This window comes from Streptomyces sp. CT34, assembly GCF_000805335.1.
GTDB lineage: Bacteria > Actinomycetota > Actinomycetes > Streptomycetales > Streptomycetaceae > Streptomyces.
In genome coordinates, this window is the sequence record NZ_KN708638.1 from 2,779,312 (window position 1) to 2,825,387 (window position 46,076).

The 46,076-nt window shown below is 73.4% G+C and carries 35 protein-coding genes; 21 read left to right on the top strand and 14 right to left on the bottom strand.

The window, feature by feature from the left end; genetic code table 11:
• Window positions 1-129: 129 nt before the first annotated feature.
• A complete protein-coding gene (locus RZ84_RS12265; protein ID WP_043264351.1) occupies window positions 130-771 on the top strand; it encodes a superoxide dismutase in 642 nt (213 codons plus the stop codon).
• Between the two features lie 128 nt (window positions 772-899).
• Here the strand turns inward: RZ84_RS12265 and RZ84_RS12270 are convergent, their stop codons facing one another.
• Window positions 900-1,595: a mycothiol-dependent nitroreductase Rv2466c family protein gene (locus tag RZ84_RS12270; RefSeq protein ID WP_043264352.1), complete on the bottom strand. Its 696-nt coding sequence runs from the start codon at window positions 1,593-1,595 to the stop codon at window positions 900-902.
• A 113-nt stretch (window positions 1,596-1,708) separates the two neighbouring features.
• Between RZ84_RS12270 and pepN (RZ84_RS12275) the strand changes: the two genes are divergently transcribed.
• The 3 genes from pepN (RZ84_RS12275) to RZ84_RS12285 all read left to right on the top strand — a co-directional run bounded on the left by pepN (RZ84_RS12275) (window position 1,709) and on the right by RZ84_RS12285 (window position 6,726).
• On the top strand, window positions 1,709-4,297 hold the full coding sequence (gene pepN / locus RZ84_RS12275) for an aminopeptidase N (protein ID WP_043264353.1): 2,589 nt from the start codon (window positions 1,709-1,711) through the stop codon (window positions 4,295-4,297).
• 124 nt (window positions 4,298-4,421) lie between these two features.
• Entirely contained in the window at window positions 4,422-5,447 is a 1,026-nt protein-coding gene (locus RZ84_RS12280) for a hypothetical protein (protein WP_043264354.1), read from the top strand.
• 247 nt (window positions 5,448-5,694) lie between these two features.
• Window positions 5,695-6,726 carry an aspartate-semialdehyde dehydrogenase gene (locus RZ84_RS12285; protein ID WP_043264355.1) on the top strand — a complete coding sequence of 344 codons (1,032 nt, stop codon included), beginning with the start codon at window positions 5,695-5,697 and terminating at the stop codon, window positions 6,724-6,726.
• Between the two features lie 69 nt (window positions 6,727-6,795).
• Here RZ84_RS12285 and RZ84_RS12290 read toward each other — a convergent pair whose 3' ends face one another.
• Entirely contained in the window at window positions 6,796-7,143 is a 348-nt protein-coding gene (locus tag RZ84_RS12290) for a type II toxin-antitoxin system PemK/MazF family toxin (protein ID WP_043264356.1), read from the bottom strand.
• Complete coding sequence (locus tag RZ84_RS12295; RefSeq protein WP_043264357.1) at window positions 7,130-7,360, bottom strand: ribbon-helix-helix protein, CopG family; 231 nt, start codon at window positions 7,358-7,360, stop codon at window positions 7,130-7,132. The genes RZ84_RS12290 and RZ84_RS12295 overlap by 14 nt, the downstream gene beginning before the upstream one ends.
• 123 nt (window positions 7,361-7,483) lie before the next feature.
• On the opposite strand from RZ84_RS12295, the gene pepN (RZ84_RS12300) reads away from it, so the two are divergent.
• Window positions 7,484-10,090, top strand: a complete 2,607-nt coding sequence (pepN, locus tag RZ84_RS12300) for an aminopeptidase N (protein WP_043264358.1) — start codon at window positions 7,484-7,486, stop codon at window positions 10,088-10,090.
• Between the two features lie 191 nt (window positions 10,091-10,281).
• Here pepN (RZ84_RS12300) and alc read toward each other — a convergent pair whose 3' ends face one another.
• The 6 genes from alc to RZ84_RS12330 form a co-directional block, all read right to left on the bottom strand.
• A complete protein-coding gene (gene alc, locus RZ84_RS12305; RefSeq protein WP_043264359.1) occupies window positions 10,282-11,427 on the bottom strand; it encodes an allantoicase in 1,146 nt (381 codons plus the stop codon).
• A 96-nt stretch (window positions 11,428-11,523) separates the two neighbouring features.
• Window positions 11,524-12,498 carry a LysR family transcriptional regulator gene (locus tag RZ84_RS12310; RefSeq protein WP_052229902.1) on the bottom strand — a complete coding sequence of 325 codons (975 nt, stop codon included), beginning with the start codon at window positions 12,496-12,498 and terminating at the stop codon, window positions 11,524-11,526.
• A gap of 76 nt (window positions 12,499-12,574) precedes the next feature.
• Window positions 12,575-13,549 carry an acyl-ACP desaturase gene (locus RZ84_RS12315; RefSeq protein WP_043264360.1) on the bottom strand — a complete coding sequence of 325 codons (975 nt, stop codon included), beginning with the start codon at window positions 13,547-13,549 and terminating at the stop codon, window positions 12,575-12,577.
• Window positions 13,550-13,880: 331 nt separating this feature from the next.
• Window positions 13,881-14,138 carry a hypothetical protein gene (locus tag RZ84_RS12320; protein ID WP_043264361.1) on the bottom strand — a complete coding sequence of 86 codons (258 nt, stop codon included), beginning with the start codon at window positions 14,136-14,138 and terminating at the stop codon, window positions 13,881-13,883.
• A gap of 324 nt (window positions 14,139-14,462) precedes the next feature.
• On the bottom strand, window positions 14,463-16,610 hold the full coding sequence (malQ, locus tag RZ84_RS12325) for a 4-alpha-glucanotransferase (protein WP_043264362.1): 2,148 nt from the start codon (window positions 16,608-16,610) through the stop codon (window positions 14,463-14,465).
• A 6-nt stretch (window positions 16,611-16,616) separates the two neighbouring features.
• Window positions 16,617-16,886, bottom strand: coding sequence for a hypothetical protein (locus tag RZ84_RS12330; protein WP_043264363.1), 270 nt, complete (start codon window positions 16,884-16,886; stop codon window positions 16,617-16,619).
• Window positions 16,887-17,485: 599 nt separating this feature from the next.
• Between RZ84_RS12330 and RZ84_RS12335 the strand changes: the two genes are divergently transcribed.
• Window positions 17,486-20,446, top strand: coding sequence for a beta-N-acetylglucosaminidase domain-containing protein (locus tag RZ84_RS12335; protein WP_043264364.1), 2,961 nt, complete (start codon window positions 17,486-17,488; stop codon window positions 20,444-20,446).
• Between the two features lie 72 nt (window positions 20,447-20,518).
• Here the strand turns inward: RZ84_RS12335 and RZ84_RS12340 are convergent, their stop codons facing one another.
• Window positions 20,519-21,055 carry an HNH endonuclease gene (locus RZ84_RS12340; RefSeq protein ID WP_018088296.1) on the bottom strand — a complete coding sequence of 179 codons (537 nt, stop codon included), beginning with the start codon at window positions 21,053-21,055 and terminating at the stop codon, window positions 20,519-20,521.
• A 287-nt stretch (window positions 21,056-21,342) separates the two neighbouring features.
• Between RZ84_RS12340 and RZ84_RS12345 the strand changes: the two genes are divergently transcribed.
• The 7 genes from RZ84_RS12345 to RZ84_RS12375 all read left to right on the top strand — a co-directional run bounded on the left by RZ84_RS12345 (window position 21,343) and on the right by RZ84_RS12375 (window position 30,105).
• Window positions 21,343-22,443, top strand: coding sequence for a mechanosensitive ion channel family protein (locus RZ84_RS12345; RefSeq protein WP_043264365.1), 1,101 nt, complete (start codon window positions 21,343-21,345; stop codon window positions 22,441-22,443).
• 427 nt (window positions 22,444-22,870) lie between these two features.
• Window positions 22,871-24,007: an ROK family protein gene (locus tag RZ84_RS12350; protein WP_043264366.1), complete on the top strand. Its 1,137-nt coding sequence runs from the start codon at window positions 22,871-22,873 to the stop codon at window positions 24,005-24,007.
• A 129-nt stretch (window positions 24,008-24,136) separates the two neighbouring features.
• Window positions 24,137-25,477: an extracellular solute-binding protein gene (locus tag RZ84_RS12355; protein ID WP_043264367.1), complete on the top strand. Its 1,341-nt coding sequence runs from the start codon at window positions 24,137-24,139 to the stop codon at window positions 25,475-25,477.
• An 11-nt stretch (window positions 25,478-25,488) separates the two neighbouring features.
• A complete protein-coding gene (locus tag RZ84_RS12360; protein WP_043264368.1) occupies window positions 25,489-26,445 on the top strand; it encodes a carbohydrate ABC transporter permease in 957 nt (318 codons plus the stop codon).
• 111 nt (window positions 26,446-26,556) lie between these two features.
• Window positions 26,557-27,462, top strand: a complete 906-nt coding sequence (locus RZ84_RS12365; protein WP_043269720.1) for a carbohydrate ABC transporter permease — start codon at window positions 26,557-26,559, stop codon at window positions 27,460-27,462.
• 58 nt (window positions 27,463-27,520) lie between these two features.
• A complete protein-coding gene (locus RZ84_RS40995; RefSeq protein ID WP_241777675.1) occupies window positions 27,521-29,122 on the top strand; it encodes a family 4 glycosyl hydrolase in 1,602 nt (533 codons plus the stop codon).
• Entirely contained in the window at window positions 29,113-30,105 is a 993-nt protein-coding gene (locus RZ84_RS12375; protein ID WP_043264369.1) for an N-acetylglucosamine kinase, read from the top strand. The genes RZ84_RS40995 and RZ84_RS12375 overlap by 10 nt, the downstream gene beginning before the upstream one ends.
• Window positions 30,106-30,187: 82 nt before the next feature.
• On the opposite strand, the gene RZ84_RS12380 is transcribed toward RZ84_RS12375, so the two are convergent.
• Entirely contained in the window at window positions 30,188-30,493 is a 306-nt protein-coding gene (locus RZ84_RS12380) for a hypothetical protein (RefSeq protein WP_043264370.1), read from the bottom strand.
• A gap of 596 nt (window positions 30,494-31,089) precedes the next feature.
• Here RZ84_RS12380 and RZ84_RS12385 point away from each other — a divergent pair.
• From RZ84_RS12385 to RZ84_RS12420, 8 genes are all read left to right on the top strand, one after another.
• Window positions 31,090-32,481, top strand: a complete 1,392-nt coding sequence (locus tag RZ84_RS12385) for a hypothetical protein (RefSeq protein ID WP_043264371.1) — start codon at window positions 31,090-31,092, stop codon at window positions 32,479-32,481.
• Between the two features lie 29 nt (window positions 32,482-32,510).
• Complete coding sequence (locus RZ84_RS12390; RefSeq protein ID WP_043264372.1) at window positions 32,511-33,530, top strand: glutamate ABC transporter substrate-binding protein; 1,020 nt, start codon at window positions 32,511-32,513, stop codon at window positions 33,528-33,530.
• Window positions 33,531-33,745: 215 nt separating this feature from the next.
• Complete coding sequence (locus tag RZ84_RS12395; RefSeq protein ID WP_078893714.1) at window positions 33,746-35,065, top strand: hypothetical protein; 1,320 nt, start codon at window positions 33,746-33,748, stop codon at window positions 35,063-35,065.
• The gene (locus RZ84_RS12400; RefSeq protein ID WP_043264373.1) at window positions 35,062-37,770 is read left to right on the top strand and encodes a serine/threonine-protein kinase; all 2,709 of its coding nucleotides are present in this window, start codon (window positions 35,062-35,064) and stop codon (window positions 37,768-37,770) included. The genes RZ84_RS12395 and RZ84_RS12400 overlap by 4 nt, the downstream gene beginning before the upstream one ends.
• 1 nt (window position 37,771) lies before the next feature.
• Window positions 37,772-39,484 (top strand): protein phosphatase 2C domain-containing protein, encoded by a 1,713-nt coding sequence (locus tag RZ84_RS12405; RefSeq protein ID WP_043264374.1) that lies wholly within the window; start codon window positions 37,772-37,774, stop codon window positions 39,482-39,484.
• A 98-nt stretch (window positions 39,485-39,582) separates the two neighbouring features.
• Entirely contained in the window at window positions 39,583-40,410 is an 828-nt protein-coding gene (locus RZ84_RS12410) for a hypothetical protein (RefSeq protein WP_043264375.1), read from the top strand.
• A 100-nt stretch (window positions 40,411-40,510) separates the two neighbouring features.
• Window positions 40,511-42,238, top strand: a complete 1,728-nt coding sequence (locus RZ84_RS42290; RefSeq protein WP_043264376.1) for an FHA domain-containing protein — start codon at window positions 40,511-40,513, stop codon at window positions 42,236-42,238.
• A 124-nt stretch (window positions 42,239-42,362) separates the two neighbouring features.
• Window positions 42,363-42,767 (top strand): globin, encoded by a 405-nt coding sequence (locus tag RZ84_RS12420; protein WP_043264377.1) that lies wholly within the window; start codon window positions 42,363-42,365, stop codon window positions 42,765-42,767.
• 294 nt (window positions 42,768-43,061) lie between these two features.
• Here RZ84_RS12420 and RZ84_RS12425 read toward each other — a convergent pair whose 3' ends face one another.
• The 3 genes from RZ84_RS12425 to ettA are packed head-to-tail and all read right to left on the bottom strand — an operon-like array spanning window position 43,062 to window position 45,915.
• On the bottom strand, window positions 43,062-43,814 hold the full coding sequence (locus tag RZ84_RS12425) for a DUF8010 domain-containing protein (RefSeq protein ID WP_043264378.1): 753 nt from the start codon (window positions 43,812-43,814) through the stop codon (window positions 43,062-43,064).
• Window positions 43,811-44,245, bottom strand: a complete 435-nt coding sequence (locus RZ84_RS12430) for an acyl-CoA thioesterase (protein WP_043264379.1) — start codon at window positions 44,243-44,245, stop codon at window positions 43,811-43,813. Before RZ84_RS12430 ends, RZ84_RS12425 begins: the two co-directional genes overlap by 4 nt.
• A 5-nt stretch (window positions 44,246-44,250) precedes the next feature.
• Window positions 44,251-45,915, bottom strand: a complete 1,665-nt coding sequence (ettA, locus tag RZ84_RS12435) for an energy-dependent translational throttle protein EttA (RefSeq protein ID WP_043264380.1) — start codon at window positions 45,913-45,915, stop codon at window positions 44,251-44,253.
• Between the last annotated feature and the right edge of the window lie 161 nt (window positions 45,916-46,076).

The following is a 46,076-nucleotide window of genomic DNA, read 5'->3' on the forward strand; positions in this document are numbered from 1 at the left end:
CCCCCCCCCGCCTCCGTCTTTGGGACCAGGCCGGGCGGCACCCCCGTCCGGTGATCAATCCTGCTGGTAGCGTGCTCTTGCACATTGATTGCAACTACTGCATATACGCAGCTTGGAGGCGGGATCGGCATGGCGACCTACACACTTCCGGAACTCCCCTACGACTACTCGGCGTTGGCTCCGGTCATCAGCCCGGAGATCATCGAGCTGCACCACGACAAGCACCACGCCGCGTATGTGAAGGGCGCCAACGACACCCTGGAGCAGCTCGCCGAGGCCCGTGACAAGGACGCCTGGGGCAGCATCAACGGCCTGGAGAAGAACCTCGCCTTCCACCTCTCCGGCCACATCCTGCACAGCATCTACTGGCACAACATGACCGGCGACGGCGGCGGCGAACCGCTGGACAAGGACGGCGTGGGCGAACTGGCCGACGCCATCGCCGAGAGCTTCGGCTCCTTCGCCAAGTTCAAGGCCCAGCTGTCCAAGGCCTCCGCCACCACCCAGGGCTCCGGCTGGGGCGTCCTGGCCTACGAGCCGGTCACCGGCCGCCTCATCGTCGAGCAGATCTACGACCACCAGGGCAACGTCGGCCAGGGCTCGGTGCCCATCCTCGTCTTCGACGCCTGGGAGCACGCCTTCTACCTCCAGTACAAGAACCAGAAGGTCGACTTCATCGAAGCCATGTGGAACGTCGTCAACTGGCAGGACGTCGCCAAGCGCTACACCGCCGCCAAGGAACGCGCCAACAACCTGCTGCTCGCCCCGTAACACCGTTACAGATGTCCTGCCTCGTGATCGTCTTCTCACCCTTCACGCGGGCAGGCGCACAGGGCGGGGCCCCCGCGAGTGACTCGCGGGGGCCCTGTCGCGTATCCGGCCGCACACCGGTGGCTGCGTCAGTCGAAGACCGGCCCCTGCGTCCGCGTCCGCTTGATCTCGTAGAAGCCCGGGATCGACGCCACCATCAGCGTGCCGTCCCAGAGCCTGGCGGCCTGTTCGCCCTTGGGGGCGGGGGTGACGACCGGGCCGAAGAACGCGATCCTCCCGCCCGTCGCCCGACCTCCGCCCCCAGAAGAGCTCGCTTCGCTCGCGCTGTCGTATTCCGGGCCGGGGACGGCGATGACCGGGGTGCCGACCTCCTGGCCGACCAGGTCGATGCCCGCCTTGTGGGAGGCGCGCAGCTCGGCGTCGTAGGTGTCCTGGTCGGCGTGGTCGATCAGGTCGGCGGGCAGCCCGGCATCGGCGAGGGCGCCCGCGATGGACTCGCGGTTCACGCCCTCGCCCGCGTTGTGGAAGCGGTTGCCCATCGCGGTGTAGAGCCTGCCGACGACCTCGTCGCCGTACAGCTGCTGCGCGGCGATCACCACACGGACCGGGCCCCAGGACTTGCCGCCCGGACGCATGTTGGCCGCGTACTCCTCCGGGAGCGTGTCGAGTTTGTTCTCGTTGAGGACGGCCAGGCTCATCACATGCCAGCGCACCCGGACCGGACGCACCTTCTCCACCTCCAGCATCCAGCGGGAGGTCAGCCAGGCCCAGGGGCACAGCGGGTCGAACCAGAAGTCTGCCGGGGTCTTGGCGGTCTCGGACACGGGGGCCTCCTTCGAGAGCGGTACAGCGTTCTTCCGTGGACGGTTCAACCACCGGTCGCCGTGCCATGATTCCCAGTGTTCGATATTCGTGACGAGGGTGAGGGAGGCACGTCGTGCCGGGTGAGAATCTGTCGCGGGACGAGGCACGTGAGCGGGGCCGGCTGCTGAACGTCGACGGGTACGACGTGGCGCTGGACGTCCGCTCAGCGGTCGACCGGGGCGCGCAGGCCGCCACCTTCCGCTCCCGTACGACCATCCGCTTCCGGTGCGCCGAGCCCGGCGCCTCGTCCTTCGCGGACCTCCTGGCCCCCTCGGTCCGCTCCGTCACCCTCAACGGCCGGGAGCTGGACCCGGCCGCGGTCTTCGACGGCACCCGGATCGCGCTGGACGGCCTCGCCGCCCAGAACACCCTGGTGGTCGACGCCGACTGCGCCTACAGCCGGACCGGTGAGGGCCTGCACCGCTTCGTCGACCCCGAGGACGGCGAGGTCTACCTCTACACCCAGTACGAGCCCGCCGACGCACGCCGGGTCTTCGCCAACTTCGAACAACCCGACCTGAAGGCCCCGTTCACCTTCGAGGTCACCGCGCCCGAGGGCTGGCTGGTGCTCAGCAACGGCGCCCAGGACGGCGCCGCCGAGGCAGGCCGGCACCGCTTCGCGACCACCCGGCCGATCTCGACGTACATCACCGCCGTGGTCGCCGGGCCGTACCACTACGTCACCGACACCTACCGCCGCGCGTTCAAGGACGGCGTGGCGCTGGAGATCCCGCTGGGCGCGCTCTGCCGCAAGGGGCTGGCCCGGCACTTCGACGCGGACGACATCTTCACCGTCACCAAGCAGGGCCTGGACTTCTTCCACGACCACTTCGACTTCCCCTACCCCTTCGGGAAGTACGACCAGGCGTTCGTCCCCGAGTACAACCTCGGCGCGATGGAGAACCCCGGCTGCGTCACCTTCCGCGAGGAGTTCGTCTTCCGCGGGAAGGTGACCGAGGCGTCCTACGAGCGCCGGGCCAACGTCATCCTGCACGAGATGGCGCACATGTGGTTCGGCGACCTGGTCACCATGCACTGGTGGGACGACCTGTGGCTCAAGGAGTCCTACGCGGACTTCATGGGCAGCTTCGCGCAGGTGGGCGCGACCCGCTTCACCGACGGCTGGATCACCTTCGCCAACCGCCGCAAGTCCTGGGCGTACCGGGCCGACCAGCTGCCCTCCACCCACCCGGTCACCGCCGACATCCGGGACCTGGAGGACGCCAAGCTGAACTTCGACGGCATCACCTACGCCAAGGGCGCGAGCGTGCTCAAGCAGCTGGTGGCGTACGCGGGGCAGGAGGCGTTCCTGGAGGGCGCGCGGCGCTACTTCAAGCGGCACGCCTACGGCAACACCCGGCTGACGGACCTGCTGTCGGTGCTGGAGGAGACCTCCGGGCGGGACATGGCCGCCTGGTCGCGCGCCTGGCTGCAGACCGCGGGCGTCAACTCCCTGACCCCGCAGGTCACTTATGACTCCCAGGACCGGATCACCGAGCTGGCGGTCGTCCAGGAGGCGAGCCCGGAGCACCCCGAACTCCGGCCGCACCGGGTCGCGGTGGGCCTCTACCGCCGGCTCGACGCGGACTCCGCGCTGGTGCGGTACGCCCGCGCCGAGGTGGACGTCTCCGGGCAGCGCACGCCGGTGCCGGAGCTGGCCGGCGCCGAGCGGCCCGAGCTGATCCTGGTCAACGACGAGGACCTGACGTACTGCAAGACCCGGTTCGACGAGGGGTCGCTGGCAACCCTGCGGGCCCGACTCGGCGATCTGCGCGACCCCCTCGCACGGGCGCTGTGCTGGGCCGCGCTGTGGGGGCTGACCCGGGACGGGCTGATGCCGGCCCGGGACTTCCTGGACCTGGTGCGGCGGTTCGCCGGCGCGGAGACCGTGATCGGCGTGCTCCAGTCCGTGCACGGGCAGGTGGAGACCGCGCTGGAGCACTACACCGCGCCGGAGCACCGCGAGAGTGCCGCGCGGGCGCTGTCCGAGGGCGCGCTGCGCGAGCTGCGGGTGGCCGACCCGGGCAGCGGCCACCAGCTCAGCTGGGCCCGGCACTTCGCCACGGTCGCCACCACCCCGGCCGACCTCCAGCTGCTGACCGGGCTGCTGGACGGCACCGCGAAGATCGACGGGCTGGACGTGGACCAGGAGCTGCGCTGGGCGTTCCTGCTGCCGCTGGCCGCGCACGGGGTCGCCGACGAGTCGGTGATCGCCGCCGAGCTGGCCCGCGACGACACCGCCTCCGGCAAGCGCCACCAGGTGCGCTGCCTGGCCGCCCGCCCGGCAGCCGGGGGCAAGGCGGAGTGCTGGGCGGACGTGGTGGAGTCCGACGCGCTCTCCAACGCGCTGGTGGAGGCGACCATCAGCGGCTTCGCGCAGCCGGCGCAGCGGGAGCTGCTGGCGCCGTACACCGCGCGCTACTTCGCCGCGATCGAGCGGATCTGGCGGGAGCGGTCCATCGAGATCGCGATGTCCGTGGTGCGCGGGCTGTTCCCGTCCTGGCAGGTGGACCGGGACACGCTGGCCGCCGCGGATGCCTGGCTGGCCGAGCACCCGCAGGCGGCGCCCGCGCTGCGCCGGCTGGTGCTGGAGGAGCGGGACGATCTGGCGCGGGCGCTGCGCGCACAGGCTTGTGACGAGGCGGCCGGGCCGCGGCCGTAACCCTCCCCCCGACCAGCTGGTATCGGCAGTCGAACGCCCGTACTTGAGGGCAGTATTGTCCCGCTTGTGCCACAGGCGGGTAACAGCGGTTAGGGGGCGGAGCGGGGCCGGGAATCGCCCAGGCATGAACCACGACACCCCGCTCTCCCCTCTTCCCCTCCGCCACCTCTCCGACGCCCGCTGCCGGGTATTGACGGTCCGTCAGCTACGCGAGCACGGCGTCCCGTCCGCCGAGACCGCCGCCCGGTGCCGGCCGGGCGGCCCCTGGCAGCAGCTGCTCCCCGGGGTGTATCTGCTGCACCAGGGGCCGCCCACCAGCGAGGAGCGGCTGCACGCGGCGCTGCTGTACGCCCGGCACCGCGGCCCGACGGTGCCCGGCCAGGGCGGCGCTCAGCAGCCGTCCGTGCCGGAGCCGATGATCACCGGGCTGGCGGCGCTGGCCCTCTACGGCTTCGCCGCCGCTCCCCCGCTGCTGTCCCTGGAGCGGATCGAGGTGCTGGTCGCCCGGACCCGGCGGCTGCGCTCGTCCGGTTTCGCGCAGCTCGTCAGGGGCGCCGACCTGCCGCTCCCCCAGGTGGTCACCGGGGTGCCCACCGCGCCCGTGCAGCGCGCGCTGGCCGACGCGGTCGCCGGGCTGAGCGACGCCTCCCTGGTCCGCCGGCTGCTCGCCGAGGCGGTCCGCGGCGGCCACTGCGAGGCGCCCGCGGTCGTACGGGAGCTGAGCCGGGCCCGGCTGCTGCACCGGCCGCACGTGGTGGACGCGGTGGACACGCTGCTCGCCGAGGGCCGCGCGCTGGCCGAGCAGCGGCTCTACCGGATGGTCCGCGACCACGGCCTGCCCGACCCCTTCTGGAACGTCGACCTGCGGCTGCCCGGCGGCCCGCACCTGGGCGGCGTGGACGCGTACTGGCCCGAGCACGGGGTGGCCCTGGAGATCGACACCCGTGCCCCGCGCCCCACCACCGACCCGATGAACGCCCCCTACGACGAGCACCGCGAAGCGCTGGAGCAGCTCGGCATCACGGTCGTGCGCTGCCTGCCGCGGCTGCTGCGGGACGGGCCCGAGCAGCTGGCGACGGTGATCCGCACCGCCCTGATGGCGGCGCTGGAGCGGGAGCCGCTGGCGTATGTGGTGGTCCTGCCGCGCTGACAGCGCTGTCAGCGGAGCCCGCGGAGCAGCGGACATCACGCTCCGGCACCGTCCCGGCACCCTCGGCACCCTTCGAGAACGATTCGCCACGTACCGTGGGCAACCCGGTGGTGCGCGGCTCCATCTATCGGAACGGATTGGACAAGGCGACGGGTCTCACACACATGATGGGAGCGCCACCGAGCAGGTGTCCCCCCGCAGACACCCGGAGCCGGGCCGGACGGCCAGGCAAGAAAGAAGGAGTCCCATGAGGATCGGTATCGTCGGAGCCACCGGACAGGTCGGCGGCGTGATGCGGCGCATTCTCGCCGAGCGCAACTTCCCGGTCGAGCAGCTGCGGCTGTTCGCTTCGGCCCGGTCCGCCGGACGGACGCTGCCCTGGCAAGGCACCGAGATCACCGTCGAGGACGCGGCCACCGCGGACTACTCCGGTCTCGACATCGTGCTCTTCTCGGCCGGCGGCGCCACCTCGAAGGCGCTCGCGGAGAAGGTCGCCGACGCCGGTCCGGTCGTGATCGACAACTCCTCGGCCTGGCGCCGCGACCCCGAGGTCCCGCTGGTCGTCGCCGAGGTCAACCCGCAGGCGATCACGGACCGGCCCAAGGGGATCATCGCCAACCCGAACTGCACCACCATGGCCGCCATGCCGGTGCTGCGCCCGCTGCACGAGGAGGCCGGGCTGGTCGCGCTCGTCGTCGCCACCTACCAGGCGGTCTCCGGCAGCGGCCTGGCCGGCGTCGCGGAGCTGGACGGCCAGACCCGCAAGGTCGTCGAGCAGGACGCCACCCAGCTCACCCACGACGGCTCCGCGGTGGAGTTCCCGGCCCCGGACACCTACGTCCGCCCGATCGCCTTCAACGTCCTGCCGATGGCCGGCTCGATCGTGGACGACGGCCTGAACGAGACCGACGAGGAGCACAAGCTCCGCAACGAGAGCCGCAAGATCCTCGGCATCCCGGAGCTGAAGGTGTCCGGCACCTGTGTGCGGGTCCCGGTCTTCACCGGCCACTCGCTCCAGATCAACGCCCGCTTCGCGCGCCCGATCGAGCCCGCCCGCGCCCAGGAGCTGCTGGCCGGCGCCCCCGGTGTCGCGCTCTCCGACGTCCCGACCCCGCTCCAGGCCGCGGGCCGGGACGCCTCGTTCGTCGGCCGCATCCGCCGGGACGAGACCGCGGAGAACGGCCTCGCGCTCTTCGTCTCCAACGACAACCTGCGCAAGGGCGCGGCCCTGAACGCCGTCCAGATCGCCGAGCTGGTCGCGGCCGAGCTGCGCGGCTGATCCGCGACCCCCACCGGTCGGGGCCCGTACGGAGGTGTTCCGTACGGGCCCCGACCGGTGCACAGGCGCTCAGAGCGCCAGATGCCGACGCAGGGCCGCGTCGACCTCCTTCATGCGCTGCCGGGGGATGGAGCCCATGAAGCGGAGCAGCCGTTCCGGAGCCAGCGAGCGCACCTGCTCGCACTGCACCTTGGAATCCTTGGGCAGGCCGCACTCCTCTGCCGACAGGAGCACCTGGAAGGGATAGACACGGGAGACGTTGGTCGTCAGCGGAACCGCGGTGACCACACCCCTCCTGGTCCGGTCCGCCACCTCGTTGGCACCGTCGTTGGAGACGATGACCGCTGGGCGTGCCTTGTTGGCCTCGCTGCCGCGCGCCGGCTCGTAGTCGACCAGGTAGATGTCACCGCGCCTCATCAGTCAGCCCGTCTCCCGTGAACCGGTCCCAGAACGCGGCATCCTCACTCGCGTCCCATTCGGCGAACGCGGCCTCGTAGTCAGCCCGCAGTTCGGCCGCGCGCAGCTGCTCAACCGCGGCATGTATCACGGCAGATCGCGATTCGGCCTCAGTCCTCGCCGCATACGCGTCGAGGTAGACGACATCCTCTTCGGGAAGACTAACACTGATCTTCATACCAGGAGGATACCAGGGTAGGACATCCCTTGCCACCCGAGTATTCCACGTCGTCGCCAGGCCCCTCCGTGGAAGGATGGCCGAAGAGTCCGATGCGATGACGAATGCGAAGGAGAGGCCCGGGTGCCTGGCACGAATCTGACCCGCGAAGAGGCGCAGGAGCGGGCGCGGCTGCTGACCGTCGACGCGTACGAGATCGATCTGGACCTGAGCGGCGCGCAGGGTGGGGGCACCTCCCGCTCGAACGAAGCCGAGAGTGCGGGAGGCACGTTCCGGTCGGTGACGACGGTGCGGTTCGAGGCCGCCGAGGAGGGCGCGGAGTCGTTCATCGACCTGGTCGCGCCGACCGTGCACGAAGTGGTGCTCAACGGCGCGGCGCTGGACGTGGCCGCGGTGTTCCGGGACTCCCGGATCGCACTGCCGGGGCTGCGGGCCGGCGGCAACGAGCTCAAGGTGGTCGCGGACTGCGCGTACACCAACAGCGGTGAGGGGCTGCACCGGTTCGTCGACCCGGTGGACCAGCAGGCGTACCTCTACACACAGTTCGAGGTGCCGGACGCCCGGCGGGTGTTCGCCAGCTTCGAGCAGCCGGACCTCAAGGCGACGTTCCGGTTCACCGTGCGGGCCCCCGAGGGCTGGACGGTGATCTCCAACTCGCCGACGCCGGAACCCGCCGACAACGTGTGGCGCTTCGAGCCCACCCCGCGGATCTCCACCTACATCACGGCGCTGATCGCCGGCCCGTACCACAGCGTGCACAGCAGCTGGGAGGGCGCGGACGGGCGCTCGGTGCCGCTGGGGATCTACTGCCGGCCGTCGCTCGCCGAGCACCTGGACGCCGAGGAGATCTTCGCGGTCACCCGGCAGGGATTCGACTGGTTCCAGGAGAAGTTCGCCTACGACTACCCGTTCGCGAAGTACGACCAGCTCTTCGTGCCGGAGTTCAACGCCGGGGCGATGGAGAACGCCGGCGCGGTCACCATCCGCGACCAGTACGTCTTCCGGTCGAAGGTGACGGACGCGGCGTACGAGATGCGCGCGGAGACCATCCTGCACGAGCTGGCGCACATGTGGTTCGGCGACCTGGTCACCATGGAGTGGTGGAACGACCTGTGGCTGAACGAGTCGTTCGCCACCTACACCTCGATCGCCTGCCAGGCGTACGCGCCGGGCAGCAAGTGGCCGCACTCCTGGACCACGTTCGCCAACTCCATGAAGACGTGGGCCTACCGGCAGGACCAACTGCCGTCCACCCACCCGATCATGGCGGAGATCCGCGACCTGGACGACGTCCTGGTCAACTTCGACGGCATCACCTACGCCAAGGGCGCCAGCGTCCTCAAGCAGCTGGTGGCGTACGTCGGCATGGACGAGTTCTTCAAGGGCGTGCAGGCGTACTTCAAGGCGCACGCCTACGGGAACACCCGGCTGAGCGATCTGCTCGGGGCGCTGGAGGAGACCAGCGGCCGGGACCTTGCGACCTGGTCGAAGAAGTGGCTGGAGACGGCGGGCATCAACATCCTGCGGCCCCGGATCGAGCTGGCCGCGGACGGCACCGTCGCCTCGTTCGCGGTGCGGCAGGAGGCGCCCGCGCTGCCCGCCGGGGCCACCGGCGAGGCGGTGCTGCGCCCGCACCGGATCGCGATCGGCTACTACGACCTCCAGGACGGCGCCCTGGTCCGCACCGGCGGCGTCGAACTGGACGTGGACGGCGAGCTGACCGAGGTCCCGTACCCGAAGGGCACGCCGCGGCCGGACGTGATCCTGCTCAACGACGGCGACCTGTCGTACGCGAAGGTGCGGCTGGACGAGCAGTCGCTGAAGGTCGTCACCGAGCACCTGGGCGACTTCACCGAGTCGCTGCCGCGGGCGCTGTCGTGGGCGTCGGCCTGGGACATGACCCGGGACGCCGAACTCGCCACCCGCGACTACCTCTCGCTGGTGCTCTCCGGCGTCGGCAAGGAGACCGACATCGGCGTCGTCCAGTCCCTGCACCGCCAGGTGAAGCTGGCGATCGACCTGTACGCGGCGCCGGAGTGGCGCGAGAGCGGGCTCGCGACCTGGACCGAGGCCGCGCTCGCGCAGCTGCGGGCGGCGGCCCCGGGCAGCGACCACCAGCTGGCGTGGGCCCGCGCGCTGGCCGCGTCGGCGCGTACCGACGCCCAACTGGACCTGCTCCAGGGGCTGCTGGACGGTACGGAGGAGATCGCCGGGCTGGCCGTGGACACCGAGCTGCGCTGGACGCTGCTGGAGCGGCTGGCGGCCACCGGCCGGGCGGACGAGAAGGCGATCGCCGCGGAGCTGGAACGGGATCGGACCTCGGCGGGCGAGCGGCACGCGGCGACCGCCCGCGCGGCGCGTCCGACCGCGGAGGCCAAGGCCGCGGCCTGGGCCTCGGTGGTGGAGTCCGACCAGCTGCCGAACGCCGTGCAGGAGGCCGTCATCGCCGGCTTCGTGCAGACCGACCAGCGTGAGCTGCTGGCGCCGTACACGGCGAAGTACTTCGACGCGGTGAAGGGCGTCTGGGACTCCCGCAGCCACGAGATGGCCCAGCAGATCGTGGTGGGCCTCTACCCGTCCCTCCAGGTCTCCCAGGAGACGCTGGACGCCACGGACGCCTGGCTGGCGGCGGCCGACCCGAGCCCGGCGCTGCGCCGCCTGATGACGGAGTCGCGCGCGGGCGTCGAGCGGGCCCTCAAGGCCCGGGCGGCGGACGCGGCGGCGGGCTGACCCGCACCCCGCAGGCAGCACAGGGGCGTGCCCCGGAACCTCACGGGTTCCGGGGCACGCCCCTGTAACGGGCCATCGGGCCAGGGCTGGTGACGCCCGGCGGCGGCGCGAGCCGGCGCTGCCGTCCGCCGGGCGGGTCCTGGGTGCGCCGGGCCCCGTCCGCTCCGCGGGGCCCGGCCGGAACGCGGCGGTCAGCCGCCCAGCGCGTCGAAGCGGCGGATCAGCTCGGCGCGGCCGGCCTCGGTGAGGTCGCCGTGGACGCGCATCCGGGCCAGGCCGCCGTCGGGGAAGACGTCCAGGCGGACGTGGGTGGCGGTGACCCGGCGGGGCAGCACGAAGCGGTGCGGGGTGTCGGGCTGGAGCCTGGTGCGGGGCAGGATCTCGCACCACGCGGACGCGTCGTCGGGGTCGCCGTCGCAGCCGGAGAGGGCGGCCCAGCCGGCCGCATTGCCCTTCAGGTACGCGGTGTCGATCTCCACGGCGCGGATCTCGCCCTGCGCGGCGAGGCGGAAGCGCACCCAGTCGTTGGTGCCCCGCACCCGGCGGCGGCGGTTCTCCCAGCCGTCGTCCATCTTGCGGGACAGGTCGGGCTGGATGATCTGGGTGGGCGGGGAGTAGAAGCGGTCCGAGGCGTCCTCGACCACACCGCCGTGCATCACGGAGGCCAGGTCGAGCGTGCCGAGGACGTCCAGCCACGCCGGGTCGGGGACGACCTCGCCGTGCACCCGGAGGCGGGCTATCCCGCCGTCGGGGTGCTGCTTGAGGCGGAGGTGGGTGAAGCGACGTTCGGCGGTGACCTCGAAGCCGTTGGCGGCGTGGCCGCGGACCGGCGTGCGCGGGACGATCTCCTCCCACTCGACCCCGTCGGCCAGCAGGTCCTCGGGGCCGGGGCTGCCGGGCAGCGACGTCGCCTCGACGGTGACCTGCCGGGGGTAGTTGCCGCGGAAGTGGGCGGTGTCGACGATGACGCCGCGGATCACGCCGGGGGCGGCGAGGCGGATCAGCGCCCAGTCGTGCTCGTCGTCGGCCGGGAAGGGGTTCTGGCCGTCGGCGCCGCGCCGGCGCCGGGTCTCCCAGCCGTCCATGATCTTGCCCTTGTGGCCGAAGTGCTCGGGGTCGAAGACCGCCGGGCCCGGCTTCAGCAGGTTCTCCCGCTCGGCGAAGAACTCGTCGTTCGCCGCGACGACCCCGGCGCCGAAGCGGCGGTCGGCGAGGTCGACGAACGAGGTGAAGGCGAAGTCCCCGCCGCGGTAGTCGGCGTAGGGGTCGCCGCCACCGTACGGGGCGGCGTCGTTGGCGTGCGGATCGGTGGAGTCGGCGGCCGGGGTGGCGGTCATGCGGGTCCCTTCGTGCGCGGCGGACGGTACTGGAGACCGGTCCACCGTTGCAGCGGGGCACCCGACAGGTCCATCGAAAGTTTTCGATGATTGTGTTCAGTCGGGCTGAACGGTTCCCGGTGGTTCGGCGGTGTCGCCGCTCCCCCTGGCCGTCTGCGCGGCGGCGGCCCGGCGCAGCGCATCCAGCACCCTGGCCGGCCCCGGCGCGCCCTCGGCGCCGCGCCGGGCGGCGGCGATCACATGGCGGCGCGGCTGGTCGGCGTGCAGCACCCGCAGCGCCACCCCGGAGCCGCGCCCCGGGCCCCGGATCCCGCCCGCCCGCGCCATCCGCGGCACCAGCGCGACGCCCATCCCGGCCGCGACCATCGCCCAGATCGCGCTCCAGTCGGCGGCGGCGTGCGCCTGCTCCGGGACGAAACCGGCGTTCTCGCACGCGGTGGTGGTGATCTGGGACCAGGGGCCGCTGCTGCCGAAGATCCACGGCTCGCCCGCCAGGTCGGCCAGCCGCAACCCCGGTGCGGCGGCCAGCGGATGGCCGGCCGGCAGTGCGACGTCCAGCGGGTCGGCGAGCAGCGAGACCCGGGTGAACTTGGGGTCGCGCGGGGTGGGGGCGTGCGCCGCCAGCGACAGCGCGAGATCCACACTGCCCTCCGCCAGCAGCTCGTACGCGGCCTCCGCCTCCGCCTCCCGTACGGCCACCGCCAGGCCCGGGTGGGTGCCGCGCAGCTCCTGCACGGCGGGCACCACCAGCGCCGGGATGGCGGTGGAGAAGGCGCCGACCCGCACCTGGCCGGCCTCGCCCTGGAGGAAGCCGAGCAACTCGGCGTCGGCCCGCTCCAGTTGGGCGAAGACCTCCTCGGCGTGCCGCAGCACCAGCTGCGCGGCGGCGGTGAGCCGGACCCGCCGGCCGTGGGCCTCCAGGAGTGTCACCCCGAGCGACCTGGCCAGCCCGGTCAGCTGCTGGGAGACCGCCGAGGGCGTCATGTGCAGCGCCTCGGCGGCGGCGGTGACCGTACCCAGCTCTTGGAGGGTGCGCAGGATGCGCAACTTCTTGATGTCCCAGTCGGCCATGCGGGCAGCGTACGCACCCGGTCCGGCCGGACCGGTCACCGCCGGCCGAGGCCCACCGCGACGGCCGCCGGCGGACCTACCGCCGGGCCGCCCGGCGGGCCAGGATCGCCGCCTGCCGCTCGTCGAACTTCCGGGCCTGGCCGTCCAGTCCGCCCATGAACAGCCCCAGCTCCTCCTGCGCCGCCAGCCCGGCCGGGCCCAGCCCGCCGATCTCCAGCACCTTCAGGTAGCGCAGCACGGGCTGGAGCACATCGTCGTGGTGGATGCGCAGGTTGTAGATCCCGCCGAGCGCCATCCGGGCCGCGGCCCGCTCGAACCCGGGCATGCCGTGGCCGGGCATCCGGAAGTTGACGACCACGTCCCGCACCGCGCACATGGTCTGGTCGGGGGCCAGCTCGAAGGCGGCGCCGAGCAGGTTCCGGTAGAAGACCATGTGCAGGTTCTCGTCGGTGGCGATCCGGGCCAGCATCCGGTCGCACACCGGGTCGCCGGAGTGGTGGCCCGTGTTGCGGTGCGAGATCCGGGTGGCCAGTTCCTGGAAGGCGACGTACGCCACCGAGTGCAGCATGCTGTGCCCGTTGTCGGACTCGAAGCCCTCGGACATGTGGGCCATCCGGAACCGCTCCAGCTCGACCGGGTCGACCGCGCGACTGGTGAGCAGGTAGTCGCGCATCACGATGCCGTGCCGGCCCTCCTCCGCGGTCCAGCGGTGCACCCAGGTGCCCCAGGCGCCGTCCCGACCGAAGAGGGTGGCGATCTCGTGGTGGTAGCTGGGGAGGTTGTCCTCGGTGAGGAGGTTGACCACCAGCGCGACCCGGCCGATGTCGGAGACCTTGGACTGCTCGGGGGCCCAGGGCTCGCCGCCCAGCACCCCGTCGAAGTTCCGCCCGTCGCTCCACGGCACGTACTCGTGGGGCATCCACTCCTTGGCGATCTTCAGGTGCCGATTGAGCTCCTTCTCGACGACCTCTTCGAGTGCGTAGAGCAGCTGGGCGTCGCTCCAGGCGGTCTGGCCGAGCTCTCCGTCAGGGCGTGCGGGGGCGATGGTCACGGGGGAACTCCTGGGGACGACGGACCTACGGCTCCGTAGGTTTTGACCTACGGCCCCGTAGGTTACGTCATCGTAGGTACGGCCCGGTTAAACAGATCCCCAATAACAAATCGGTCGAAAAGTACTCAACTGCCGCTCTGTACCCCGTTTTTCACCTGCGGAACTCCGGGCGGGCCGGAGCGGGCCAGGGTGTACGGACGGGGTGGAGCCCTTTCCGGCCCCGGGTACGGCAAAGGGGCGCCCCCGGTCCGGATGGACCGGGGGCGCCCCTTTCGGCGTCTCGGGTGCGGGCGGTCGGCCCGCGGAGTCCGTGCGGTGTCCCGCGGTGGACTCAGCCCTTGGGCTTGGTCTGCTTGCGGGACTTGTCGGTCAGCATGACCAGTCCGGCGATGACCAGGAAGAGCACGACAGGCGCGACGACGTAGAGACCGAGCGTCTGGATCACGCTCAGGCCCGGGCCCGGGTCGTCACCGTCTACGCGGGTGAGCGCAAACGCGGGGGACGACATCAGCAGCAGCAGCGCGGTGCCGGCCGTGACGGTGCCGGCGCGCAGGGCGGTGTTCTTCACGTTCTTGACCTGGTTGCTCACCCCATCAACGTATCGGACGCCTGTCCACTCCGCTCGCCCGGGGTGGCACAGGCCGCATCGCGGCAGGCCGGGGCGGGACGGCGGGCAGGAGGGCGTGGCATCGGTGCGGCGCCACCAGCCGGCGGGGGGGGCCGCCGGGACGGCCGCGGTGTCCGGCCGGGAGCCTGCGCACCCCGGTCCCCTACGGCGCTCGCGGCCGGCGGGACCGGCGGGCTGCGGGAGGGGCGCGGGGGCCGGACGGGGCGCCCCGGACCGTCGCCCACGGCCGATGCGGTGGCAAGGAGGCCGCGCGGCGCAGGCGGTGCAGCTGAGTGACGGCCGGCGCTATCGCTCCACCGCCGCCAACTCCCGCATCAGTGCGTGCAGTCGGGGCGATGCCGCCAGCTGTTCCAGGGTCTGGGGGCGGCCGTCGGGGCCGGCGATCGGGAGGCGCCAGTTCGGGTACTCGTCCCAGGTCCCGGGGAGGTTCTGCGGGCGGCGGTCGCCCACCGCGTCCGGGAGCCAGACGCCGACCATCCGCGCCGGGGTGCGCAGCAGGAAGCGGTGCACGGCCTTGACCGCCGCCTCCTCGTCGCCGGCGCCCTCGGGTAGCAGCCCCCGGCGCACCAACTCGCCCAGCCACTCGCGGAGTTCGTACGCGGCGCGGTGCCGCTCCCGCTCCGGGGGCCCGGCGAGCAGGCCGAGGCGGGCGCGCAGTGCGACGTCCTCGCCGGTCAGCCGGGCGGCGGTGGGCGGCAGATCGTGGGTGGTGACGGTGGCCAGGCAGCCGGCGCGCCACTCCTCGGGGGCGAGGATCCGGGCCACGGCGGCGGCCGGCTCCGCCGCCGGTTCGCCGCCGGGCGGGTCGCCTCCCGGTGGGTCACCGCTCCCGTATTCCCGCTCGAACCACAGCACGGAGGTGCCCAGCACGCCCCGTTCGGCGAGCGCGTCGCGGACGCCGGGTTCGACGGTGCCGAGGTCCTCGCCGATCACCGCCGCGCCCGCCCGGTGGGCCTCCAGGGCCAGTATCGAGAGCATCGCCTCGCCGTCGTAGCGGACGTACGCGCCCTCGGTCGGCGGGCGGCCCTCGGGGACCCACCAGAGCCGGAACAGCCCCATGACATGGTCGATGCGCAGCGCGCCGGCGTGCCGCAGCAGCCCGTTCAGCAGCTCGCGGTACGGGGCGTAGCCGGCGGCGGCCAGCGCGTCCGGGCGCCAGGGCGGCAGGCCCCAGTCCTGGCCGCGGGAGTTGAAGGCGTCGGGCGGTGCGCCGACGGACATCCCGGCGGCGAACGCGTGCCGCTGCGCCCAGGTGTCGGCGCCGGAGGGGTGCACGCCGACGGCGAGGTCGTGCACCAGCCCGATGCCCATCCCGGCTTCCCGGGCGGCCCGTTGGGCGGCGGCCAGCTGCTGGTCGGTGAGCCAGGCGAGCCGGGAGTGGAAGTCGATCCGGTCCAGGAGTTCGGGGCGCAGCCGGGCGGTCTGCGGCGAGCGGGGGTCGCGCAGCCCGGCGGGCCAGCCGCGCCAGTCGGGGCCGTGCCGCTCGGCGAGCGCGCACCAGGTGGCGTGGTCCTCCAGGGCCTGGCCCTGTTCGGCGAGGAAGTCGCAGTACGCGGCGCGCCGCCCCGGGGTGAGCGGGACGGCGCAGAGCAGCTCCAGGGCCTCCTGCTTGAGGGCCCAGACGGCGTCCCGGTCGATCAGCGCGCCGTCGTCGAGGACCGCGGTGCGCAGCGCGCGGGCCCGTACGGCCAGTTCGCCGGCCCGGGTGCGGTCGGCGCCGGTCAACTGGGCGTATTCCGGGATGTGTTCGATGCGCAGGTGGACCGGGTCGGGGAAGCGGCGCGAGGAGGGACGGTAGGGGGACGGGTCGGTGGGCGGTCCGGGGACGGCCGCGTGCAGCGGGTTGAGCTGGAGGAAGCCGGTGCCCAGGGCGCGCCCGGACCAGGCGGCGAGGTCGGCGAGATCGGCGAGGTCGCCCATGCCCCAGGAGTGCCGGGACAGCAGCGAGTAGAGCTGGACGAGGAAGCCGTGGCTGCGGCCGGGCGGTTCGGGGACCCGGTCGGGGGCGACGATCAGGCGGGCGCGGGCGGTGCGGCCGTCGGGGGCGTCGGCGCGGAGTTCGTGGACGCCGAGCGGCAGCCCGGCGAGCGGTGCGGATCCGGGTGTCCCGCCGCGGAACGCGCCGCCGCGGAGCCCGGCGCCGACGATGCCGCCGTCCTCGGTCCGCACCCGCAGGACGGTGCCCTCGGGGAGGCCGGCGAGGTGCGGCGGCCGGCCGTGGCGGGTGGTGACGGTGGGCGGCAGCAGGGCGCGGCCCGCGGTCTCCTCGTAGGCGGTCAGGGCGGTGCGTACGGCGTGCGGCGTGGAGGCGTCGACGTCCAGTGCGGCGAGCACGGCGACGACGGTGTCCTCGGAAACGTGGACGGCCCGGCCCGGCGAGGGTTCGTAGGACGTGGCGATGCCGTGGAGCCGGGCGAGCCGCGCGCGGCCCATGGCTGCTCAGACCTCCATGGACTCCGTGCCCAGCCCGGCGGCGGTGGGCTCGCTGGTCAGCGGGAGTTCGGCGGCGATGGGCACCTCGCTGGTCAGCGGGGCGCTGTCGGCGAGCGGCGGCTCGCTGGTGAGCGGCGGCTCGGCGAAGCTGAAGGAGCCGGAGCCGTCGAGACCGGAGTCGGGGCCGGACACCCCGTCGAAGAGGTCGGGCTCGGCCGGTGCGGCCGCCGGTTTGGTGGCCAGTGCGTCGAGGAGCAACTGAGCGGATGCGGCCACGCGGGCCTCCCGTTCATCGGTAGTGGGACATGTCTGGCCTACCCAGTCGACACGATCGCAGACGTGTCGACCATGCAAACGTGACCCACGTCACACTAGCCGCCGGCAGGCGATTTCGCGGCGGGGAGCGCCGGCGGGCGCACAGAACACGCGGGAAGGGGGTCCGGGAACGCAATTCCTGCGGTGTGCGGTAGTGCACCACCCCCGCCACCCATCGACCACAAAAGGGGCATTACGGAACTTGTCCGGGAGGGCCGCCGCCGGGGGCACGGGGCCTGCGCCGAGGCGCGGTTGACACCTTTACCGGCACAATGGTGGGCTCACCGCCGAAGGTCTGTCCGATCGGGTACCGGCGGGTACGCAACCCCCCGGTTCCCCGCGCCGCGCGCACCACGACCACCAGCCTCCACCGCGGCGACCGCCGGCCGGCCGGACGCTTGTGCGCGCGAGCGCCACGGCGGCCGGGCAGTGGGGACGAAGGGGGCGCCGGCGCGGGCCGGCGAGCACGAGACGGGGAACGAGGAGCGACCGTGCGAGTCCGGGGCGTATGGGGCGGCGGCAGGGCCGGCGCGACGGGCAGGAGGAGCACCCGGGCACGGGTGGCCGGGACCACCGCACTGGCGGCGGCGGTGATCGGCGGTCTGCTGGGCGGCGTACCGAGCGCCCAGGCGGCGCCCGCCGCCCCCGCCGCCGGGACGCCCGACCAGCCGGACCGGCCGGCCGGCGCCGGGCAGCTGCCCGCCGTCTGGCCCCGGCCCCAGTCGCTCCGGCAGCTCGGCACGGCCGTACCGCTCGGCGGGCCGGCCGTCCTGGTGGCCGCGCCGGACACCGACCCGTACGCCCTCGACGTGCTGCGCGGGCTGCTGCGGGACGCCGGGGTGCGGACCGTCCGCCAGGCGGCGCCCGGCGACCGGCTGCCCGCGGACGGGCCGGTGTTCCTCGTCGGCGGCGCCCCGGCGGACGGCGCGCTGCGGGCGCTGCGGGTGCCGGCGCGCGGCGATCTGCCGTCCGGCGGCTACCGGCTCGCCGTCGGCCAGGTCTCCGGACGGGACACCGTCGCGCTGGACGGCGTCGGCGCGGACGGCCTCTTCCACGCCGCGCAGACGCTCCGCCAACTCGTCGCGGACGGCCCCGACGGAGGGCGGCAGCTCGCCTCGGTGGCCGTCCGGGACTGGCCCGCGACGGCGGGCCGGGGCACCACCGAGGGGGTCTACGGGCAGCCGTGGACGCGGGCGCAGCGGCTCGCCCAGCTGGACTTCATGGGCCGTACGAAGCAGAACCAGTACCTGTACGCGCCGGGCGACGACCCCTACCGGCAGGCGCAGTGGCGCGACCCGTACCCGGCCGAGCAGCGCGCCGACTTCCGGGCGCTCGCCGAGCGGGCCCGCGCCAACCACGTGACGCTGGGCTGGGCGGTCGCCCCCGGCCAGGCGATGTGCCTGTCGTCCGAGGAGGATCTGCGGGCGCTGCGCCGCAAGGTGGACGCGATGTGGGCGCTGGGGGTGCGCGCCTTCCAGCTCCAGTTCCAGGACGTCAGCTACAGCGAGTGGCACTGCGGTGCCGACGAGGAGACCTTCGGCACCGGCCCGCAGGCCGCCGCCAAGGCGCAGGCCGGGGTCGCCAACGCGCTGGCCCGGCACCTCGCCGAGCGCCATCCGGGGGCCGCGCCGCTGTCGCTGATGCCGACCGAGTACTACCAGGACGGTGCGACGGCGTACCGCGGTGCGCTGGCGGCGGCGCTCAACGACCGGGTGGAGGTGGCCTGGACGGGCGTGGGGGTGGTGCCGCGGACCATCACCGGAGGGGAACTGTCCGCCGCCCGCCAGGCGTTCGGCCATCCGCTGGTCACCATGGACAACTACCCGGTCAACGACTACGCCCGGGACCGGATCTTCCTCGGCCCGTACACCGGGCGCGAACCGGCGGTGGCCACCGGCTCGGCGGCGCTGCTGGCCAACGCCATGGAGCAACCGGTCGCCTCCCGGATCCCGCTGTTCACCGCCGCCGACTACGCCTGGAACCCCCGCGACTACCGCCCGGCGCAGTCCTGGGACGCGGCCGTCGACGACCTGGCGGGCGCCGACCAGGGGGCCCGTACGGCGCTGCGCACGCTGGCCGGCAACGCGTCCTCGTCGCAGCTGGACCGCGACGAGTCGGCCTACCTCCGGCCGCTGCTGGACCGCTTCTGGAAGACCCGCGAGGCGGCGATCAACCACGGCGGCGAGGGCGGTGACCCGGACTTCGCCGGGGCCGCCGAGGCACTGCGGGCCGCCTTCCGCGCCATGGCCGCCGCACCGAAGGGCCTGAACTCCGACCTGCGGGCCGAAGTCGGGCCGTGGGCCGCGCAGTTGGGCCGCTACGGCAGCGCCGGGGAGCAGGCCGTGGACACCCTGCTGGCGCAGGCGCACGGCGACGGGGACGCGGCCTGGGCGGCACAGCGCGCGGTGCTCCGGCTGCGTACGGAGATCAGGCAGAGCCCGGCCACGGTCGGCACCGGTGTGCTCGGGCCGTTCCTGGACCGGGCGATGGCCGAGGCGGACGCCTGGACCGGCGCCCGCGACACCGTCCCGCGGCCGGCGCGGGGCGCCGATCCGGCGTCGCTGACCGTCCCCTTCCCGCGGGCCCGGCCGCTGTCCGCGGTCACCGCGCTGACCGAGCCGGGCCCGGCCGCGGGCGCGGTCTCCCTGGAGGCGCATGTGCCGGGCAGCGGCTGGCAGCGCCTCGGGCAGCTCTCGGCGACCGGCTGGACGGAATCGCACACGGCCGGGGTGCGCGCCGACGCGGTACGGCTGACCTGGGCGAAGGGCGCCCAGGCGCCGTCCGTGCACGCGCTGACGCCGTGGTTCGACGACACCCCCCGGGCCGGACTGGAGCTGTCCCGCAAGGAGACCGACGCGGAGACCGGCGGCAGCGCCACGGTCGACGCCCGGGTGTTCTCCCACCGCCCGTCCGACGTCCACGACGCGCTCGCGGTCAAGGCCCCCAAGGGCTTCACCGTCCACGCGCCGAAGGAGGTGACCGCGCCCCGCGGCGGCACCGCCACCGTCCCGCTCGCGGTGGACGTCCCCAAGGACGCCCCGTCCGGGACGTACGACATCGCCGTGGGCTTCGCGGGCCAGGAGCGGCATCTGACGGTCCGGGTCTATCCGCCCACCGGCGGCCCCGACCTGGCGCGCGGCGCGGACACCACCTCCTCCGGCGACGAGACCGACGACTTCCCGGCGTCCGCGGCCACCGACGGCGACCCTAAGACCCGCTGGTCCTCCCCCGCCGAGGACAACGCCTGGCTCCAGTTCGCGCTCCCCCGCCCCACCCGCCTGGGCCTGGTGGTCCTCAACTGGCAGGACGCCTACGCCGCCGCCTACCGCATCCAGGTGTCGTCCGACGGCCGCACCTGGCGCACCGCCGCCACGGTCCGCGACGGCAAGGGGGGCCGGGAGGCGATCCGGATGGACGCCAAGGACGCCCGCTTCGTGCGGATCCAGGGGGACAGGCGGGCCACCCGGTTCGGGTACTCGCTGTGGGAGGTGGAGGCGTACGCGGTGACGCCGGGCGGCTGAGCGCCGGCCCGGGGCGCCGGGGAAACGCCGTGGTGGGGGCCGCCAAGGCCCCCACCACGACAAAACCCGGATCTACGCCGATACGGCATCGATCCGGGCCAAGGCGTCATCCGCGCCGTACGGCTGCAAGTAGGGCAGCCAGCGCGGGTCCCTATGGCCCGTGCCGATGATCCGCCACGCCAGTCCTGACGGCGGGGCGGGCTGATGGCGCAGCCGCCAGCCGATCTCGGCGACATGGCGGTCCGCCTTGACGTGATTGCACCGCCGGCAGGCGGCGACGACGTTCTCCCAGGTGTGCTGGCCGCCGCGACTGCGCGGGATGACGTGGTCGACGCTGGTTGCGACGCCACCGCAGTACATACAGCGCCCGCCGTCACGCGCGAACAGCGCCCGGCGGGTCAGCGGAACGGGGCCACGAAAGGGCACTCTCACAAACCGCTTCAAGCGGACCACGCTCGGAGCCGGTATCACACGGGTGGCGCTGTGCATCAGGGCGCCGGACTCCTCGAGGCTGACGGCCTTCTCATTGAGCACGAGGATGAGCGCGCGGCGGAGCGGTACGACGCCGAGCGGCTCGTACGACGCGTTGAGGACCAGGACATGCGGCACGGATGCCTCCTTGTACGCCGGCGGCGCGTGGCTCGCGCCGGGACGATCTCCCCACAGTGTCCCCCGGTGCCTGGTCGGAGCGCCACCATGACCGGGTAACGGGCCGGAGGTGTTTTCCACCACACCGGCGCAGATCCCGCCGGATCCGGCTCTTTCCGGGCGTTCCGGCGCCGTATCGATCGAACACAGGCACGGTCTGCCCCTGTTGCCCCGTTAGTGTGGTGGCCTGTCCGGCCCTTCGGGTGCCACCGCGGCCGGGCCTGCTGTCCCTCACGGAAGGTTCCGCTGTGTACTGGTCCGCTTCGTCGGCCGCCGCCGCGCCGCTGCACACCGCCGCGGCCGGCTCCACCGGCCCCACCTCCCTCGACGAGGCCACCCAGAAGGCCACCAACGCCGCCGGCTGGGTGCAGGCGAACTGGGGGACGTGGGTCACGTCCGCCCTCCAGATCCTGCTGATCCTCGTCATCGCGGTGGTCCTGCGGCATGTGATCCGCCGCACCATCACCAAGCTCATCGAGCGGATGAACCGCACCGCTGCCGCCGCCCAGGGCACCGCGCTGGGCGGGCTGCTGGTCAACGCCGAGCGGCGGCGGCAGCGCTCCGAGGCGATCGGTTCGGTGCTGCGCAGCGTCGCATCCTTCGTGATCATGGGCACGGCGGCGCTGACCGTGCTGTCCGTCCTCCAGATCAACCTGGCCCCGCTGCTGGCCAGCGCGGGGGTCGCCGGTGTCGCGATCGGTTTCGGCGCCCGCAACCTGGTCACCGACTTCCTGTCGGGCGTCTTCATGATCCTGGAGGACCAGTACGGCGTCGGCGACGAGATCGACGCGGGCGTGGCCACCGGTACGGTCATCGAGGTCGGCCTGCGGGTCACCAAGCTGCGCGGCGCCAACGGCGCGATCTGGTACATCCGCAACGGCGAGGTCAAGCGGATCGGCAACCTCAGCCAGGGCTGGTCCACCGCCAGTGTCGACGTACTGATAGCCGCCGACCAGGACCTGGAGCGGGCCCGCGAGGTGATCACCGACGCCGGCGAGGAGATGTCCAGGGCCGAGCCCTGGAACGAGCAGCTGTGGGAGCCGGTGGAGGTGCTCGGCCTGCGCGAGGTCTCGCTGGAGACCGTCACCGTCGCCGTCTCGGCCAAGACCATGCCCGGCAAGTCCGCCGGCGTGGAGCGCGAGCTGCGCTGGCGCATCAAGCACGCGCTGGACGCGGCCGGCATCCACCTCGCACCGCGCCCGGCCGCCGAGGAGGAGGACGCGGCGCCCGCCGACCCGGCCGCCGGGATGACCGCCCCCTCGGCCCTGGGCAACCCGACGTCCCCGCAGTCCATGAAGTCGAACCCGATCCCGCCACCGCAGCTGGAGAAGCCGCAGTCGGAGAAGTAGTCCGGCAGGACAGAGGGGGTGCGATGCACGTCGCGCCCCCTCTGTCCTGCGTACCCTCCCCCGCCTCGTGTGCCGGATGTCGGCGCCGCCGGTCCGTACGGGACGACGCCCCGCGCGGCCGGTGCGCACGACGAGGGACCCGGGGATCCCTCGGGCGGGAGGGGGCGCGCCGGCCGACCACCGGGCGCCCCCTTCGTCATCTCCGGCCCGCGGGACGCCCGTTGCCCGCTCCCGGCTCCGCCGCGGACGGCGCCCCGTGCGCGGCGCGCGGCGGGCGAATCCGCTGCCGAAACCATTGACGCGCCCCTGATGTGCCGCCTACCTTCCCTTCCAGAAATTGGAAGGTTTCCTAACAGACACCGGGTGGGCAGCGACCATGGACGCAGCAGGACAGGGAACTCCGGGCACACCGCGGGTACTCCGGGCGATGAACGACCGGGCCGCGCTGAACCTGCTGGTGTCCCAGGGACCGCTGACCCGCACCCGGATCGGCGAGCTGACCGGCCTGTCGAAACCCACCGCCTCCCAGCTCCTGGCCCGGCTCGCCGCCGCCGGACTGGTGCGCACGACCGGGAACGTCACCGGCCGACCGGGCCCCAACGCCCAGCTGTACGAGGTCAATCCGCTGGCCGCACACGTCGCCGCGCTCGCCGTCGACCCGCTCGGCATCACCGCCGCCGTCGCCGACATCACCGGCCGGGCCCTCGGGGAGGCACGCGTGGGCACCGACGCGGTCGCCGAGGACACCCCGCATCGCACCGCCCACCTGGTGGCCAGGGCCGTCGACGAGGCGCTGCACAAGGCCGGGCTGGACCGCGAGCGGCTGCACCGCGCGGTCATCGGCACGCCCGGCGCGCTCGACCCGCAGACCGGCCGGCTGCGCTACGCCCCCCACCTCCCCGGCTGGCAGTCGCGGGCCCTGAAGGAAGAACTGGCCGCCGTCCTCGGCATCCCCCTCGTCATCGAGAACGACGTCAACCTGGCCGCGGTCGCCGAGCAACACGACGGCGCCGCCCAGGACTTCGACGACTTCGTCCTGGTGTGGGCCGACGAGGGCGTCGGCGCCGCGATCGTACTGGGCGGCCGGCTGCTGCGCGGCGCCACCGGCGGCGCCGGCGAGATCGGCTACATGCCGCTGCCGGGCGCCCCGCTGGCCCGCGGCGGCGACCGCAGCGCCGCCCGGCCGGACGCCGGCGGCGGCTTCCAGCGGCTCGTCGGGGCGCCGAGCGTCATCGAACTGGCCCGGGAATACGGGGCGTCGCAGGTCCGCACCGTCGCCGGAGCGCTGGCGCGGGACGACGTGCGCGCGGAGGTGGCACGGCGGCTGGCGACCGGGCTGGCGGCGATCGTCGCGGTCGTCGACCCGCGGCTGGTGGTGCTCTCCGGCGAGGTCCCGCAGGCCGGCGGCGAGGCCCTGCGCGCCCTGGTCGAGGAGGAGTTCACCGGGCTCGCACTGCCCCGCCCCGAAATCCGCATCAGCGACATCGCGGGCAACCCCATCCTCACCGGCGCCCTCCGCACGGCGCTCGCCGAGGCCCGCGACGCGGTGTTCGACACCGCATGAGCACCGCATGAGCACCGCACGCGCACCCCGTGAGCACCACATGAGCCCCACACGCGGCCGACCGGCCGCCGCCGCACCGCCGTTACCGCCCGGTCCGCACCGCACTCCCCTGCCGCAAAGGATGGCGCCATGCCCCTCCCGCGTCTGCGTACCTGCCTGCCGGCGGCACTGGCCGGCGCCGGACTGCTCCTGACGGGCTGCGCCAACCCCGCCATCGGCAGCGACCGCGACGACCCCACCGCACCGGTCACCCTGAAGTTCTGGCACGGCTGGTCGAACGCGGGCGAGGTGAAAGCCATCGACGACAGCATCGCCCGCTTCGAGAAACTGCACCCCAACATCCGGGTGCGGGCCACCGGAAACGTCACCGACGACACCATGAACCAGGCACTGCGGGCCGGCGGCGACGACGCACCCGACGTCGTCTCGTCGTTCACCACCAACAACGTGGGCCAGTACTGCTCCACCGGAACGTGGGCGGACCTCGACCCCTTTCTCAAGAAGACCGGAGTGGTGAAGGAGAAGGTCTTTCCCCGACCGCTCCTCGCCTATACGCAGTACCGCGGAAAACAGTGCGCCCTGCCGCTGCTCGCCGACACCTACGGGCTCTACTACAACAAGGACGCCTTCGAAAAAGCCGGCATCACCCGCCCCCCGCACACCATGTCCGAACTGAAAAGGGACGCCGTCGAACTCACCCGGCGCACCAAGGATGGGTCGTACCGGCAGCTCGGATTCATGCCCAACTTCCGCCTCTACCAGAACAGTCCGGACCGGCTGTTCGCCCAGTGGGGCCCCACCTATTTCGACCGGAACGGCAAGGCAAAGCTGGCGAAGGACCCGGCGGCCAAGGAATTCTTCACCACCCAGCGGGAACTGATCGACGCCCAGGGCGGCTACCGCCCGACGGAGAGGTTCCGCACCACCTTCGGTGACGAGATGTCCTCGCAGAACGCCTTCCTGACCCAGAAGGTGGCCATGCACATGGACGGCGAATGGCGCGGCCTGATGCTGAAGAAGGCCCGTGCGCCGTTCGCCTGGGGCGCCGCGCCGATGCCGGTACCGGACGACCGGGCCGACACCTACGGCCGCGGCTATCTCACCGGAACGGTCGCCGGTATCGCCCACAGCAGCCGGCACCAGAACGCCGCCTGGGAACTGGTGAAATTTCTGACCGTGGACACCGACCAGGTCGTCGCCCTCGCCAACGCCCTCCACAACGTCCCGTCGACCAACGCCGCGCTCACCTCCCCGAAACTGGACGCCGATCCGGCCTTCCGCACCTTCCTCGGCATCACCGCGAATCCGCACAGCACCGCACTGCCGCCGTCCGACAACGGCGGCCAATACGTCACCGCACTCAAGGACTTCGCCTACGACGTCGAAGCCGGAAAGGTCCGCGACCTCGGCGCGGGACTCCGCAGGCTCGACGCACAGATCGACGCCGACAACCTCCAGTCCGAGAACTGACGGAGCGCCCCATGGCAGCCACCACGACCACCGCGCCCGCGCTGCGCCGCAAACGCACCCGCGAACGCCTGCGCATTCTGGGGTTCCTCTCCCCCTGGCTCGTCGGCTTCACGGTCTTCTTCGGATATCCGCTGATCGCCACCGGCTATTTCTCGTTCATGCACTACAACCAGATCGAGCGGCCCGCATTCGTGGGCCTGCGGAACTGGACCTACGTCCTGACCCAGATGCCGCTGTTCGGGCCGGCGCTGTGGAACACGCTCTGGCTGGTCGTGGTGATGGTCGCGCTGCGGGTCGTCTTCGGACTGGGCATCGGCCTCCTCATCACCACGATCAAGTCCGGCGCCGGCTTCTTCCGCACCGCGTTCTACCTGCCGTATCTGGCGCCCCCGGTGGCCGCCACCGTCGCCTTCGTCTTCCTGCTCAACCCGGCGACCGGCCCGGTCAACGCCATCCTCGGCGCCGCCGGCCTCCCCACGCCCTCGTGGTTCAACGACCCCCACTGGGCCAAGCCGTCCCTCGTCCTGCTGTCCCTGTGGGGCATCGGCGACCTGATGGTGATCTTCATGGCGGCGCTGCTCGACGTACCGAAGGAGCAGTACGAGGCCGCCGAGCTGGACGGGGCCGGCGCCTGGGGGAAGTTCCGCTACGTCACCTGGCCGTCGATCACCCCGATCGTGCTGTTCGCGGTGGTCACCGGCGTCGTCCAGACCATGCAGTACTACACCCAGGCACTGGTCGCCGGAAAACTCGCCTCCGGCGTCTCCATCGGGCCCGGCACCGTCATCCAGCCCGGCTACCCGGACCACGCCACGCTCACCGTCCCGCAGCTCGTCTACTCCCTGGGCTTCGAGAACTTCAACACCGGCGCGGCCTGTGCGCTCTCCCTCGTGCTGTTCGCCCTCGCGATGGCCGTCACCACCCTGCTGATGCGCAAGCGCGCCGGCCTGCTCCCGGCGGAGGACTGAACCGCCGTGACGGAGGACCGACCCGTCATGGCGGAGGACCGTCCCGCCGTGACGGTGCACTGACCAGACGAGAAGGACGACTGTCCCGACGTGAAGGAGGACCGACCCGACGTGACCGCCACGACGCTCCCCACGCGCCCCGCCCCGGCCCGCGCGCCCCGCGCCGCCGGCGCCGCCGCGGCCCGCGCCCGCCGCACGCGGCTGCTGCACTGGATCGCCGTCCACTCCGTGGCCCTGGCCGCCGCCCTCTTCTTCCTCCTCCCGTTCGTCTTCGTCTTCCTGACCTCCGTCATGAGCGACGGCCAGGCGATGAGCGGCGAACTGTGGCCGCGCACCTGGCACTGGTCCAACTACGCGACCGTGTTCACCACCCCCGGCTTCCTCGACTGGTGGCGGAACTCCCTGCTCTACGCGGGCCTGGGCACCCTCCTCACCGTCTGCTCGACGGTCCCCGTCGCCCACGCCCTCGCCCGGTTCCGTTTCCGCGGGCGCCGGGTGGCGATGATCCTGGTCATCTCGACGATGATGCTGCCGCCGCAGGTCGTCGTGATGCCCATGTACCTGGTGTGGGCGCAGCAGCTGCACCTCGCCGGCTCCGTCTGGCCGCTGATCATCCCGATGGCCTTCGGCGACGCCTACTCCATCTTCCTGCTGCGGCAGTTCCTGCTGACGATCCCCCAGGAATATCTGGAGTCCGCCAAGGTGGACGGCTGCGGCGAACTGCGCACCCTCCTGCGGATCGTCGTCCCGATGGCCCGCCCCGGCATCGCCGCCATCTCCCTCTTCCAGTTCTTCTTCTGCTGGAACGACTACTTCGGCCCGCAGATCTACGCCGCGCAGAACCCCGCCGCCTGGACGCTCTCCTACGGCCTGGAGTCCTTCAAGAGCGCCCACAACGTCAACTGGAACCTCACCATGGCCGCCACGCTGCTGGTCATGGCCCCCGTCATCGTCGTCTTCTTCTTCGCACAGAAGGCCTTCGTCGAAGGCGTCACGCTCACCGGAGTGAAGGGCTGAAACGGACATGCTGCCACCTTCCGGGGGGCGACCCCCGTACCCCCGCATCAAAATCGCCGTGGTCGGCGGAGGCTCGACCTACACCCCCGAACTCATCGACGGCTTCGCACGGTTGCGTGACGTCCTGCCGCTGGCCGAACTCGTCCTCGTCGACCCCGCCACCGACCGGCTGGAACTGATCGGCGCACTGGCCCGCCGGATCTTCGCCGAACAGGGGCACCCCGGCCGGATCACCTGGACCGACGACCTCGACGCCGGCCTGGACGGCGCCGACGCGGTCCTCCTCCAGCTCCGCGTGGGCGGCCAGGCCGCCCGCAACCAGGACGAGACCTGGCCGCTGGAGTGCGGCTGCGTCGGCCAGGAGACCACCGGCGCCGGCGGCCTCGCCAAGGCACTGCGCACCGTGCCCGTCGTCCTCGACATCGCCGAACGGGTCCGCCGCCGCTGCCCCGACGCCTGGATCGTCGACTTCACCAACCCCGTCGGCATCGTCACCCGGGCGCTGCTCACCCACGGCCACAAGGCCGTCGGACTGTGCAACGTCGCCATCGGCTTCCAGCGCAAGTTCGCCCGACTGCTCGGCGTGGCCCCCGAACAGGTCGCGCTGGAGCACGTCGGCCTCAACCACCTCACCTGGGAACGCGCGGTACGCGTCAACGGCGACGACGTCCTTCCCGAGCTCCTCGCCGCACACGGCGACGCCATCGCCGCCGACCTCCGCATGCCCCGCGCCGTCCTGGACCACCTGGGCGCCGTCCCCTCCTACTACCTCCGCTACTTCTACCAACACGACGCGGTCGTACGGGAGTTGCGCACCAAACCGTCCCGCGCCGCCGAGGTCGCCGCCATCGAACGCCGACTCCTCGACCTGTACGCCGACCCGTCCCTGGCCGAGAAACCGGCCCTCCTCTCCCAACGCGGCGGCGCCTTCTACTCCGAGGCAGCCGTGAACCTGACGTCCTCACTGCTGCGCACGCGCCCGGAGGGGCCCACCCCGGCCGACGGCACCGCCCGGACTCCGGCCCCCGGGTCCGGTGTCACGCACGGCACTGCCGCAACTCCCGGGACTGGTGGCACCCATGGCACGCACGGCGCTTTCGGGACCCCCGGGGCCGGTGACACCTACGGCACGCACGGCACTTTCGAAACCCCCAGGTCCGGTGACACCCACGGCACCCTCGAAACTTCCCGGTCCGGTGACGCCCCTCAGTCCCCGCAGGTTTCCGGGCCCGGTGACGCGCCTCGCGCCTTCCAGGTTCCCGGGTCCGGTGATACCCCTCAGGTCCTGCAGGGTCCCGGGCCCGGTGACACCCCTCAGGCCCCGCAAGTTCCCAGGCCCGGTGACGCCCAGATCGTCAACACCTTCAACAACGGCACGTTTTCGTTCCTGCCGGACGACGCGGTGATCGAGGTCCCGGCGACGGTGACCTCCCGGGGGGCCGCCCCCCTCCCCCTCCGCCCCCTCGCCCCCCTTTTCAGGGGTCTGGTCGCGCATGTCACGGCCTATGAACAACTGGCCCTGGAGGCTGCCCTGAAGGGCGGCCGGGACCGGGTCTTCTCGGCGCTCCTCGCGCACCCCCTCATCGGCCAGCTCGACTACGCGGACCGGCTCACCGACGAGCTGATCGCGCACAACCGGGAGCACCTCACGTGGGCCTGACCGGCACGGCGCTCGCCATCGACGCGGGCAACAGCAAGACCGATGTGGCACTGGTGGCCGTGGACGGCCGGGTCCTCGGCCGGGCCCGCGGCGGCGGCTTCCGGCCCCCGGCGGTCGGCGCCGCCCGCGCGGTGGACGTCCTCGCGCCACTGGTGGCATCGGCACTCGCGCAGGCCGGGCCGACCGGCAGCGGCCCCGTCGACCACATCTCCGCCTTCCTCGCCAACGCCGACCTCCCGGACGAGGTGACCGACCTGACCGCCGAGATCGCCCGCCGCGGCTGGGCCGGCACCGTCGCCGTCCGCAACGACACCTTCGCCCTGCTACGGGCCGGACTCCCGGACGACGGCGAACGGCTGGGCGTCGCGGTGGTCTGCGGCGCGGGCATCAACTGCGCCGGCCTGGGCCGCGACGGGGCCACCGCCCGCTTCCCGTCGGTCGGCCGGATCTCCGGCGACTGGGGCGGCGGCTCCTTTCTCGCCGAGGAGGCGCTGTGGCACGCGGCCCGCGCCGAGGACGGTCGGGGCGCCCCGACCGAACTCGCCCGCGCGCTCCCCGCGCACTTCCGCCTGCGCACCATGCCGGAGCTGATCGAGGCCCTGCATCTCCGGCGGATCCCCGACACCCGGCGCCACGAACTGCCCCCCGTTCTCTTCGATGTCGCCTCGGCCGGCGACTCCCTCGCCCGCGGGATCGTGGCCCGCCAGGCGGAAGAGATCGCCCTCCTGGCCGTCGTCGCCCTGCGGCGCCTCGACCTCCTTTCCGAACCCGTCCCGGTGATCCTCGGCGGCAGCGTGCTGGCGGCCCGCCATCCCCTCCTCCACGATCACCTCACCCACCTGCTCGCGGAGCGGGCACCGAAGGCCGTCCCCCAGGTCGTCACCGCCCCACCCGTGCTCGGCGCGGCGCTCGACGCCCTGGACCGGGCAGGGGTGCGGAAGGAGTCAGGGGCCTATGAGCGGTTGCGGGGGGCCTGGGCGTAGGCAGCTCCCTCGGGTCCAGGTCTCGGGCCGGGGCGCGGGACGGCTGCGCCTGCCGCCCGGGTCCGGTCGGCCGGTGCCCGCCTCAGCCGACATGGACGCAGTCCCCTCGGCCCGTCTCCGTGCGTTCGCCGGGGGCCAGGACGATGTCGGTGGGTGGCGGGGAGTGCTCGCGTTCCGTGACGATGGTGATGTGGTGGTCGGTGTCGTTGATGATGGTGGTGAGAGTGCCGTCGGCGGCGTGAAAGATGGGGTACGTGCCGGTCGGGTTGATGTAGGTCGTGGTCCCGACGGTGAGGAAACCGCTGGCCGTTGGGGTGGGTTCGGGGGTTGCCGGGAGCCCGGCGGGGGACTTGGCGAGCGGGGCGAGGAGTTTGTTCCAGTAGCGCATGGTCGTGTCTCCGATGAGTGGGTCGGGTGGCCTGGCGACCACCTTTCGTTACTCAGCGTAGTCGGTGGAGGGGTGGGCGTCATCGGCGCGCGGGAGTGAATTGAGGGGCGTGGAGGGTGAGTTGCGCGCCCCTTGGCCGGGCGACCCGTGCGGGGACGGCCAGCCACAGCGACGGCCGGGGGCGGACAGCGGATGCAGGCACCGGCGCAGGCGCGAGTGCGGGCGCGGGTGCGGGTGCGGGCACAGGTATGAGGGAAGCGTGCCCGCACCCGGCGGACGGCGATCGGATCGAGGTGCGGACCCACCAGAAGGTCATCCTCCGCTTCCGACCGCCCCCGGCCGTGGAACCGCGCCCGGCGGGTGCGCGTGGTGAGGGGTGAGCGGGCGGGCCGGGTGGGTTGTGGGGCGGATGGCAATCCGAGCAAGATCGGGTCAAGACCGGTGTGGTTGTCAGTGGCGGAGGACATACTGACGGCCGTGCACCCGTGCCCGTGAGCGCTCTCGCGGGTGCCGGGGCGGGGGCCGGGCCCGCAGTCAGCGACCTAGGGGGTGGTTCGTCGGTGTCGTCCACATCGTCCGTGACGTCGGTTTCCGCGGTGCCGTCCGCGGTGCCCGCGCCGGCCGGCGGCGCCCCGGGCTCCGCCGTGCGGCGGCGCAGCGCGTGGGCGGAGGGTCTGGACCGGCTGCGGGCCGCGGCGGTCACGGAGCCGGGCCGGCTGCGGGCGATCGGGGCGGTGCTGGCGCTGCTGGTGCTGTTGTTCGGGACGGCCACGGCCTGGCAGGTGTCGGACCGGTCGGCGGCGGCCGACGACGTGGTGGAGCGGAGCCAGCCGCTGACCGCGGACGCGGCGAGCATCTACCGGTCGCTGGCGGACGCGGACACGACGGCCGCCGGGGGGTTCCTGGCGGGCGGCGCGGGCAGCGCGGCGAGCCGTGCGCGGTATGCGGCGGACATCACGACGGCGTCGAACCTGCTGGTCAAGGCGTCGGCGAACACCCGGGGTTCGGGTTCGCCGGATGCGGCCGGGGTGCAGATCGCCACGCTCAGCAAGCTGCTGCCGCGCTATACGGGGCTGGTCGAGACGGCGCGGGCGAACAACCGGCTGGGGCTGCCGCTGGGCGGCGCGTATCTGCGGTATGCGAACGACCAGATGCGCAAGGAACTCCTCCCGGCGGCCCAGGCGTTGTACGACGCGGAGACGGCACGGCTGTCGGCCGATTACGGGCGGGCGAAGGACTGGCCGTGGTTCGCGCTGGCCGCGGGGGTGGTGGCCATCGGTGCGCTGGTGTGGGCGCAGCGGCGGAACTACCGGCGCACCAACAGGGTGTTCAACCGCGGTCTGCTGGCGGCCACCGCGGCGTCGGCGGCGGTGCTGCTGTGGCTGGTGGCGGGGCATGCAGTGGCGCGTGCGGAGCTGACGCGTTCGTACGAGCACGGTGCCCGGTCGCTGCGGGTGCTCAACGAGGCGCGGATCGACGCCCTTCAGGCGCGCGGGGACGAGAATCTGACGCTGGTGGCGCGCGGTGCGGTGCTGACCGGCGACCAGAAGGACTTCTACGAGGTCGGCTTCCGTGCCGGGATGCGGGATCTGGCGGGCGCCGGCGGGCCGGCGGCCGGCGGCCGGCTGGGGGCGGCGCTGGCGCTGGCGGGCGACGACGCCGGGCGGCGGCCGGTACGCGACGCGGTGGCGGCCGTGCGGGAGTGGCAGGCGCGGCACGCCGCGGCGCGGGAGGCGGACGACAAGGGGGATTACGGGCGGGCGCTGGCGAAGGTGATCGGCTCGGACGCCTCGACGGGGGCGTCGTTCGACCGGGTCGACGCCGGGCTCCAGCAGGCGCTGGTGCATGAGCAGGACAGGTTCCGGTCGGCGGCGGACGGCGGACGCGGGGCGTTCGGCGGACTGGCGGTGGGGGCCGGGGTGCTGGCAGTTCTGGCCGCGGCGGGTGCGGTGCTGGGTATCGGGCGCCGGCTGTCGGAGTACCGGTGATGAGGGCGGGTGAGCCGGGTGGGAGGGACATGAGGATGCGCGCGCGAGGGCTCGGGAATCTGCGTGCCGTCCTGGCGCCGGTCGCGGCCGGGATGTCGGTGATGGCGGTGGCCGCGGCCGTTCTGGTGCCGGCGCTGGGCCGGGACGCCCGGCCGGGCGCTCCGGACGGGGTGCCCGGCCCCCCGGCGGTGCATCACGCCTACGGGCCGGGTACGCCGGCGGCCCGGCCGGCGGCGGCGAAGTGCACGACGGGCAATGCCGCGGAGAGCCTGCGGCCGGCGGCGGACGACGGTCCGGCGGTGGAACGGATCAAGCAGAAGGGCCAGTTGGTCGTCGGCGTCGACCAGAACACCTACCGGTGGGGCTACCGCGACCCCGGTACGGGCCAGCTGGAGGGTTTCGACATCGATCTGGCGCGGGCGATAGCCAAGGACATCCTGGGGCCGGACGCCAAGGTCGTGTTCCAGGCGGTGCCGACCAACCAGCGGATCCCGGCGGTGCAGAAGCGCACCGTCGACATGGTGGTGCGGACGATGACGATCAACTGCGCGCGCAAGGAGCAGGTGGCGTTCTCGACGGCGTACTTCCAGGCGGGGCAGCAGGTGCTGGCGCCCAAGGCGTCGCCGGTGCGGGCGTTCGACGATTCGCTGCGCGGCAAGCGGGTGTGCACGGCGGCCGGTTCGACGGGTGAGGCGGCGCTGGCGGCGCAGAGCCACGGCGCGAAGGTGCTGCGGGTGCCCAACCAACTCGACTGCCTGGTGCGGCTGCAGCTCGGCGAGGCAGACGCGGTGGTCACCGACAGTGCGCTGGCCGCGGCGCAGGCGGCGCAGGATCCGACGGTCGAGTTGAAGGGCAAGCCGTTCACGGACGAGTCGTACGGCGTGGCGATGAACAAGGACGACACGGATCTGGTGCGCCGGGTCAACAAGGTCCTGGACGACTACCGGGGCGGTGGTGCCAACAGCCCCTGGATGCGGGCGTACCGCACGTGGCTGAAGGCCGATCTGCCGGGGATATCGGGACCGCCGTCGCCGGAGTACAGCGACTGACGGCGGGCCCGGAGGGCGGCGGCCGGCGGGTGTGCGGGGGCGCGAAGGGTGGGCAGGGTACCGGCGACGGCCGCCGGCCGCGGCTGATCGCCCCACGGAGCGGCCGAGGGGGTCACTATGGAGGGGCTGGAGCGGGGGAGAGGGAGCGGCAGGACCGACGAGCGACCCAGGCGCACCAACCGCCGTGCACCGTACGCGTATTGGAGAGGTGATCGATGGGGGTCCCTGGACCCTTCCCCGGCTCGGCGGGGAGGCCCGATGCCCCGGTGCTGGACCGGGAGGAGGTGGACCGCGCGCTGGCGCGGCTCGGCGCGGAGTACGAGGCGATCGAGACGTCGCTGCTGGCGTTGCAGGACCATGCCGGCCGGCGGCTCCTGGAGGGCGCCGATCTGTCGGGCACCACCAAGGAGCGCTGGGCCGCCACGGAGCGGTCCATCACGGTGCTGTGGTCGCTGTTCGACGCCTATACGGCGGTGCTGACGGCGGCCCGTGAGCTGCGCGCCCGGCGGCGCTGGCCGTCGGCGGAGGATCTCGCGGAGCTGACGGAGCTGCTGCGGGGCGGCGAGGTGACGGTGCCGGGTGCGGTGGCCGGCAGTCCGGAGGGCGGGCCGGAGGCGCCGGGCGAGCGGCTGCGCCTGGAGGAGCTGGTCGAGCGGATGAACGGGCTGTACGCGCGCTCGCTGGACGTGATCGTGGCGGCGGACGCGGTGTGGTCGGCGCTGCCGGCCCGTATAGACCTGCTGGCCGCCGAGTTGCAGCGGACGCGGTCGCTGGCGCACTCGGTGGGGGTGCGCCCCGGGGAGCATCCGGCCGGCGACGATCTGGAGCGGATCACGGACGAGCTGGTGCGGCTGCGTGCCCAGGTGATCGCGGATCCGCTGGCCTTCTGGGTGTCGTCGTCGACGGGGAGTTCGGCGCCCGGCGGCGGCCGTCCGGACACCACCCGCTACGACCGGGCGGCGCGGGCGCTGGAGGACATCCGGCGCGAGGTGGCGGCGGTGCTGGACGTGCGGCAGGACGCGGAGCGGCGGCTGATGCTGCTGCGGGACGTGCTGTCGCGGGCGGACCGGACGCTGACCGAGGCACGGCAGGCCCGCGGCGAGGTGCTGGCGAAGATCGCCGCGTCGGAGGTGCCGGCGGTCAGCGGCCCGTCGACGGTGCTGCACGAGCAGCTGGCGGCGGCTGCGGAGTACCGCCGCCGGGCGCAGTGGCACCGGCTGTCGCCGCTGCTGGACAGCCTGGAGGAGCGGGCCGAGGACGAACTCCAGCGGGCCCGCGAGTCGTTGACGGCGGTGACCGCCCCGCTGGCGGTGCGCGCCGAGCTGCGCGGCAGGCTGGACGCGTACCGGGCGAGGGTGGCGCGGCACGGGCTGGCGGAGGATCCGCTGCTGGTCGAGCGGTACGACGTGGCGCGGCGGATGCTGTGGAGCGCGCCGTGCGACCTGCGGGCGGCCGAGCAGGCGGTGTGGCGGTATCAGGAGGCGGCGGCGGAGGCGCTGACCCCGGAACAGGTGGACGGCAAGGGGGAGTCGTGACGGAGCGGGACGGGGCGCGGTGCCAGCGGCGGGACTGCGAGGGGCGGTACGAGGACGTCGGCGGCGGCGAACTGTACTGCGACGTCTGCGGGTTGGCGCCGGTGGTCTCGCCCGAGGGGCTGCTGTCGTCGCCGGCCACGAGTGTGACGGCGCGGGCGCTGATCGGGGGTGCGGCGACGGTCGCGGCGCCCCCGCCGACGGGGGTGCGCTCCCCCGGGACGGCCGGCACCCACGCGGCCGGCGACCGCGGCGGTGACGCCTACGGCAGGGACGGCGGCGGTGCCTTGGCGGCATCCGGGCGGTCCGGCGCCGGGCGCCGCTCGCCCGCCCTCACGGGCGGTGATGCGGCCCGGGAGGGATCCGCGGTGTCGGCGCGCGGTTCGGGTCCGGGCGGTGGCGCGGGCACCGGTTCCGGTTCCGGGTCGGCGCGGGGGCGGCTGGGGGCCGGCCTGGTGGCGGTCCCCGTGGTGCCGCGGCCCGATCCCCGGTCGGCGGTGCTGGCGCACCCCGAGGTCCCCGAGCGGAAGCGGTTCTGCAGCCGCGGTGAGTGCGGGGCGCCGGTGGGCCGGGGCCGGGGCGGCGAGCCGGGGTCGACGGAGGGGTTCTGCACCAAGTGCGGCCATCCGTACAGCTTCGTACCCAAGTTGCGTCCCGGGGACGTCGTCCACGACCAGTACGAGGTCGTGGGCTGCCTCGCGCACGGCGGACTGGGCTGGATCTACCTGGCGATGGACCACGCGGTCGACGACCGGTGGGTGGTGCTCAAGGGCCTGCTGGACACCGGCGACGAGGAGGCGCTGGCGGCGGCGGTGTCCGAGCGGCGGTTCCTCGCCGCGATCGAGCACTCCAACATCGTGCGGATCTACAACTTCGTGGAGCACCTGGACCGGGCGACCGGCAGCCGGGACGGCTACATCGTCATGGAGTACGTCGGCGGCAAGTCGCTCAAGGACCTCGCCAACGAGCGGCGCACGCCCCAGGGGAGGCGCGATCCGCTGCCGGTCGAGCAGGCGTGCGCGTACGGCATCGAGGCCCTGGAGGCGCTCGGGCATCTGCACAGCCGCAGGCTGCTGTACTGCGATTTCAAGGTCGACAACGCCATCCAGCAGAACGACCAGCTCAAGCTGATCGACCTGGGCGCGGTGCGCCGGATGGACGATCACGAGAGCCCCATCTACGGCACGATCGGCTACCAGGCGCCCGAGGTCGCCGAACAGGGCCCGTCCGTCGCCTCCGACCTGTACACCGTCGCGCGTACCCTCGCCGTCCTCACCTTCGACTTCCAGGGCTACACCAACGTCTTCGCGGACTCGCTGCCGGACCCCGACAACATCGAGGTGTTCCGGACGTACGAGTCGTTCTACCGGCTGCTGGTGCGCGCCACCGACCCGGACCGGGACCGCCGGTTCAGGTCCGCGGAGGAGATGGCCGAGCAGCTGACCGGCGTACTGCGCGAGGTGGTGGCGCTCCGGACCGGTGAGCAGCGGCCGGCGCTGTCCACCCTCTTCGGGCCGGAACTGCGCGTCGTGGACACCGAGTTGCTGGCGCCGGCGGCGGGCGACGGGTCGCGGCTGGGCGCCCGCGGGGCGCCCCCGGCCGGCGCGGCCGAGGAGCCGGCGGGCGCGTTCGCCGGTCCCGTGCTGCGACCGCTCGACACGGCCGGGGCCGCGCTGGCGCTGCCGGTGCCGCGAGTGGACCCCGACGACCCCAACGCCGGTTTCCTGGCCGGGCTGCACGCCGCCCCGACCGAGCTGCTGGCGGCCCTGCGCGCGGCACCCGCCGACTCCCCCGAGGTCCGGTTCCGTACGCTGCGGGCCCATCTGGAGCTGGGCGACGGCGCGGCGGCGTCGGCGGCCCTGGAGCCCACCGGGGCGGATACCGGCCACGACGACGCGTGGTGGGACGCCGGGAAGCAGGGGGCGGACGCGGACTGGCGGACGGTGTGGCACCGCGGGCTGGTGGCGCTGGCGACCGGCGACCGGGAGGGGGCCGCGCTGGCCTTCGACGCGGTCTACGACGCCTTCCCGGGCGAGCCGGCACCGAAGCTGGCACTGGGCATCAGCGCGGAGCTGCTGGGGCAGTTGGAGAACGCCGCCGAGTACTACCGCCTGGTGTGGGCCGCCGACCGCGGCTACGTCAGCGCCGCGTTCGGGCTGGCCAGGGTGCGGCTGGCGGCCGGCGACCGGGCGGGCGCCGTCGAGGCCCTGGAGTCGGTACCGGAGTCGTCCATCCACTACACGGCCGCCCGGGTCGCCACGGTCCGCGCCCGGCTGCGGGACCGCTCACCGCACGAGGCACTGCTGCCTGATCTGCGGGCCGCGGCCGAACAGGTCGAGGCCCTCGCGGACTTCGGGCTGGACGACCGGCGCCGGGCCCAGCTCGCCACCGAGGTACTGGGCAGCGCCCTGGACTGGGTACTCTCCGGGAGCCACGGCGACGGGCCGGACGGCCGGCCGCCGGACGGTGCCCGCCCGGGTGAACCACCGGACGGCGAACGGCCCGACGGCGAACGGCCGGAGGGAGCCGCCGCGCCGCCCATACCGGCGCAGCGGCCACCGCTGCTCGGCAGCACGCTGGACGAACGCGGCCTGCGGTTCGGGCTGGAGCGGTCGTACCGCCTGCTGGCGCGCCTTGCGCAGCGTGGCGAGGAAAGGATCGAGCTGGTGGAACGGGCCAACCGCTTCCGCCCCAGGACGTGGGTGTGACATGGGTGTGACTGGGCCGTCCCGGTGCCGGAGCTGCGATGAGCCGCTCGATACGGGGGACAACTTCTGCGGGCGGTGCGGCGCCGAGCTCCTGACGCCGGCCGCGACGGGGGACGGAAGGCCGGCCGGGCCGCCGGTGGTGACGGCCGGCGGCCACGGCGCGCCGGCGGGCCGCGGGGCCGCGCCGGCGACGGCGGCAGCGTACGGGGCGCCGGCCGGATTCGGGTCGCCCACCGGGGCCACCGCCCCGGCGGGGCCACCGCCGCCCGACCCCAAGACCCGTATCCCGTACGGGGATACCGGCGCGCCGCCGGTGCCGGGACAGCTGCCCGCCGCGCTCGGCACCAGGCCCGCCGACCCTCGCGTCGTCGGATACGAGGCCGTCGCCGACGCCGCGGCGGGAGCGGAGGCACCGGCGGGGACGGAAGCGGAGGGGGAGGCGGACACGAAGGGGAACAAGGAAGAGGGGAACAAAGAAAAGAAAGAGGAAGAGGAAAGGGACGGGGAAAGGTACCGGGAAGGGGAAGCGGTGGTGGCAGCGCCGGGCCGGGCGCGGAGCGCGGCCGGGGAAGGCACCGGAGCGCGGGGGTCGGCCGGAGCGGCGCCCCGAGCGGACGGCGAAGCAGCGGCACGAGCAGGGGCACCGGCAGAAGCGGAGGCGACAGGAGAAGCCGAAGCGGAAGCAGCAGTGCCAGGGACAGGGGGAGAGGAACGGGAAGAAGGGGAACGGGAAGCGGAACGAGAAGGGGAATCCGCCCCCGGAGGCCCGGTGGCCGCCGGTACGGACACCGGTGCGGGCGCCGGTACGGGCGCCGATGCCGCCCCCGCTGTGGCCTCCGCCCCCTCAGCCCCCTCCCCCGGGCAGCCGGCGTCCGGTCCGCAACGCGATCACCTGGAGAGCGAGTTGGCGGGCATCGCGGCGGTCAGCGACCGCGGCCACCGCCACCACCGCAACGAGGACTTCTACGCGCTGGCCGCCACCGAGCTGCCGGACGGTTCGTCCGCCGTGGTCGCGGTGGTCTGCGACGGGGTCTCCTCGGCGACCCGCCCGGACGACGCGTCCAAGGCGGCGTCCGAGACGGCGGGTACCGCCCTGCGGCTGTCGCTGGCGCGCGGTACGCACCCCCAGCAGGCCATGCACGAAGCCATCATGGCGGCCTCCGCGGCGGTCGACGCGCTGGCCGCCGACCCCTCGATGGCACACGACGAGTACCGCCAGCAGAACGCCCCGGCCTGCACCTTCGTCGGCGCGGTGGTCGGCGGCGAGCTGCTGACCGTCGGCTGGGTCGGCGACAGCCGCGCCTACTGGATCCCGGACGACCGCACGGCGCCGCCCGTCCGGCTCACCGAGGACGACTCCTGGGCCGCCCAGATGGTCGCCAACAACCTGATGACCGAGGCCGAGGCGAACGCCGACGAGCGGGCGCACGCCATCACCGGCTGGCTGGGCGCGGACGCGTACGAGGTCGAGCCGCACACCGCGGTGTTCAAACCGGACGGCCCCGGCGTCGTGGTGGTGTGCACGGACGGACTGTGGAACTACGCCGAGTCGGCGGACGCGATGGCCGCGGTGCTGCCCCTCGACGCACCGGTACGGCCGCTGCACGGCGCCCGCACGCTGGTCGCACACGCCCTCGGCGGCGGCGGGCACGACAACGTAACGGTCGCGCTGGTGCCGTTCCCCGCGTCCGCGGGAGGGGCAGGATCGGCCTGAGCTTCCCCAGCCTCATCCGTCGGGCGACCGGCCCCTCCCGCCGCGGCGGCCGTCCGCCCCGGGCCGGCCGGCGGCACGGGGCCCAAGGAGCGGACCAGATGGCCAACTTCGCCAAGTCGCAGGTGCCGCGCTTCTCCGCCGAGGTGCACCAGAACCCCTGCCTTCCCGAGGGCGGGCGGGAGGTGCACGCCGTCGTCACGGTCACCGCGACCGGGGGCGGGACGACCGGCGGTCGCCCGGTGCCGGCGCCGCGGCCGGGCCCGGACGGGCCGGTCCCGGCGCGGCCGGACGCCGCTGCGGAACTCGCCGCCGGTGTCGGGCTGCGGGTGTGGACGCCGCGCGGCGCCGAGGTCGCCCGCCTCCGGCAAGTGGCGCCCGCCGTCGAGGACCTGACCGCCCGGCGACGGGCGTCGGGCCCCCGCTGCGGGGACTACCCGACCGGCTCGTGGGGTGACGAGTCGCGCGACTACCACCTCCGCTTACGGGTCCCGGACGCCGGACTCGGCCGGCGGATGCTGGCCGCCCGGGTCTCGCTGGTGCTCTCCGGACCGGACGGCTCCGCTCCGCGGATCCTGTCGCAGGCGTTCGTCAAGGCCGTCTGGACCGACGATCCGGCCGCCGCGGCGGCGATCGACCCACAGGTCGCGCACTACACAGGACAGGCGGAACTGGCACAAGTCATCCAACAGGGCCTGGATGCCCGCAAGTCAGGAGATGGCGCCCGCGCCGCGGCGCTGCTGGGTCGGGCGATGCAGCTGGCCCGCGCCACCGGGAACGAGGACACTGCGAAACTGCTTGCGAAGGTGGTGGACGTCGCCGATGCCGCGACCGGTACTGTGCGACTGCGGACGAAGGTCGCCGGGGCCGACGGGAGGACTCCCGAAACGCGCTCCACGGCCACCGCCCACACCCCGGAACAGCCATAGCAACAGCTGAGCAACAGCCACCGAAACAGCCACGGAAAACCACCATCAGCACCGAATCAGTACCGCCCGGAAGTAACGGTACGGAGGGGGAAGAACCGACATGCCGACCTGCCCGAACGGCCACCAGTCGGTGGCCGAAGACTGGTGCGAGGTGTGCGGCCAGCGGATGGCGGGCGCTGTCCCCCCGCCGCCCTCTCTGCCCGCGGGGTTCCTGAACACCCCGCCGCCCGCCGAGCCCACCGGCCCGCCGCCCGCCGAGCCGACCGGCCCCGCGGCACCGCCCCCGTCACAGCCCGGCCCGCCGCCGGCCGGCGGCCCCGGAGCGCACGCCGCCGGCCCACCGCCCGGCGCCCCCGCACCAGCCCCCGGCCCGCAGGGCGGCCAGGGCAGCCAGGGCGGCTACGGCTTCCCGCCGCCCGCACCGGGCACGGGCGGCGGCCCCGGTGCCCCCGCACCCGCCGCCCCGGCCCACGGCGGTCCGGGCGGTCCCGGTGGCTACGGCACTCCCGGCCCCGGAGACACCGGCCCGCAGGGCGGTTACGGCTTCCCGCCGCCGGTCCCCGCACCGGGCGGTCCGGGCGGCCCCGGCGCCCCCGCGCCGTTCCCCGGCGCGCCCGCCCCCGGTGGCCCCGACGCCTCCGGTACGCCGCCGCACGGCCTGCCCCCGCAGGACACCCCGCCACCGGGCACCCCGCCGCCCGCCGCCCCCGCGCCGTTCCCGGCCCCCGGTGCCGAGCAGCCCGGTCAGCCGGCCCCGGCGGCAGCGCCGGCCCAGCCTGGACAACCCGAGCTGTGCCCGCAGTGCCGTACGCCGCGCCAGGCGATGGCACCGTTCTGCGACGAGTGCCGCTACAACTTCCTCACCAACTCGCCGACTTCGTTCGCCCCGCCGCCCGGCGCCCCCGCACCCGGCCCGCAGGGCGGCCAGGGCGGCTACGGCTTCCCGCAGCCCGCACCGGGCACGGCCGGCGGCCCCGGTGCCCCCGGTCCAGGTTCCCCCGGTCCCGGTCCGCAGGGCGGACAGGACGGCTACGGCTTCCCGCCGCCGCAGCAGGGTCCGCCGCCCGGTATGCCCGGCCCCGGCGGCTTCCCGGGACAGCCCGGCCCGCCCCCCGGCATGCCCGGCCCCGGCCCCGGTCCCGCCGGTCAGCCCGGTCCCCCGCCCCCGCAGCAGGGCGGCGACGACTGGACGCTGAACCCGCCGGCCGCCCAGCACGCGGCCCCGCCGATGGCCCCCGCGCCGCCCGCCCCCGGCCCGCAGGCCCCGTACGAGCAGCAGCAGCCCGCGCCGTTCCCGCAGCAGCCGCAACCGCCGCAGCAGCCGGGACCGTACGAGCAGCAGCCGGGACCCGACGGGCAGTGGAACGGCGCTCCCGGCCCGGGCCCGGCGGCACCGCCGCAGGGTCCGCCGCCGGTCGTCGGCGACGGCTGGGTGGTGGCCATCGCGCCGGACCGCGAGTACTTCATGGCGATGATGGCCCGCAGCGGCCCGGAGGCGGCGGGGCTCAACCTCCCCTCGTACTCCCCCGAGCAGGTGCTGCCGCTCGCCAACGGTCAGATCGCGGTCGGCCGCCGCCGGAACAGCACCGGTGAGTCGCCCGACGTCGACCTGGGCCGCCCGCCGGAGGACCCGGGCGTCTCGCACCAGCACGCCCTGCTCGTCCAGCAGCAGGACGGCAGCTGGGCGGTGGTCGACCAGAACTCCACCAACGGCACGACGATCAACCTCGCCGAGGAGCCGATCCAGCCCTATGTGCCGGTGCCGCTCCACGAGGGCGACCGGGTGCACGTCGGCGCCTGGACGACCCTGACCATCCGCCGGGGCTGACCGCACCCGGCAGCAGCACCCCAACTCCGGGGCGTGATCGGCCGATCGCGCCCCGGAGTCATGTCCGGCCGCCCGCCGTCCTACGACCGAAGTCCTCGGCCGCGACGTCTGCCACCATGGACCGGTGAACGAGATTCCGCGCGGCACGATTCAGGAGCAGACCTTCTACGAGCAGGTCGGTGGCGAGGACACCTTCCGCCGCCTGGTGCACCGCTTCTACCAGGGAGTCGCCGAGGACCCGCTGCTGCGGCCGATGTACCCGGAGGAGGACCTGGGTCCGGCCGAGGAGCGGCTCTCCCTCTTCCTCATGCAGTACTGGGGCGGCCCCCGTACGTACAGCGAGGGCCGCGGCCACCCGCGGCTGCGGATGCGGCACGCCCCGTTCACCGTCGACCGGGCCGCGCACGACGCGTGGCTGCGGCACATGCGGGACGCGGTGGACTCCCTCGGGCTGGCCGAGGAACACGAGACGCAGCTGTGGAACTACCTCACGTATGCGGCGGCGACGATGATCAACACGGCGGAGTGAGAGACCCGTCACACCGGGGCCGGCGCACCGCCCTTGATGCGCCCGTGCCGCGACCGGCCGGTCAGGGCCGCCGGTGAAGCACTCCCCCGGCCGGTCCGGCAGTTGAGGACGGGACGGGCCCCGAGGGCCGATCAACGGGGGCCGCGGCAAAGGTCCACGACAAGCGGCCACGGCCGGCCCGGCTCGGGCTCCGGCTCCGGGAAGCGGCAGTTCCGGGAAGGCACGGGTCCGGTCCAGGGCGCGCGGCGGTCCACGGGAACCACCCACCGCCGCGAACCCGTCTCCGGCCTCGTCTCAGACCGGCGAGACGGTCAGCCCCGGCAGTCCGGCAAGTCCCGCCGGCCCCACGGTCCGTACCGCGATCGACCCGTACGGCGTGCTCAGCCGCAGCCATCCCCCGGCGGCCAGCAACACCGGCCCCGGCGGCACCGCGCCGCCCGGGCCACCGCCGGCCGCGGCACCGACGCCGCCGTCGGCACTCCCCGCCAACGCCCCCGCGCCGGTCCGGACCGGCCGCAGGAACCCGAGCGCCTGCGCCGCATGCACCGCCCGCAGCGGCAGACGGGTGTCACCGAGCGTCCGGGACCAGATCTCCCGCCCGATCCGGTCGCGCTCGCTCCGGGTACGCCGCTGCGGCGGCAACGCCTCGTCCCGCGCCCGGAATTCGGCGACCGCCGCGGCCACCGCGCGCGTCAGTGTCTCGGGCGACGGCAGTCCCGGCACCCGCGTCCAGCCGCCGCGCGGCGGCAGCACCCCGGCCCACGGCGGGCCGGTGACCGCGGCGGGCACGGTCACCCGGTCCGCCGACTCCTGGACACCTTCGAGGAGTTCACCCGCGGACACGGTCACATCCAGCGTGAGGTCCTGCGCCAGCCGCGCCGTGCGGATCGCCAGCACCTCGAAGGACGGCGGTCGGCCGAACACCGCCAGCACCCCGCCGCCGGCCTGCAGCCGCACCGCCGCCGCGCGGTCGTAGTGGATCAGCCGGGCGAGGAAGGCGGCGAGGTCCGCCGCCTCCCCGGCATCGGCCAGGTGCAGCGCCGTCATGCGGAGACGGCCCCCTCCTGGTGCGCGGCGTCGTCCAGGTACTCCTTGAGGATCGCCTTCTCCTCCGCGGTGATCCGGCGCGGGCGCCCCTCCGCGAAGTCGTACGGAACGACGACGGTCGAGGCCCGGACGTAGACCGTCTCCTCGTCCCTGACCTCGTACCCCACCGTCATCGACGCGGCGCTGATCTTCGTCACCCACAGCTCGACGGTCACCGGCTCGGGCCGGTGCACCAACTGCCGTACGTAGTCGATCTCGTGCCGGGCGACGACCGAGCCGCCCGTGAACGACGGGCTGCCGCCCCCCGGCGCCAGCCGGCGCATGAAGTCGATCCGCGCCTCTTCGAGGTAGCGGATGAACACCGCGTTGTTGACATGGCCGTTGGCGTCCATGTCCGACCAGCGCAGGGGGCAGGGGTAGAGGTGTCGCACGACGGTCAGCCCCGGGTCAGCTTCTTGTACGTCGCACGGTGCGGACGGGCCGCCTCGGCGCCCAGGCGCTCGACCTTGTTCTTCTCGTACGACTCGAAGTTGCCCTCGAACCAGAACCACTTGGAGTCGCCCTCGTACGCCAGGATGTGCGTGGCGACGCGGTCGAGGAACCAGCGGTCGTGGGAGACGACCACGGCGCAGCCGGGGAACTCCAGCAGCGCGTTCTCCAGGGAGGACAGCGTCTCGACGTCGAGGTCGTTGGTCGGCTCGTCGAGGAGCAGCAGGTTGCCGCCCTGCTTGAGGGTGAGCGCCAGGTTGAGGCGGTTGCGCTCACCGCCGGAGAGGACCCCGGCCGGCTTCTGCTGGTCCGGGCCCTTGAAGCCGAACGCAGAGACATAGGCCCGCGAGGGCATCTCGACCTGGCCGACGTTGATGTAGTCCAGCTCGTCGGAGACCACGGCCCACAGGGTCTTCTTGGGGTCGATGTTCTCGCGGCTCTGGTCGACGTAGGAGATCCGGACGGTCTCGCCGACCTTGATCTCGCCGGAGTCCGGCGTCTCCAGGCCCTGGAGCATCTTGAACAGGGTGGTCTTGCCGGCGCCGTTGGGGCCGATGACGCCGACGATGCCGTTGCGCGGCAGGGTGAAGCTCAGGTCCTCGATCAGGACCTTGTCGCCGAACGCCTTGTTGAGCTTGTCGACCTCGACGACGACGTTGCCCAGGCGCGGGCCCGGCGGGATCTGGATCTCCTCGAAGTCCAGCTTCCGCATCTTGTCGGCCTCGGCGGCCATCTCCTCGTAACGCGCCAGTCGCGACTTGGACTTGGCCTGCCGCCCCTTGGCGTTGGAGCGCACCCACTCCAGCTCTTCCTTGAGGCGCTTGGCGCGCTTGGCGTCCTTCTGGCCCTCGACCTTCAGACGGGTCGCCTTGGTGTCGAGGTAGGTGGAGTAGTTGCCCGGGTAGGGGTGGGCGCGGCCGCGGTCGAGCTCCAGGATCCACTCGGCGACGTTGTCGAGGAAGTACCGGTCGTGGGTGACGGCGACGACGGTGCCGGGGTACTTGGCCAGGTGCTGCTCCAGCCACTGCACGGACTCGGCGTCCAGGTGGTTGGTGGGCTCGTCGAGGAGCAGCAGGTCGGGGGCCTCCAGCAGCAGCTTGCACAGTGCGACGCGGCGGCGCTCACCACCGGAGAGGGTGGTGACCGGCCAGTCGCCGGGCGGGCAGCCGAGCGCGTCCATGGCCTGTTCGAGCTGGGTGTCGAGATCCCAGGCGTTGGCGTGGTCGAGGTCCTCCTGGAGCTTGCCCATCTCCTCCATGAGCTCGTCGGAGTAGTCGGTGGCCATCAGCTCCGCGACCTCGTTGAAGCGGTGGAGCTTGCCCATGATCTCGGCGGCGCCGTCCTGCACGTTCTGCAGCACCGTCTTGGACTCGTCCAGCGGCGGCTCCTGCAGGAGCATGCCGACCGTGTAGCCGGGAGAGAGGAAAGCGTCGCCGTTCGACGGCTGCTCAAGACCAGCCATGATCTTCAGCACCGTGGACTTACCGGCGCCGTTGGGACCCACGACGCCGATCTTCGCGCCCGGCAGGAAGCTCAGCGTCACGTCATCGAGGATGACCTTGTCGCCGTGCGCCTTGCGCGCCTTGCGCATCGTGTAGATGTACTCAGCCAAGAGAAACCGTCCGGCAGTCTGGATCTATCAGGTGGTCTGTGCGGCTCCGCCGCCTGGGCCATGGTGCGGCGTGGCCGCGCGAGGGCAGATACACCCATCTTGCCGTACTGCCGTCCCCGGACGGAAACGGGTTCCGCGGGGCGGACGGCCGCGGGCCCCGA

Bases quoted from the DNA above. Each gene is read 5' to 3' on its own strand.
- RZ84_RS12265 (WP_043264351.1), top strand. From the start codon at position 130: ATGGCGACCTACACACTTCCGGAACTCCCCTACGACTACTCGGCGTTG.
- RZ84_RS12280 (WP_043264354.1), top strand. From the start codon at position 4,422: ATGAACCACGACACCCCGCTCTCCCCTCTTCCCCTCCGCCACCTCTCC.
- RZ84_RS12285 (WP_043264355.1), top strand. From the start codon at position 5,695: ATGAGGATCGGTATCGTCGGAGCCACCGGACAGGTCGGCGGCGTGATG.
- RZ84_RS12290 (WP_043264356.1), bottom strand. From the start codon at position 7,143: ATGAGGCGCGGTGACATCTACCTGGTCGACTACGAGCCGGCGCGCGGC.
- RZ84_RS12295 (WP_043264357.1), bottom strand. From the start codon at position 7,360: ATGAAGATCAGTGTTAGTCTTCCCGAAGAGGATGTCGTCTACCTCGAC.
- alc (WP_043264359.1), bottom strand. From the start codon at position 11,427: ATGACCGCCACCCCGGCCGCCGACTCCACCGATCCGCACGCCAACGAC.
- RZ84_RS12310 (WP_052229902.1), bottom strand. From the start codon at position 12,498: ATGGCCGACTGGGACATCAAGAAGTTGCGCATCCTGCGCACCCTCCAA.
- malQ (WP_043264362.1), bottom strand. From the start codon at position 16,610: ATGGGCCGCGCGCGGCTCGCCCGGCTCCACGGCATCGCCACGTCCTAC.
- RZ84_RS12350 (WP_043264366.1), top strand. From the start codon at position 22,871: ATGAACGACCGGGCCGCGCTGAACCTGCTGGTGTCCCAGGGACCGCTG.
- RZ84_RS12355 (WP_043264367.1), top strand. From the start codon at position 24,137: ATGCCCCTCCCGCGTCTGCGTACCTGCCTGCCGGCGGCACTGGCCGGC.
- RZ84_RS12360 (WP_043264368.1), top strand. From the start codon at position 25,489: ATGGCAGCCACCACGACCACCGCGCCCGCGCTGCGCCGCAAACGCACC.
- RZ84_RS12380 (WP_043264370.1), bottom strand. From the start codon at position 30,493: ATGCGCTACTGGAACAAACTCCTCGCCCCGCTCGCCAAGTCCCCCGCC.
- RZ84_RS12390 (WP_043264372.1), top strand. From the start codon at position 32,511: ATGAGGATGCGCGCGCGAGGGCTCGGGAATCTGCGTGCCGTCCTGGCG.
- RZ84_RS12395 (WP_078893714.1), top strand. From the start codon at position 33,746: ATGGGGGTCCCTGGACCCTTCCCCGGCTCGGCGGGGAGGCCCGATGCC.
- RZ84_RS12405 (WP_043264374.1), top strand. From the start codon at position 37,772: ATGGGTGTGACTGGGCCGTCCCGGTGCCGGAGCTGCGATGAGCCGCTC.
- RZ84_RS12410 (WP_043264375.1), top strand. From the start codon at position 39,583: ATGGCCAACTTCGCCAAGTCGCAGGTGCCGCGCTTCTCCGCCGAGGTG.
- RZ84_RS42290 (WP_043264376.1), top strand. From the start codon at position 40,511: ATGCCGACCTGCCCGAACGGCCACCAGTCGGTGGCCGAAGACTGGTGC.
- RZ84_RS12425 (WP_043264378.1), bottom strand. From the start codon at position 43,814: ATGACGGCGCTGCACCTGGCCGATGCCGGGGAGGCGGCGGACCTCGCC.